Raw genomic sequence first — 50,261 nt, 5'->3', positions numbered from 1 at the left:
AACCACAAGCGTCCCGCTCAAACAGCAGAGTGCTTGCACCCCCGATCGAGCCCTCGCCTGCGGCAAGTACTCTGAATCGCCCCTCCGGGTGCCCACCGCCCCCAAGGGCTCATACCGTGGCTATTCAAGCAATCATGTATTGAGGGTCTGGGTGTGAGATTTGGGATTTGGGATTTGGGATTTGGGATTTCGGATCTCGGATCTTGGGTCTGAGGTTTGGCGTCTGAGGTGAAGGGACTGAGGAGAGAGGTCGGAGGTGAAAGGTCTCAGGTGATAGGTGATAGGTGATGGGTGATAGGTCAGAGGTCAGAGATTCGACGCAGACCAGGAAAGTGCCACACGCCATTCAAGGATGCAGTTTGAACTGTCCAGAAAAAAACGATTGTGAGCCAGTTGAGCCTAGCTTCAGGGTGTCCGGGCGGTTCAGAGGGTTTGCCGCGGTCGGGAGATAGCGTAGGGGTGCAAGCATCCTGCTGTTTGAGCCGGACGTTTGTACTTGGTCCGGGGGACCAAGTACCCGGCGAGTTCAGGATGCGCCCGTAGCTATCTCCTGACAAGGGCACCGGTGCGCAGCACCGGCAAACCCTCAGCCCGGACACCCTGAAGCTAGGCTTAACTGGCGTCTTCAGCAACGATCTCTTCTGACTGTTAAACCTCGCTTTCCAATCAAATGAGATGACGGAGCTCCAAAAAGAAAAAGCCCCAGGCAGAAAGAATCCACCCAGGGCTTTAACCCATCAAGGCCTGATCAAACAAAGATCATGTTCACACCAGGCCCGTATTCAACGCAGCATCAAGCCTCCTGATACAGCTTGCTGCCCTGTTGAACAAACTGCACTGACATTTCCTTCATCCCCTGATCCACAGCGGACTGTTCATCCAGACCATTAGCCTTGGCATAGTCCCGTACATCCTGCGAAATCTTCATGCTGCAGAACTTGGGCCCACACATGGAGCAGAAGTGCGCCACTTTCATGGAGTCTTTAGGCAAAGTCTCGTCGTGGAACTCACGCGCTGTATCCGGGTCCAGACCCAGATTGAACTGATCATCCCAACGGAATTCAAAGCGTGCCTTGGACAAGGCATTGTCCCGGAATGCCGCCGAAGGATGCCCCTTGGCCAAGTCCGCGGCATGTGCTGCGATCTTGTAAGTGATGATGCCGTCCTTCACGTCCTTCTTGTTCGGCAAGCCCAGATGCTCCTTGGGCGTCACATAGCACAGCATCGCCGTACCTTGCCAGGCAATCATCGCCGCACCCAAACCGGAAGTGATGTGATCGTAGCCCGGCGCAATGTCTGTTGCCAAAGGCCCCAAGGTGTAGAAGGGGGCCTCATGACAGTGCTCCAGCTGCAACTGCATGTTCTCTGGAATCAGATGCAAAGGCACATGACCAGGACCTTCAATCATGACTTGAACATCATGCTTCCACGCTACCTGGGTCAACTCGCCCAGGGTACGCAGTTCCGCGAATTGTGCCTGATCATTAGCGTCATAGCCCGAGCCGGGACGCAAGCCATCGCCTAGCGAGAAAGCCACGTCGTACTGCTTCATGATCTCGCAGATGTCCTCGAAATGCTCGTACAGGAAGCTTTCGCGGTGATGCGCCAGACACCACTTTGCCATGATGGAACCACCGCGCGAAACAATGCCTGTCATGCGGCTGGCCGTCATGGGAATAAAGGGCAAACGCACACCGGCATGAATGGTGAAATAGTCCACGCCTTGCTCGGCCTGCTCAATCAAGGTGTCGCGGAAAATATCCCAAGTCAGATCTTCGGCAATGCCGCCGACCTTTTCCAAGGCCTGGTAAATAGGCACCGTACCGACAGGAACCGGCGAGTTGCGAATAATCCATTCGCGCGTCTCATGGATATTCTTGCCCGTGGACAAATCCATGATGGTGTCCGCACCCCAGCGAATCGCCCAGGTCATTTTTTCGACCTCTTCGCCAATGGTGGAGCCCAGGGCGGAGTTACCGATATTGGCGTTGATCTTCACCAGGAAATTGCGGCCAATAATCATGGGCTCGGTTTCCGGGTGGTTGATATTGGCGGGCAAAATGGCTCGGCCACGCGCAATTTCATCACGAACAAACTCGGGGGTGACCGTGGTGGGCAAGCTGGCGCCGAAACCTTGACCAGGGTGTACCTTGGTCAGGCGACGAGCCATCTCTTCGCCTTGCGGACCGCTGGCCCGCAAACTTTCAATGTATTGCTCGCGTCGCAGATTTTCCCGAATCGCCACAAACTCCATTTCGGGAGTGATGATGCCGCGCCGTGCGTAATGCATTTGCGTGACATTGGCTCCTGAAATGCTGCGTCGAGGCTGACGCTTCAACTCGAAGCGTAACGTGTCCAGTTCCGGGTCGGCCTGGCGGGCTTGACCGTACTGGCTGTTGAGTCCTGCCATCAACTCGGTGTCCTTGCGCTCGCTGATCCAGGCTTGGCGTAGCGGTGGCAGGCCTTTGCGAATATCGATCTGCACCGAGGGGTCCGTGTAAGGACCACTGGTGTCATAAACGCTTAAGGGAGGATTCGGCTCGGCGCCGAAGTGGCTGGGCGTATCAGCCAGGGAGATTTCCCGAAAAGGCACACGCAGATCAGGCCGTGAGCCGGTTTGGTAGATTTTTCGGGAGTTGGGTAAGGGCTGGATCGCAGCCGGGTCTACGCTGGCCGCTGTGGCCGTAAAAGAAGGGGTTTTGCTTGTCATTGCAGCTCCAAAGAAATGGTGGAGCCGATATAGGAAGAAGTGCCGTGCAGGCATTGCACCTGTGGCACACGCTCCCAGCATCGGCATTATCCGTACTGGTACGAGGGTTTATCTCAACCCGCCAAATGGCGAGTACCCCTGCGTGCTGACAAGTATAGGTATCTTGGAGCTGCTTGTGGACGTATAAGGCTTATTTTCTTTTCATACCGTTGAGCAGATGACGGATGGTTTGATCCAGGTGGTCACGCTCTTTGGGTGGCAAAGCCACAATCTCGTCCACGGAAAAGCGGTTGAAGGGCCAGGTCACAATCGGTGGGCCTTCGCCGGAGTCTTGCAAGGTGGTGGCATGGGCTGCACTCAGCTCCATATTGCCCAGCCCGTTTTTCAGCCATTGAGCACTGATATTCAGGGCTTTGGCCAGATCCAGTATTTCGCGCGCGTCACGCCGCGTACCACTCTCGTAATTGGAGATGGCGCTTTGACTGAGGTTGCACAGACGAGCCAGCTCGGCTTGAGAAAAGCCGCGTTGCAGGCGGGCGTGGCGGAGGCGATCAGAGAAGTGTTTCACAGTACAGATTGTTCATGGAACGCCCTGCACGATGGTTTTGAGTAAAGATGTCGTATGTGATAAAAATGTCTGGCTTAACCGGCTGAATGAAACGAAGAGAAGCTTAAGATGGGGGCAGCACCAGATTTGTCGGGTTCAAGCCTGTGCTTAAAGCTTGAATGTCAGGGGCGTTTAACAAGGCAGGCGGTATAGGCGGGTAGAACGTACGGTGCCTAGCGTTTTTTCATGCCGTCCAGTAAATGACGCAAAGTGCGATCGAGCAAATCACGTTCGCCATCTGCCAAAGCAACCACTTCATCGACGGAAAACAGACGGAAAGGCCAGGTAACAATGGGAGGACCATCCAGGGGTTCGGACAATGTGTAGCTGTCCTGCGTGAACTCCATCGTGCCGATACCCTTGCGCAACCACAAAGCGCTGACATTCAAGGCTCTGCTCAACTCCAGAATTTCACGTGCATCCCGACGAGTGCCATTTTCATAATTGGAGATGGCGCTCTGGGTCAATCCGCATAGACGTGCCAAATCTGCCTGAGAAAGACCGCGATGTTGACGTGCGTGGCGAAGGCGTTCGGAGAAATGTTTCACACAACAGATTGTTGATGTAAAGCCAAACACGATGGTTTTAATTAAAAATCACAGTCGTGATTTATACTGTCCGGCATAGTCATCAGATGTCATTATAGTTAAGGTATCAACTATGTCGGTTGCAAATGAAATTGCTGGCGGTCCTGTTGTTCTGTACCTGGCCACGGCTATCCCTGATCGAAACTTACTAGAACAACAAATTCAGGCTCTGGCAGAACGTGGTTATCGTCTTATTTTTTGCCCGGATGCGACGGCTTTGCTGCAGTTGGCCCAAACGCGGGGCCGTTACGCCGGTTCGATATGTATTGCCTGGTTGGGCGGGGCCTTGGCGGAAATCTGCTCGGCGGCCGTGCGCTTACGTATGCTGTGTCCGCAAATTGGAATCCTGATGCAGTCCGATGCGACGGACTCGGCCATGCTGCAAGCCTTGCATAGCGGCGGAGATCAGTTTTGCCCCAGGGATGCGTCTTTGGAGTTGCTGGCAGCCAGTTTGCACAGCTTGCAGCGGCGCATGATGCAGATGCCCATCATTCCTGAACCGTCTCAGCCCCAGGAGTGGGTGCTGGATCAGGAGGGCTGGGCCTTGATATCGCCTGTCGGGATCTCGTTTAGCCTGACCAGCACGGAGCGCGCCTTCATCGTCCGATTGCTGCGCGAAGAGGATCGCCGGGCCAGTCATTACGAGTTGATGCGGGCTGTGGCTAGTAAAACGGATGTAATCAGCAATCCGCCCGGTGCTTCGCATATCAACCGCCTGGGCGTTCTGGTCAGCCGTATGAGACGCAAATTCAACCAGGGAGGCACGGTTCTGCCTATCCGCTCGATTCATAACTGGGGCTATATGTTCGCTGCTAATTGCCAGTTGCTGGCCTAGTCAGGATGTCATCAGGGCAGGGCAGTTGAAAAAGGCCCTGTCGGTTATACCGGCAGAGCCTTTGTTCATGCTGTGGGGGGCAGGGCTTAGTAGTAGCGCTGCACCGACAAGTCGTCTGCACGGATGGCAGGCTCCTTGTTGCTGATCAGATCAGCCAGCAATTGTGCACTGCCGGTAGCCAAGGTCCACCCCAGCGTACCGTGGCCGGTGTTCAGGAACAGATTGGAGTAGCGGCTACGCCCCACAATTGGGGTGCTGTCCGGCGTCTTGGGACGCAGGCCGGTCCAGAAATGCAGATCTGCATCGCTTTGATAGCTGCCGGGGAACAGATCATTCAGGACCATCAGCAAGGTCTGTTCACGGCGGGGATTCAGGCGCTTGTTAAAGCCGACGACCTCGGCCATGCCGCCCACGCGAATGCGATTATCAAAGCGGGTCAGGGCGATCTTGTAGCTTTCATCCAGCAACGTGGACTGAGGCGCACGCGAGGCATCCGCAATTGTGGCGGTAATGGAGTAGCCCTTCAACGGGTAGACCGGGATGGCCTGCAGGTCTTTCATCAAACCCGTAGACCAGGAGCCCAAGGCCACCACGTAGGCATCGGCAGTCAACAGGCCATCGGAGCTTTGGACGCCGCTGATCTGCGTGCCGTTGCTGTGAATGCGCTGAATGTTCTGGTTCCAGCGGAATTCCACGCCTTCCTTCTCGGCCAATTCGCTAAGGCGGCGGGTGAACATCTGGCAGTCGCCGGTTTCATCTTCCGGGAAGCGCAGGCCACCGCTTAGTTTGTGCTCTACGTGGCGCAGAGCCGGCTCAATCGTGTGCAATTCGGAGGCGGACAGCAGCTCGTAGGGCACGCCAGCTTCTTTCAGGACCTCGATGTCGGCGGCAATGCCGTCCAGCTGCTTTTGCGTACGGAAAAGCTGCAAGGTGCCTTGGGCACGGTGCTCGAATTGAATGTCGGTCTGGGCGCGCAACTCGGCCATGCAGTGGCGGCTGTATTCAGCCAGACGCACCATGCGTTCTTTATTGATGGCGTAGCGGTCTGCTGTGCAGTTGCGCCACATGGCCAGCAGCCACTTGATTTGTGTCAGCGTGCCATCCGGGCGAATCGTCAGGGCCGGATGCTCGTCGAACATCCACTTGATGGCTTTGCGCGGGATACCCGGCGCAGCCCAAGGGCAGGCATAGCCAAAGGACAACTGACCGGCGTTGGCAAAACTGGTTTCCAGAGCGGGCCCAGCCATGCGGTCGATGACCGTTACGCTGTGTCCTTGGCGGGCAAGATAATAAGCGCTGGTTACGCCTTCTACGCCAGCACCTAGCACGAGGATCTTCATACGGTTCCTTGGGCGCATCGCCCGAAAGGGAAAGTGTTGCAATCAGGCGCGCAAAAACCGCGCGCACTGTCGCAATTCGATACGTTTTATCCGTCTATTTCAACAGGCGGGCAGGGTAGGGGTCAAGGATTAGTCCTGATCCGGTGCACTGCGTGGGAACACCATATTGTTACGGTGTATCAGCTCTGTATCGTGTTCGCTGCCCAGCAATTCATTGATCAGGTGGCTGGGTTGGCCCATGATGCGGCGGGTGTCGTCCGAGGAGTAGTTGATCAGACCACGGGCGTATTCCACGCCGTGCTTGTCCACGCAGGCCACCACGTCGCCACGGTCAAATTCGCCTTCTACATGGGTGACACCGACGGGCAGCAGGCTCTTGTGACCGTCTACCAGCGCACGTACAGCGCCTTCGTCCAGCGATACGCGACCACGCACACGCAACTGGTCGACCAGCCAGCGTTGGCGGGCCGAGCGTACGGGCAGGGTGGCACGCAGCTCGGTGCCGATGCGCTCACCTTGCGCCAGGCGGGACAGGACTTGCTGTTCGCGGCCAGAGGCAATAATGGTGTGGCCACCGCTTTGCGCAGCGCGTTTGGCGGCCAGGATTTTGGTGATCATGCCGCCGGTGCCGATATTGCTGCCCGAGCCGCCTGCCATGGCTTCCAGCGTCGGATCGCCCGCCTGTCCCAGCGAGATGAACTGCGCATCAGGATTGCTGCGCGGGTCGGCACTGTAAAGGCCAGCCTGGTCGGTCAGGATAATCAGGGTTTCGGCTTCGATCAGATTGGTGACCAGTGCGCCCAATGTATCGTTGTCGCCCACGCGGATTTCATCCGTGACCACCGTGTCGTTCTCGTTCACGATGGGGACTACACCCAGGTCCAGCAAGGTGTTGATGGTGCCTCGTGCATTCAGGTAGCGATGGCGGTCGGCCAGATCTTCATGGGTCAGCAGAATCTGAGCGGTGCGCACACCATGGCGGGCAAAAGCCACTTCATAGGCTTGAATCAAGCCCATCTGGCCGACGGCCGCCGCCGCTTGCAACTCATTCATGGCCTTCGGTCGGCGCGGCCAGCCCAGGCGGGCCATGCCTTCGGCAATGGCACCGCTGGAAACCAGCACCAATTGCTTGCCTTGGGCATGCAGTTGAGCAATCTGGGTAGCCCATTGCTCTACGGCATCCAGGTCAATCCCTTTGCCCTCGTTGGTGACCAGGGAGGAACCTACTTTAATAACCAATCGGCGCGATTGCGCAACGGCCGATTCAGAATGAGAAGAGTGCTGCATGACGAGTTCAGAAATCCATCGCTTGGCGTGTAAATAGAGAAAATGCCAGGAGTAGGGCGGTTGGCTTAACCGCGTCTTCCGGGCATTTTGGGGTTCAGTCCTGGAGTCTAGATCCTGGACCTGTGTAGCACGATCAGTCTGGGGCAAACCTCTCGTCGTAAATATGGGTGCCGTCGGCAATATCTTGCTCGATATGCTCTTTGCGGCTTTCTTCATCCAGCCAGGACTGCAGCTGATAGACCAGATCCTGTGTACCGACACCGGTCAGGGCGGAGATACCAAAGACCGGGCCTTCCCAGTTCAGCTCTTTGAGCAGGCGGGCTTTCAGGTCTTCCGGGTCCGAGACCATGTCCAGCTTGTTCAGAACCAGCCAGCGTGGCTTGGCGTACAGCTCTTCGCTGTACAGACGCAGTTCTTCAACAATGGCACGGGCCTCTGCAGCCACTTTGGCTACAACATCCTCGTCCGGGTCCAGGCTGGATACGTCCAGCAAATGCAGCAAGATACGGGTGCGAGTCAGGTGGCGCAGGAACAAGTGTCCCAGGCCGGCACCTTCGGAAGCGCCCTCGATCAGGCCAGGAATATCGGCCACTACAAAGCTGTGGGCTTCGGACGAACGCACCACACCCAGGTTGGGGTGCAAGGTGGTGAAGGGGTAATCCGCAATGCGCGGCTTGGCGTTGGAAATGCGGGTGATCAGCGTGGATTTACCGGCGTTGGGCATACCCAGCAGACCGACATCAGCCAGCACCTTCAGTTCCAGACGCAGCTTGCGATGCTCGCCTTCCTTGCCGTAGGTAAATTGACGCGGGGCACGGTTCACACTGGATTTGAAGTGCAGGTTACCCAAACCACCGGCGCCGCCTTGGGCCAGGGTTATTTTTTCGCCATGACGCTTCATGTCAAACAGCTGCTCGCCGGTTTCTGCGTCAAAAATCATGGTGCCAACGGGCACACGCAGGGTGATGTCCTCGCCACCCGCGCCATATTGGTCGGACCCACGGCCGTTTTCGCCGTTGCGAGCGCGGTGCAGGCGGGCGTAGCGGTAGTCGATCAAGGTGTTGACGTTACGGTCGGCCTCGGCATAAATGCTGCCACCGCGTCCACCGTCGCCGCCATTGGGGCCACCTTTTTCAATAAATTTTTCTCGGCGGAAACTGGCAGCGCCGTTTCCACCTTTGCCTGCGACCACTTCAATGGTCGCTTCGTCTACGAATTTCATGGTGATGAGTGCTGTATAGGTCCAGGGGCCGCAGAACCGTATGGGCTGCTGGTCTGGGAGCAGACCATTTTAAACAAAAACCCCAATTGCTTAGTGTATAGGAGATTGGCTTATCTGCCGGTATGTGCCGTGATAGTGGCCGATTTTTAATCTCTTGCTGTGGCCGTAGGGAGACTGGCTAAGCCGGGTGGGCGGGTTTGGGCGATGGCGGGTTGGCCATGCATAAAAAAAGCCCTGCCTAGGGCGGCAGGGCTTTTTCGCAGCGAGTACGCTTTGATCGGGTGGCTTATTCGCCAGCAACGACCGAAACGGTACGCTTGTTCAGAGCACCAGTGATGGAAAATTTAACTTTGCCATCGACCAGGGAGAACAGGGTGTGGTCTTTGCCAATGCCCACGTTCACGCCGGGGTGAAACTGAGTGCCGCGCTGACGAACAATGATGCCGCCAGCCGAAATTACCTGACCGCCGTAGACTTTAACGCCCAGACGTTTGGCCTGTGAGTCACGGCCGTTCCGCGTAGAGCCGCCGCCTTTCTTCTGTGCCATTTCTTTAGCTCCTAGATGAAGAAAATACCAAATTCGCTTTTAGCAACAACTTAGGCGTTGATCGCTTCGATGCGGATTTCGGTGTAGTTTTGACGATGGCCTTGCGTTTTGCGGTAGTGCTTGCGACGGCGCATTTTGAAAATCTTGATTTTGTCGTGACGGCCTTGCGCAAGAACAGTAGCCTTGACCACAGCGCCAGCAACGAAAGGAGCACCGATTTGCAGTGCTTCACCTTCGCCGACGGACAGAACCTGGTCAAGCGAAATTTCTTGCCCAATGTCTGCCGGTATCTGTTCTATTTTGAGTTTTTGGCCAGCAGTAATGCGATATTGCTTACCGCCGGTTTTTATAACCGCGTACATAGGGAATCCCTTAAAGAGTCAAACAGGCATCGCGTAAAAGGCCAATAACAGCCCGCTGTAATGCCATCTAACATAAAAAAATCTTGACACGCAAAATGCCAAGCAAAAAATAATAGGGCAAAAAGGCTTTGCTGTCAATGGCTTGGGCCTTCTCCTGTCTGTATTTTGCATCCAATCCTTTCGTTTTTCACTGGGTAGGCAGGGGAGGCCCCTTGTCTTGGGGTCGTAAAGGACGTGTGAGGGGACCTGCCTCGTTCAGAACAGGGCATATCGCTAATTTGTTACATTTCTCCTCAATCTGTGGCCTTTGAGTGGCTCGCCTTCCGCTACGGTAGAGCTGTTGCGTTCACAGAAGCGTAAGTCATTTATTTTTCGGACCTACTAAGGGGAAACGTATGAATAAGGACACGATCGAAGGCAAATGGAAACAACTGGCCGGTAAAGCCCGCAGCGTCTGGGGCGAAATTACGGATGATGAGTGGGCCAAGGTGAAAGGGGATGCCACGCAATTGGCCGGTCTGGTGCAAGAGCGCTATGGCCGTACCCGCGAAGAGGCGGAGCGCGAGGTTAAAGACTTCTACGACAAGTACGACCGTTAGCGGGTGGGAACCTTTTTTTGTCTGTAGGTATTTCATGAGCTGTCGTTGAGATGGCCCGTCAGACAAGGTGCTGTCCCTGTACGTACTGATGATGAGGAGAATCGTATGCTTTACTACGCCGTAATCTTTTTTATTGTAGCTATCGTGGCTGCTGTGCTGGGTTTTGGTGGCATTGCCGCTGGTGCTGCTTCGATTGCCAAGATCCTGTTTGTCGTGTTCCTGATTCTGGCGGTGCTCTCGCTGGTCAAGGGCATGGGCAAGAAATAGAACAAGCCCGCCAGCGGCGGGCTTGTCCGTAAGGAAAAACCGTCTCCACCGATTGGGTGGAGGCGGTTTTTTTTATCAGGAGCGGTAGTCCGCGTTGATAGTGACGTACTCGTGCGAGAAATCGCAGGTGTAAACCGTTTCGCTGTGTTGGCCACGGCCCAGAGAAACACGTACCAGAATTTCGGCTTCCTGCATGACGCGCTGGCCATCTTCTTCCTGGTAGTCGGGGTTGCGGCCACCGTCCACGGCCACCAGCACATCGCCTAGCCACAGACGCAATTTGCTCACGTCCAAATCGCTAATGCCTGCGTAGCCAATGGCGCACAGAATACGGCCCAGGTTCGGGTCGGAGGCAAAGAAGGCTGTTTTCACCAGAGGTGAGTGAGCGATGGCGTAAGCCACTTTCAGTGCTTCTTCGCTGGAGCCGGCGTCATCAATCTGAATGGTCATGAACTTGGTAGCGCCTTCGGCGTCACGCACGATTTTCTGGGCCAGTTCGCGCGAGGCGTCGACCAGGGCATCCAGCAAGGTGTTGTAGTTCGGGTCTGCAATCGACTCTACCGTGACACCGCTTTGGCCGGTTGCCATGATGATGAAGGAGTCGTTGGTGGAGGTGTCGCCATCAACCGTAATGCGGTTGAAAGAGCGGTCCGCTGCCAGACGGCACATATCGCGCAGCAGTTCGGGAGCAATACCGGCGTCCGTAGCCAGGTAACCCAGCATGGTGGCCATATTGGGGCGAATCATGCCCGCGCCCTTGCTGATGCCGGTCAGTGTGATGGTTTTACCCGACAACTGGATTTGACGAGACACGATTTTGGGTTGCGTGTCGGTGGTCATGATGCTGTGAGCAGCATTGAACCAGTTGTTGTCGGCCAGATCGTTCACCGCCGCAGGCAGAGCGCCCAGCAGGCGATCCATGGGCAGAGGCTCCAGAATCACGCCGGTGGAAAAGGGCAACACTTGCTGGGGAAGGATGTTCAGCAGGCGCGCGGTTTCCGTGCAGGTTTGCTGTGCTTTTTCCAAACCAGCCTGACCTGTGCCAGCGTTGGCATTGCCGGTGTTGATGACCAGGGCGCGGATGCCATCGTGCGTAGCCAAGTGGGCTTCGCACACTTGTACTGGAGCAGCACGGAAACGGTTGGTGGTGAACACACCGGCCACGCTGGTACCGGGGGCCAATTCAAACACGGTCAGGTCGCGTCGGTTGGCCTTGCGAATACCGGCTTCGGCAATACCGATTTTGACACCGGCAACGGGGTGAATATCAGATTCAGAGGGAATGAACAGATTGACGGCCATGACGCGATCCGAAAAACAATGTTAAAGGCGGCTCAAAGCAGTAATGATACTTGCTTTGAGCCGCCTGAGCATATCTTTGGTCGCGCCGGAGCGCTTAGCTTTCGCGAGCAGCCATGGCCACGTTGTTGCGAGTGATCAGCTTGAGTTCGCCCAGGGCTTCAAACAGGTTGACGCGCGCTTTTTCCGACAGGTTGGCAAACATCTCCTGTAGCCACTGCTCGTGGGAGGCCGCCATTTTCTTGAACTGGCGCTTGCCCTTGGGTGTCAGGCGGATCAGGGAGCTGCGACGGTCGGTGAGCACCTTGATGCGTTCGACCAAACCTTCTTTTTCCAGCTGATCGGTAATGCCCGTGATATTGCCGTTGGTGACCATCAGGTGACGGGACAGCTCGCTCATTTTCATGCCAGCGGGCTGACGCTGCAATTGAGCCATCAGGTCAAAACGGGGCAGTGTGGTCGTGTGCTCGGTACGCAGGCGACTGCGAATTTCGCCTTCAACCAGATTGGTGCAGGCCATCAAGCGCAGCCACAGGCGGGTGTCGAAGTGGTCGTCGCTATGGGCACGGCTTTCCAAGTCGGGAGCGGCATCGGCGACGGCGGAAGCGGGGATATCGTTCATGATCATAGATAGCTTGCCTTAATGGTGCATGTCCAAAATGTTTAGCTTTGAAGGACGCAGACCGCAGCCATGAGCAAGCTGGGTTAGCTTGGTGGGTATCTTAGGGGCTGGTTCGAAGTTTGACATTGCGACAGATCAAAGTAAATTCGTTTTTAAGCTTAAATTAATCAACTTGATAGAAAGCACCGGCAAAGCAGGCAAAGCATTGGGTAAGGAAATGCAAACTCTTGTCTGCTATTTACTTTTAGGGCCACGGCTTTGAATAATCTTCGGACGGCGCTCTAACTTTGATCCGACACGATAAGCTGGCTAAATTCAAGTGATTATTTAGTTGAAGTATAAGGCATTTGCCTCTGTATCGCCTGTTCGCTTAATCACTTTTCTGCTTTTTTTGATACTTTTTTTTGTTTCAAAAATAATGCCTGCCGTAATTTTTCTTAATTGAAAAAAATGCATGCAGAAGATCGATTTATTTCTTATATCCTGAAATTCATTATTGAATTTTGCGTTGCGCGGGCAAGGGCCTCAGAGGAGCCGGGATCAGTCTAGGATACCCCTTGAAACAGCGGAGGATGATGCGCTACTGCGGATAACCCGTAGTCGGGATTGCTGATACTGGAGCGTTTTTTTTGCTAATATCCTTTAGAACTAAACAATATAGACCTTGCCAATTTGGCTGGCGCCTTTGATGGACCAAGGTCTACGCCTGAGTGGGGCGTAATCTACGCAGGAGATAAGGATGGAACGTTCAGCGCACCTTGATACCTTTGCACGCGATAATCTGCCACCCATGGAGTGGTGGCCAGAGATGTTGCTGGAAGGCAATCCGGATGTGGACTATCCCGCTCGTCTCAATTGTGCCGTGGCGCTGTTGGGAGAGCAGGTAGCAGCGGGGCATGGTGATCGCGTGGCTTTGCAGTGGGCACAGGGCGATGAGAATCGCAGCCTGACCTACAAGCAGCTGGACGTGCTGACCAACCGTATTGCTCATGTTCTGGTTGAGGACATGAAGCTGGTGCCCGGCAACCGGGTTTTGCTGCGTGGTCCCAATAACCCCATGATGGCCGCCTGCTGGTTGGCCAGCATCAAGGCCGGTCTGGTCACGGTTCCCACCATGCCTTTGTTGCGGGCGGTGGAACTGAAGACGATTCTGGACAAGGCCGAGATTCATGCTGCCTTGTGTGACGAGCGCCTGCGTGAAGAGCTGGAACACTGCATGGACTCCACGCATGATTCCTACACGCCTGCTCTGAAGCAACTGCTGTGCTTTAACGATGAAAGCGCCAAGGGTCTGGAAGCCTTGTTGGCTGACAAGCCCGAAGAGTTCACCGCTTGCGATACGGCGGCTGACGATGTTTGTCTGATCGCTTTCACCAGCGGCACGACCGGCCAGCCCAAAGGTTGCATGCACTTCCATCGTGATGTGCTGGCAATGTGCGATACCTTCTCGCGTCACGTACTGCGTTTGACCCCGGATGATGTGGTCTGCGGTACGCCTCCTTTGGCCTTTACCTTCGGCCTGGGCGGTCTGCTGTGCTTCCCGCTGCGTGTGGGTGCATCCACTGTCCTGCTGGAGCGTCTGACGCCTTCCGATCTGCTGGGCATGATTGATCGCTTCAAAGTGACCATGAGCTTTACCGCACCCACCTTCTATCGTCAGATGGCTGGTTTGGTGGATCGTTACTCCTTGGCCAGCTTGCGTGCCACCGTGTCGGCAGGCGAAGCCTTGCCAGATGCGACGCGTCAGCTTTGGAAGCAGGCCAGCGGCATCGAGATGACAGATGGCATTGGTGGCACGGAAATGATTCACGTGTACGTGTCCAGCCCACCTGAAAAAGTGCGTGCTGGTGCCATTGGCCAAGTGGTGCCCGGATATGTCGCCACGATTCTGGACGATGATCTGAATCCGGTGCCAGTCGGTACGGTAGGCCGTTTGGCCGTAAAGGGGCCAACAGGCTGCAAGTACCTGAACGACGAGCGTCAGAAGCAGTTTGTTCAGGGCGGTTGGAACTTCCCTGGCGACACCTTCAAGATGGACGAGGACGGCTACCTGTATTACCAGGCTCGTAACGACGACATGATTGTTTCCTCGGGCTACAACATTGCCGGTCCTGAAGTGGAAGGCACCTTGCTCAAGCACGAGGCTGTGGCCGAGTGTGGCGTTGTAGGTGCCGCCGATGAAGAACGGGGCCAGATTGTGCAGGCCTTCATTGTGCTCAAGCCTGGCTTTACCGGAAACGATGAGCTGAAAAAGAAGCTGCAGGATTTTGTGAAAGAGAACGCAGCGCCGTACAAGTATCCACGCGCCATTGAGTTCGTGACTTCCTTGCCTCGTACCGAGACAGGGAAGTTGCAGCGCTTTGTCTTGCGGCAGATGGCGCAAGACTGATTGTTCAGCGTATAAAAAAAAGCGGGCATATAGCCCGCTTTTTTGTGTCTGGTACTTTTAGTTTTTGAAGGTGGCAAAAACTTCGCGTGCCGCTTGCACAGTGGCGTCGGTAATGTCCGGGGTGTGCTGCACCGAAACAAAACCTGCTTCAAAGGCCGAGGGTGCGAAGTACACGCCCTTGTCCAGCATGGCGTGGAAGAACTGCTTGAAGCGCTCGATGTCGCCAGCCGACACTTGGGCCAGGGAGGTGGGCACGGTTTCGCTGAAGTAGATACCGAACAAGCCGCCCTGGTGGTCTGCCGCAAAAGGTACGCCTGCTTCTTTTGCAGCGGCCTTCAAACCCTGGATCAGGTTGGCGGTGTTGGCTGTCAGGGTGTCGTAGAAACCGGGTTGAGCCAGTTTCTTCAAGGTTGCCAGGCCAGCGGCCACAGCAACAGGGTTACCGGACAGGGTGCCTGCCTGGTAAACGCCACCGACGGGAGCGACGCATTGCATGATGTCGCGACGGCCACCGAAAGCACCGACGGGCATGCCGCCGCCAATCACCTTGGCCAGGGTGGTCAGGTCAGGACGAATGCCGGTCAGGCCTTGCACGCCTTGAGGGCCAACACGGAAGCCGGTCATGACTTCGTCAAAAATCAGTACGGCACCGTATTCGGTACACAGTTCGCGCAAGCCTTCCAGGAAGCCGGGGGCTGGGCGCACCAGGTTCATGTTGCCGGCAAAAGGCTCAACGATAATGCAGGCGATTTCGCTGCCTTTCTGTTTGAAAGCATCGCGCACGGCGTCCAGATCGTTGTAGTCCAGCACCAGGGTGTGGCCGACAAATTCGGCTGGCACGCCTGCAGAGGTGGGGTTGCCAAAGGTCAGCAAGCCGGAACCGGCTTTGACCAGCAAACTGTCAGCGTGGCCGTGGTAACAGCCTTCAAACTTGATGATGGTGTTGCGGCCGGTAAAGCCACGGGCCAGACGAATGGCGCTCATGGTGGCTTCGGTGCCGGAGCTGACCAGACGCACTTGCTCGATGGACGGCAGCATTTTGGTCAGAGTTTCAGCCAGCACGACTTCGCCTTCGGTAGGCGCGCCGTAGGACAGGCCGTGTACGGCGGCTTCCTGTACGGCTTTGATAACGTCCGGATCGGAGTGGCCCAGAATGGCCGGTCCCCAGGAACCCACGTAGTCCGTGTATTGCTGGCCGTCTGCATCCCAGATGTAAGGGCCCTGAGCGCGTTCGATAAAGCACGGGGTGCCGCCCACGGAACCGAAGGCACGGACGGGCGAGTTGACGCCGCCGGGGATGACTTTGCAGGCACGTTCAAAAAGTTCGGAGTTACGGGACATGAGGCAAGAATCCAGATGTGAAAAGGTCAAGGCCAGGCAAGGGGTCAGCGCATAAAGCGCGATGAGTCCTGGGCGTGAAAGTAGTCGGTAAAGCGTTGCGCCGTGGCGCGTATATCGCTGGTTTCAAACAGGCTGCTGATAACGGCAACGCTATCGACCCCTGCTTCCAGCAGTTCGGGCATTTTCTCGGGTGTGATGCCGCCAATCGCAACAATGGCAGCACGCCGTCCCTCGTGTTCTTGTTCTTGGCAAAGCAGTCGAGCTTGTCGCAAGGTGTTCAGCTCAGCCGGGGGGGCTTCGGGTTTGACGCTGGAAGGGTACATGGCCCCAAAGGCAATGTAGTCTGCATCGTCTGCCAGGGCCTGGCGAGCCAGATCCAGACTGTTATAGCAGGAGCGTCCCAGCAGGGCTTGCGGCCCCAGTGCCTGACGGGCCTGGGTCAACTCGCCATCGCTTTTACCCAGGTGCGCGCCTTGCACGTCAAACTCTTGCGCCCAGCTCCAGTGATCGTTCACCAATAGCGGCAGATCCAAAGACAGGCACAGCTTGATCAACTCTTTGAGTTGTTGCTGGCGGATTGGTTCCGGGCCGTTCTTGCGACGGAACTGCAAGACCTGCAACCCCCCTTCGTGAGCGGCACGCACGGCGTTCAACAAGCGGGCGGTGTCGTCCCATTCGGGAGTAATGCCGTATAGACCGGCAGGAAAGCGCAGGGTGGTGGCGTCAGTCATTTTGGGGAGCAACAGGGTTGAACAGGCGGTGGCCCATACCGGGCTGGAAGGTGTCACTGGCACGTGCCTGCAGGTGCAACAAGGCTGATTCTACCGCGTTATCCAGCTCGTGGCCTTGAGCCAGAAAGCTCAGGCAGGCGGTAGCCAGCAAACTGTCTATGTCCTGCTGACGCAGGCCGCCATCCAGCGGCATGCTGTAGTCCAGACGACCGTGATGTCCCTGAAAGCGCGTATGCCATTGTCCGGCAGCACCGGGGACGCCGGTGACCAGTACGGCATTGGCTCCGTTATTCAACAAGGTTTCCACGGCATCGGGGGTGTCGCCCAGCAGCTCGTCGGCCTGCCAGCGCTCCAGGCTGGGGTGGTCGATCAATAATAAGGAGCTCAGGGGCAGGAGCAGGCGTAAACTGGCATCAAGAGCATCGTCCGCATCCAGTTCGTCCAGGCCGGTGGGCATGGCGCTCAGGTGCAGGACCAAGGGCAGTTCAGGGTAGTCGGAGCAAAGCTCGGCCACCATGCTGGCGATTTCAGGACTGTAGACAGGACCGCACTTGATGGCCTGAATGTTCATGTCCTCCAGCAAGCAGCGCGCCTGGTCGTCGGCAATGTCCTCTGCCAGGGTCTGAATGTTTTCTTGCTGCGCGCTATCGCGCACCAGCAAGGCGGTGGGCACGCTGACGATATGGCAGCCCAGATGAGCGCCAGTGATGGCATCGGCGGGCAGGTGGGCACCGCCGCTGGGATCATAAGGAGCCAGCACGAGCGCCAGAGCAGGACTTGAATTTTTGATTTCAGCAGCCATCTTGTCTTGGTTACCCATGCAGGGCCGGCAAGGCTCTGGATGTCACGGGTTGAGTAATTTAGTAATATGAACCCCATTTTAATGGATTGCCCCGATTTGCACGCGGATCGGACTATGTTTACAAATACAGTAGGAATACTATGCGTACGTGGATGTGCCTGATTTGCGGCTGGATTTATGATGAAGAAGCAGGTTTGCCTGAGGAAGGCATTGCGCCGGGCACACTCTGGGAAGACGTCCCTCCGAACTGGGTCTGTCCCGAATGCGGCGCTCGTAAGGAAGACTTCGAAATGATCCAAGTGTGATCATCTCAAGTTCCAAGGTGGTTTGTTTTGACGGGAGGTGTGTATGAGTGCCACTAGCCAGTCCCCGCTAATCCAAGAAAGCGCTGATCTAACGCACCACCTGTTACTTGCCATGCCCGGTGTGGTTTCGGGCAGCTTGGCCGACACGGTGATTTATGTCTGTGAACATAATGAGCAAGGTGCCTTGGGCCTTGTTATCAATCGACCAACGGATCTGAGCCTGGTTGAGCTGCTGTCTCGTATCGAGGTGGATGTGGAAAACCGGGCTGATCTGGCCGCGACTTCTGTCTACTTCGGTGGACCGGTGCAAACGGATCGCGGCTTTGTTCTCCATGATTCCGATAAAACCTATACCTCCAGTCTGGGGGTAGGTGATCTGACTCTGACTACTTCGCGGGATGTGCTGCAGGACGTGGCCCAAGGCCAGGGGCCAGTGCATATGCTGGTCACGCTGGGTTATGCCGGTTGGGCTGCGGGCCAGCTGGAAAGCGAGATGGCCGACAATGCCTGGCTGAGCATCAAGGCTACCCATGAAATCCTGTTTTCTACCCCGGTTGGGGAGCGCTATGATCGCGCCCTGGCCTTGCTGGGAATCAGTCCTTTTACCCTGACAGGTGCTGCGGGCCATGCCTGAACACGAAACACCGTCAATGGTCAGCTCGGCGCAAACCTTGCTGGCCTTTGACTATGGCCTGAAAAAAATTGGTGTGGCGCTGGGCAACACCTTGACGCGCCAGGCCCGCCCTTATACGATTTTGCGGCCCGTTACACGGGAACAGCGCTTTGCGGCTATCGAGGCTTTGCTCAAGGAATGGCAGCCCGATCGCGTCGTGGTAGGTTTGCCTTTGACCCTGGATGGTGGCGAGCAGTATGCTTCGCTGCGGTGTCGGCGTTTTGCCAACCAACTGCACGGTCGCTATGGCGTTGCAGTAGACCTGGTCGATGAGCGGGGCTCCAGCATGGAGGCTCAAGAATTGCTGGGCAATAATGACGATGATGATGCCATGGCAGCTTGCGTGATCCTGCAGCGATATCTGGACAGCCTGCCACCGGCCTGAGCTCTCTACAAGGTTGCAGCCTTTTGATTAGTTTATTTCGTTTTAGTTGGCGCGCTGTCGCTCTGATTGTGTGGATCGTGGTCGGCTTGTTAAGCGTCGGTCTGCTTTTTCCGGTATTGCGTCCAGGCGGGCGCCGCGTCATGGTGTTGCGCATGTCGCGCCTCTTGATGCTGATCTGCGGCGTGCGTGTACTGCAGCACGGCCAGGCCGTTCAGGATCGATCCGTGCTCTATGTGTCCAACCATATCTCCTGGTTGGACATTTTTGTACTCAACAGCGTGCGTAGTACCTCTTTCATTGCAAAAAGCGATATTCGCCGTTGGCCAGTGATTGGCTGGCTGGTGGCGGGTGCAGGGACGGTTTTCATTGAGCGCGGACAGCGTCGCGCCATTCAGATTGTCAGCCAGCAAATGGCTGTGTGCTTTGAGCGTGGTGATGCCGTAGGTCTGTTCCCTGAAGGCACCACTTCAACCGGACTGGATGTACAGCCTTTCCACGCCAGTTTGTTTGAGACGGCTATCAGCCTGAATGTGGATATTCAGCCGGTGGCTCTGGTATTTGAGCAGAAAGGTCAGCGCAGTGAGCGCTTTGCCTTTGTGGGCGAGCAGTCTCTGGTTGGCAATATCTGGGTTCTGCTCAGTGCGCGTAATGTCTCTGTGCACTGCCATTTTCTGGACCTGATGCCGGCTCAATCCTGTACGGAGTGGGGACGTTCGCAAACGGCACAAACAGCTCGTGAACAGATCCGTGCGGTCGTGTGCCCCGAGGCCGTCACTGTCGAGGCCTGATGGCTTTAGCCCGGTTTCTTGCTTTCCGGGCAGTGAATCTGAACCAGATGCCGGTCTTGCAGGCGTACAGCACTAAGCTGGCGACCCCAGACGCAGCCGGTATCCAGACTGATCACGGTAGGCGTGTTCAGCAAGCCCAGCGTAGACCAATGTCCAAAAATAATAGGGACCTGGGCACAGGCGCGATTCGGCATTTCATACCACGCTAGCAAGCCGGACTCGGCATCCGGCGCACCCTTGTGCTTGAAGTCCATGCGACCATTCACATCGCACATGCGCATGCGGGTCAAGGTGCTGACAATGGCGCGCAGGCGATCGTAGCCTTGTAGCCCAGCATCCCAGCGATCCGGGTTGTTGCCGAACAACTCAATAATCTTTTCTTGCCAGTCATCCGCACGTAAGAGTGCTTCCAGCTCGTGGGCGTATTCCAGCGTTTGCTCCGGGCTCCAGTCGGGGTGCACTCCGGCATGTACCATCAGATGGCCATGCTCATAATGAGCCAGCGGTTGGTGTCGCAGCCAGTCCAGCAACTCTTGTGCGTCCGGCGCGGCCAGCAGTTCCTGCAAGGTATCCTGTTTGCCGGGCTTGCGCACCCCGGCAGCGACTGCCAGACAGTGAATGTCGTGGTTGCCCAGTACACAGACGGCGCGATCGCCCAGAGAACGAATCAGGCGCAACGCTCCCAGAGAGTCCGGGCCACGGTTGACCAGATCGCCTGCAAACCAGAATTTGGCCTGGCTGTCGGCTGCAACATCAGGATGGCTGAGCAAGCTGTCCAGGGGGTGGCAGCAGCCTTGAATATCACCAATCGCCCAGATGGCGGGGGAAGTAGCTAAGGACATGATTTAGTTGGTTGTGCTGGAGTTGCGACGACGCCGGTTGTGCCGGTTTTCCATCATGATAAGAGCACTCAAGGCCATGGCCATGGCGATCAGGTTCGGAACCAGAGCGGTGACCCACGGCGCCAGATTGCTGAGCATGGCCACGTTCAAGGCCAACTGATTGATCATGAAAAAGCCCACGCCCAGCAAGATACCGGTAAAGACCTTGGTGCCCACACCGCCGTGGCGGGTCTGCATGAAGCCGATAGGCGCAGCAATGGTAATCATGACCAGCAAGGTAAAGGGGTAAGCGACTTTGCGCCACAGGGCCACAACCTGACGTTTGGTCTGCAGCTTGTTCGCGTCCAGGTAGCCGATGTAATCCTTCAGGTCCAGAATGGACATGCGCTCGGGTGTCACGACGCGTGCAATCAGTCGATCCGGCGTTAGCGTGGTGGTCAGCGTCAAGGTGGGACGTTTTTCAATTTTGACCAGCGCTTGATCAGGTGCCTTATCCTGTGACAGAGCCGTGTGGGCCTGCTCATTGACTTGGGTCTCGGTAACGTCCTGCAAGTCCAGCTGGTTCTTGTGGAACTGTCCGCTGGGCGCTTGAGTCATTGCACTCAGGCGCTGCCCATCCGCGAAGTCGAACACGCTGACATCGCTTACTTTGCCATCGCCCTGCAGGTTGGCAATATTGATGATGCGCACCCCGCCACTGTCATTGCTCTCCTTGAACCAGTAGCCACTGTCCAGACGGCCGCCACCGGAACGTCCCAGCAAGGCCATGCCTTGCTCACTGGATTTGATCTCGGCCATGGGGGTGACATACTCGGACAAAACAAAGGCCCCCCCTACCAGGGGCAGGGTAATGGTCCAGAGCATCAGCATCATGTGCAGGCCGCTAACGCCTGACGCACGCAAAATTACCAGCTCATTGCGCTGAGCCAGGCTTGCCAGGGCCAGGGTGGCACCAATCAACAGGCCAATGGGCAGCAGGTCGTACAGACGGGTGGGCAGCTCCAGGGCCTGGATGTAAAACAGATTCATCAGGGTGAACTTGGAACCGACCTTGTCCAGCTCTTCAATCAGGGCGAAAAAGGTGAACAGGCCAAGCAGGGCAATCAGCACCACGGCGCTGGAGCGATAGATTTCGGAAGCGAGATAGCGGCGTGCGGTGCGCATGAAAATAGGGCCCAGGAAAGACGTGGCTAGCTTAACAAAAATGCGGATTGCAGTCAGGGAATAGCGACTTGTCGCATACGTTGACTGATAGTGCGCGTGCGCGATTGCAAATAGGGGCTGTTACGGTTTTTGTCATAGTAGGCCGGGTTGGGCAACATGCCCGCCAGACGGGCGGCCTGCATGGCACTGAGCTTGGCCGCATCAACCTTGAAGTAGTGGCGTGCCGCCGCCTGGGCACCAAAAACGCCTTCTCCCCATTGAGCTACGTTCAGGTACAGCTCCAGGATGCGCTCCTTGCTCATGACGGTTTCAATCATATAGGTCAGAATCAATTCCTGACCTTTGCGCAGATAACTGCGTGATTCCGATAGAAACAGATTCTTGGCCAGTTGCTGGGAAATGGTAGAACCACCACGACGGCGGGTAGAGCCCTTTTCCGACTGGCGGCGGTTGTATTCCCAGGCTTTGCGAATGGCATCCCATTCGACCCCCGAATGGTTCAGGAAGTTCGAATCTTCGGAGGCAATCACTGCGCGTTTCAAATTGGCGCTGATCTTGTCGTACGGCACCCATTGATAGCGCAGTTCGGCATCCGCATTGGCGCTGCGCAACTGGCCCTGCTCGGCCGCCATGAAGGTGGTCATGCGGGGCGGCACCACGCTGTACCAGAGCACCATCAGAAACAGGGCGATCTGATAAAGCAGAACACCAGCGGCCACGGCCAGAACGGCCAGGCCAGCCAGTTTCCAGGGATGGGCCAGAAGGCGACGCACGTCAGATTTGTCCGATGTCCTGGCGCAGCTGGGCCAGTACGGGTTCGACATCGGCCTCTACGCCGTGCCAGATCTGAAAGCTGGCGGCCGCTTGGCCTACCAGCATGCCAAGGCCATCTTTGCTATGTGTGGCACCGGCTTGCTCGGCGGCACGCATGAAGGCAGTGGGTTCGCTGGCATAAAACATATCGTAGGCCAGAGAGTTGCTGCGATAACGGGCATCTGGCAGTTCGGGCAGATTCTGGTTCAGGCTGGCCGAGGTGGCATTGATCACAATGTCCCAGTCGCCACAATGATCGTCCAGACCGCCCGCGCTCAGGCGGCGGGAGGCATCCGGGTCCAGAGCAACGACCTGCTCACGAATGTCGTAGGCTTTGGCGCTGGTGCGGTTGATGATGTGCAGCATTTCGCAACCGGCTTCCAATAAGGGGAACACCACTCCACGCGAGGCACCACCTGCACCGATCAGCAAGATACGCTTGCCTTCCGGGTTGTGGCCGACACGCAGCAGGTCCGAGCACAAGCCCACGCCATCGGTATTGCAGCCATGCAACTGTCCATCTTCCAGCCATAGCGTATTGACGGCTCCGGCCATGCGAGCGCGACGGCTCAAGCGTGGGCCCACCAGATCATAAGCCTGCTCTTTGAAGGGCAAGGTGACATTCAGGCCGCTGCCGTCTCTGAAAAACTCCTCCACGGTGGCGTTAAAGCCATCCAGTGGTGCCAGAATGCGCTCGTAGCTCAGGGCCAGATTGAACTGGCTGGCAAACTGCGTATGGATTTGTGGAGAGCGGCTGTGCTCGATAGGGTGACCAATAACGCCGTAGCGCTTGGCGGGAGTCGTGTCGGGCATGGTTGAGCGATGCTTGTCTTGTTGTGAGGTGTCAGCCCCAAGGCTGAAAGCGCATATTTTACCCTAGGGTCTGCTTTTGCCAGAGCTTGCTGTGGACAATACGATCTTATTGCACATCCGTGCCGTGCATACTGAGCCTGTCATGCGTAAAACTCCAGCTGCGGGTAATGACGAGTACATCCGCGCCAGGAGCCACTTGTTCGGGCAGGGGGGCGAAGGGGGAGGCCAGTTCCACAATGCGGCGGGCCGCCAGATTCAAGGCGGCCTGATCAGAAGGCTCAGTAATCTGGGCACGCAGCAGGCTGCCATCGCGCCGGATATAGACTGTCATTTGCAGCTGACCGTACAGTTGCTCGCCATTTTGCTTCGGATAGTGGCGGGTGCCGGTCTGCTCAATTTTTTGACGCCACTGATCCAGGTACTGGGCTTGTTCGCTGGCTTTGGCGCTGGGGCCTACATAGTGGTAGCGGGGCTGGCGTTGTTGTTCACGAATCTGCTCGCGCAAAATCGCCAGTTGGCTATTTTGCACTTGTGGGTCCAGATCATGGTCGTCCGGGCCGGGCTCAATGGACGCGCCAATATATTCAAAGCTGGGTGTCGACAAAGGTGCCTTGTCCTGACTTTCCAGCTCGCCCAGCAGGCGCTGCTGTTCAGCTTCCAGGCTTTGCTGGCGTGCACGCAAGGCTTCCAGCACTAACTGATTCGGCAGATTGGGATCGGTCAGCGGCAAAGGATTGCTGGCTTGCCCTTGCTGATGCTCTCCGCCGCCATCCAGATTCAACTGCGCCAACAGTTGGGGGCTTAACGGTGCCGAGTCGGTACTGAAATTGACCAGTGCTACATCCAGACTGTTGGCTGGTGTGGGCGAGGGCGCGCGAGCCGGCCAGAAGATCAGCAAAAGATGAATCAGTGCCGAAAGGGCGACCGCCAGCCACAAATAGTCTTTGGGCGCGTGGCGGCGGTCGAGCTTGGTCATGATCGTCAGTCAGCCGTGGCGACCGAGCGCAAACGGGCTTCCACCGTCAAAGCCAGTTCGTCGAAGGACAACAGATCCAGCGTGACTTCCTGACCACGTTCAAGTGCTGGCAGCCCGGGGACATGAAGAACCAGCGGCGCATTGCTCAGGCGCACCAGATCTTCCTTGATGAAGTTGGCCTGGACTTGCTTGATGTCGTTTTGTTGCAGCCAGCGCAGGCACCAGAAGCGCTCCAGAGACGACTGGTAGTCCGACCACTGGGTGTATTGCGATTCAAAGGCGCCAATAATGGCGTACAGATCCGCATCCTTGGGCTGGAAGGGGGCGGCCAGGCGTGCGGAGATGCCGTGCTCGGCCGCCGCCAGAATCTGGCCCTGATTGATCAGGTCCACATAACGGCGCAGAGGCGAGGTCGACCAGATGTATTGCGGCACACCAATGGATTCGTGCGGGCCGGGGGTGGTGGACATACGCGTACGCATGAACTGCTGGGAGCGGTAAATACCGGGCACATTGTGCTCGGCCAGCAAACCGCCCCACAGCTGATTGGCCAGAATCATGTATTCAGCCACCAGCAGGCTTAGCGGCGCATTGCGCACGCGTGGCACCAGACGAATGATGGAGTTTGGATCGTCGTGCGGGCCATCCAGCTCGAAGCTGTATTCCACACGGTTATTGTTTTCCGGTTTGCCACGCACGGCTTCACGCTGGGCTGATAGTTGGCGCGAGAAGTTCCATAGCGGACGCAGCCATTGTGCATAGGGCAGTTCGGCGTTTTCGTCGGCCAGAGCTTCTTCGCTGATGAGCGGGTCCAGCTCGTGTTGGCGCAGGTTGCCCGCCACGGTAATGCGTTCCAGACGAGTCTGATGCGACAGGATTTCACCAGTGCTGATGTCGGCGTCTACATACAGCGACAGGGTAGGACGAGTCTGCCCTTGATCCAGGGAGAAATGCGCGATCAGCTCAGGCGGCAGCATAGGGATCTTGTAGCCCGGTGTGTATACCGTTGCCATGCGATTGCGGGCAATCTGGTCGATCTCGTTGCCACGAGCCAAGGCCAGCGAAGGCACGGCAATGTGAACCCCGATACGCAGGCGGCCCGGTTCCGGATGCTGGACGGACAGGGCGTCGTCAATTTCAATCGTATTGGCGTCGTCCACCGAGTAGGCGGTGACATCGGCCTCGGGCAGGTCCTGCCCCCAATTTTGCAGGGCAATCTCCGGAAAGCCTGTCCCTTTGGGGAAGTGCGCGGCCAAAAAGCGATGTTGATGCAAAGTCAGTGGATTGGACCAGGCACCCAGCGACAGCAGCAGCTTTTCCGTGCTGACACCTAGTTCTTTCTGGGCCTGATCAAACGCTTTCCACTCCAGCGTGTTCTTGTCTGGCTGAGTCAGGAAGGTGCTGGCTTTCTCGGCAACTTCGGGCGGCAGTTCGCCCTTGATCATCTGTTCGGTCCAGGTCTGGATCTGCTCTTGCTGCAGGCGTTTCTTTTCAATGGCGGCCAGAGCGGCTTGCAAAATTTCTGGCGGAGCAGGGCGGTACAGCCCTTTGCCACGACGGTGAAAGTAGGCGGGTGCGCTGTGCAGGGCAAAGATGGTGCCGGTTTTTTCGACAGCGCTGGGCGCGTGACCGAAATAATCCTGTGCCAGCGTGGACGCTTCAAACTCCTCCTGGGGGGCGCATTCCCATAAAAAATTGATATCCAGGGATTCGGCCAGCGCTTGGGCTTTTTCCAGCAGTTCTGCCGGGGCGGGCTGCTCGAAGGTAAATAGAACGCTGTTTTTCTTTATTTTGCTGCGTTTGCCAGACGCGGATTCCACCTGCATGGTGGTATCGCTGTCAGAAAATATTTTTTCTGCTTTGAAATTACCGCTGTCTTCAAAAAGGACGTACATGATTTTCCATCTGGATGGTGCTGGCCATCCGGTAAAGATAGTTAAGGTTGTTGCAGGGCAAAGCGCAAAATTTCGTCGATCCAGGGATCAAAGTCGGTCAGACCGTGATCTCCGCCTTCCAGAATGTGACCTTGGCTGCCTTTGTACCAGTCCGCCATCTCGCGCCAGTTCAGGACTTCATCACCTTTGGCGGCCAGCAGGTAAAAGCGCTGGGGATCGCTGGGGCGTGGTACGTGAATGTCGTTAAGCTCATCCACATAGTCGGGCAGGAAGTGAAACGGGTCGGGCGAGTGATAACAGACATGCTCGCCCACCTGCGTAGCCAGATCGCGCCCTGCGTAGACCACCGGGTTAAGCAGCACGGCGCGGCTGTGATAGTGCTGCGCCAGGTGGCTGGCATAGTAACCGCCCAGCGAGGAGCCGATCACACACAATTGATCGGCGCTCATGCCTGCCTGCATTTCCGTGTCCACAATGCGCTTGCACATGGCAATGGCCTGGGCCGGGCTGGCGGGCAATTGCGGGCAGCGCCACAGGTGCAGCAAGCCCCTGTCCTGCATGGTTTGTTTCAGGCGCTGCGCTTTGTAGGACGAAGGCGAGGAACGAAAGCCGTGTAGATAGAGGATCATGGAGGCACCTGCTATATAGATAAGAGGGTCAGCGTGACAGTTGATCCAGCAGGCGCTGATGAATGCCGCCAAAGCTGCCGTTACTCATCACGACAATGGCATCGCCGGGCTGGCTGGCCTGAACAATGGCCTGAACCATTTTATCCAAATCATTCCACGCTGTGGCGCGATCCCCTAAAGGAGCCAGGACCTTGGCCGCATCCCAACCCAGCGCGTGCTTGCCCTGGGTCTCGCCGTAGCAAAAAACCAGGTCGGCATCTTCCAGCGAACCGGGCAGGCGGGCAGCCATGGCACCCAGCTTCATGGTGTTGGAGCGTGGCTCCAGCACGGCCAGAATTCGGGTGGCTTTACCTGTCTGGCTGCGCAAACCGGCTAGCGTAGTAGCAATGGCGGTAGGGTGATGGGCAAAATCGTCGTAGACGGTAATGTCATTGACCACGCCACGCACTTCCATGCGGCGCTTGATGCCAGCGAATTGGCTCAGTGCCGCGCAAGCCTGTTCAGGTTTGACGCCCACATGGTGGGCAGCGGCGATGGCGGCCAGAGCGTTCAGGCGATTGTGTTCGCCGGTCAGTGTCCATTGGACGATGCCTTGGGACTGGCCTTTGAACATCACGTCGAAAGAGGTGGCGCTGATTGCCTTGCTGTCCCAATCTCCGTCGGGGCCAAACTGTTCAACCGGCGTCCAGCATCCACGGGCCAGGGTTTCGTCCAGGCTGGGGGTGTGGGTGGGACGCAGAATCAGCCCGGTGGAGGGGATGGTACGCACCAGATGGTGAAATTGGGTCTGGATGGCGTGCAGATCAGGGAAGATATCAGCGTGATCGTATTCCAGATTGTTCAGGATGGCCGTGCGGGGGCGGTAGTGAACAAATTTGGAGCGCTTGTCGAAAAAGGCGGTGTCGTATTCGTCGGCCTCGATCACAAACAAGGATTGTTCTGGATTGAAGCGGGCCGACACACCCAGGCCGGGGGCCACGCCACCGATCAGGAAGTTGGGGGACAGCTGGGCCTGTTCCAGGATCCAGCCCAGCATGGAGCTGGTGGAGGTCTTGCCGTGCGTGCCGGCCACGGCCAGAACGTGCTGCTTGTGCAGAATGTTCTCGCCCAGCCATTGCGGGCCGGATGTATAAGGCAGACCCTGATCCAGAATGGCTTCCATCAGAGGATTACCGCGCGTCACCACGTTGCCCACTATATAGAGATCAGGGGACAGCCTGGTTTGCTCTGCGCCAAAGCCTTCAATAAGCTCAATGCCTTGTTCTTCCAGCTGCGTGCTCATGGGCGGGTAGACCCCGGCATCGCAACCGGTAACCGTATGGCCAGCCGAGCGGGCAATCAGGGCCAGACCACCCATGAATGTGCCGCAAATTCCTAGTATATGTATGTGCATGACAATCCTCCGGCCTGTATTCTAGACGACTGTTTGATCTGATGCGTGAGCTTTGGTGAGGGCCGGTGCTATCATCCCCAGATGATATTTTTTCAGGTGTGAGCCGGTATGCGTAGGCGTCTTTTTCTGCAGAAATCGCTAGTGTGTGCAAGTCTTTTGGCCCTGCATCCCGCCCCTTGGGCCAGTTTGCTGCCTTCAGACCCCTTCCTGGCGCAAAGCTTCAAGGATCTTCAGGGCGAAGATCGCGCGCTCTCTACTTATATAGGCAAGCCCCTGGTGGTCAATTTCTGGGCGACCTGGTGTGCACCTTGCGTCAAGGAAATGCCGGACCTGCAGGAACTGCACAAACGCTACCCCGAGGTGAACTTTGTGGGTATCGCAGTGGATTCGCTGGATAACGTGAAAGAGTTTCTGGAACGCGTGCCGGTCAGTTACGACATTTTGCTGGCTGGTTCGGGTGGCTTGAAACAAATGCGCAGCGTGGGCAATAAAAAGGGCGGATTGCCCTTTACTGTCGTGTTTGGCAGCAATGGCCGGGTCAGCGAACGCATTTTGGGCCAGATAGATCCCGAAAAGTTGAACGAAGTTATTAAAGCTCAACGCTAACTGGCCGACTTTTTCGCTTAATTTCGTCAAATTGTCGGTCTGGTCCACCCCTGTTTCAAACGGGATGGGACCAATGCTAACTGTTTGTAAGCCAAGCAGGTTTATGGACAAATGACGTTATTTAGCGTAAAAAGGCGGTCTGTCTTGACGAAAAATCCGCTATGGCGAAACATGTCCTGGTCCTTAACGGGCCCAACCTCAACCTGCTGGGTACCCGAGAACCCGATGTCTACGGACATCAGACTCTCGACGATATCAACAGTGGTTTACAGGTGCTGGCCGACCAGCATGGCGCGCAGTGTCATTTTTTTCAAAGTAATCACGAAGGCGGGCTCGTCGATCGAATTCATCAAGCCCGTACCGAGGGCGTGGATTTCATCCTGATCAATGCTGGGGCCTACACCCATACCAGCGTGGCGATACGGGATGCGCTTGCCGGTGTCGGTATTCCGTTTATTGAAGTTCATCTGTCCAATGTTCACCGTCGTGAGCCGTTCCGTCACCACTCCTATCTCTCTGACATCGCTAGCGGTGTCATTGTTGGTTTGGGGGCCTACGGTTATGAAGCCGCGCTGCGGTTTGCTTTGAATAGTTAGGCGGTTCGTTTCGTTTTTTTGACCAATATTTTTTTAATGCCGTCCTGACCCAGTCAGTGGCTAGTGCGGCGTTGCGGGAAGTACGCATGGATCTTAGAAAACTCAAAACCCTGATCGATCTGGTAGCCGAGTCTGGCATTGCCGAACTGGAAATCACTGAAGGTGATGACAAGGTTCGCATTGTGAAATTTTCGCAAAGCTCGGCAGCTCCCGTGGTCTATGCTCCCGAGGCTCCTGTAGCCCAGGTGGTAGCCCCCGCCGCTGGCGCTCCTGCCGCAGCTCCCGCTGCACCCGCCGTTCCCGAAGGCCACGCCGTCAAGGCTCCTATGGTCGGCACGTTCTACCGTGCTCCTAGCCCAGGCGCTGCTCCTTTTGTGGAAGTGGGCCAGACGGTCAAGGAAGGCGAGCCTTTGTGCATTATCGAAGCCATGAAGCTGCTCAACGAGATCGAAGCCGACAAGTCCGGCGTGATCAAGGAAATTCTGGTTGAAAACGGCGGGCCGGTGGAATACGGTCAGACTCTGTTCGTCATCGGTTGATGATATGTTTGAAAAAATCCTAATCGCCAATCGGGGCGAAATTGCCTTGCGTATCCAGCGCGCTTGCCGCGAGATGGGTATCAAGACAGTCGTCGTTTATTCTGAAGCTGATCGTGGTGCCAAGTACGTGCGTCTGGCCGACGAGGCCGTGTGTATTGGCCCCGCCCAAGCCCGTGACAGCTACCTGAGCATGCCTGCCATTATCTCGGCAGCAGAAGTCACCGATGCGGAAGCCATTCACCCTGGCTATGGCTTTATGGCTGAAAACGCGGACTTCGCTGATCGTGTCGAAAAGAGCGGTTTTGTCTTTATCGGCCCACGTCCCGAGAACATCCGCACGATGGGCGATAAGGTCATGGCCAAAAAAGCCATGATCGAGGCCGGTGTGCCTGTGGTTCCCGGTTCGGATGGCGCCTTGCCCGATGATCCCGCAGAAATCGTGCGCATTGCCCGTGAAGTGGGCTACCCGGTCATCATCAAGGCCTCTGGCGGTGGTGGTGGCCGCGGTATGCGCGTGGTCTACACCGAAGCCGCTTTGCTGACGGCCGTTGCCACGACCAAAACCGAAGCCGCCGCTGCGTTCAATAATCCCGAGGTCTACATGGAAAAGTACCTCGAGAATCCTCGCCATATCGAAATTCAGGTATTGGCTGATGGTGATCGCAATGCAGTCTGGCTGGGTGAGCGCGACTGTTCCATGCAGCGTCGTCACCAGAAAGTGATTGAAGAAGCACCGGCTCCAGGTATTCCACGACGCCTGATCGAACGCATCGGCGAGCGTTGTGCTGATGCCTGCCGTCGCATGCGTTACCGCGGTGCTGGTACGTTTGAATTCCTGTACGAAAACGGCGAGTTCTTCTTTATCGAGATGAACACCCGTATTCAGGTCGAACACACCATCACTGAAATGATCACCGGCATTGATCTGGTCCAGGAGCAGATCAAAGTGGCCGCAGGCGAGAAGTTCGTGCTGCGCCAGCGTGACATCGAGTTTGAAGGTCACTCGATCGAATGCCGTATCAACGCGGAAGATCCATTCAACTTCGTACCAAGCCCGGGCTTGATTACCAAGTGGCACACTCCCGGTGGCCCTGGCGTGCGTATCGACTCGCACGTGTTCACCGGCTACACCGTGCCGCCGTACTACGATTCCATGATTGCCAAGCTGATTACCTACGGTAAGACGCGCGAGCAAGCCATTGCCCGTATGGACATTGCCTTGTCCGAAATGGTGGTGGAAGGGATCAAGACGAACGTGGATCTGCACCGGGAATTGATGCAGGACGCCAGCTTCAAGGCAGGCGGCACCAGCATTCACTACCTGGAACAAAAGCTGGCCCAACGTAGCAAGTAAGGGCAGCAACAGGTCAGGCCACAGGCCTGACCTGACAAGAATGATGACTACGTAAAACAGGGGCGAGCCCCCTGTTTTGCTTTATGGAAACTATGTATGCGTGAACTCTTACTGAGCTGCCAGGAACACGAGGCCGAGCGCTTGTCCGATGCCTTGCTTGAGGCGGGCGCCTTGTCGGTGTCGGTGGAAGATGCCGATGGTGATACCGACCAGGAAAAGCCCCTGTTTGGCGAACCTGGTATCGAACCGGATGTGCTGGCCTGGGACCGAAATCGGGTGGTGGCCTTGCTGCCCGAGGAGCTGGAGCCTGAAGAGTTGTTGCAACCACTTTTTGAAGCCGGTGTGCTGGATCCTGCAAAGGCCCAGTGGAGCGTGCGCGAAGTGCCCGACGAGGATTGGGTTCGTTTGACGCAATCGCAGTTTGGTCCCATCCCGGTGGGCGATCGTATCCTGATCGTGCCCAGCTGGCACAAAGACGATGAGGATCTGCCAGCCGCCCAGGAAGGCGATGACGGCCTGGTGCGCATTGAATTGGACCCCGGCCTGGCCTTTGGTACCGGCAGTCACCCCACGACGCATTTGTGTCTGGATTGGCTGGCCCATCATGTGCAAGCGGGTCAGACCGTGCTGGACTACGGTTGTGGCTCCGGTATTTTGGCGATTGCCGCCCGCAAGCTGGGTGCTGGCCATACGGTTGGTGTGGACATTGACGAGCAGGCCGTGATTGCCACGCGCTACAATGCGCAAGTCAATCAGGTCGAGGTTGAAGGCTTGCTGCCCGATGCCATGCCCGCCGGGCAAACGGATCTGGTTGTCGCCAACATTCTGGCCAATCCCCTGCGTATGCTGGCTCCCATGCTGGCCAACCGTGTCAAACCGGGCGGGCATTTGATCCTGTCCGGTATTTACGATTGGCAGGCCGAGGAAATGATCGAGGTCTATTCCTCCTACTTGCCCATGTCGGTTTGGCAGGAGCGCGATGGCTGGGTGTGTTTGGCTGGTCAACGCCCGTTATAAGACGGCAGAACTTAAGGTGAGTTCATGGAGCTAAAGACTCGCTGCCCCCGTTGCGGGACATCGTTTGCAGCCAGTGTAGAAACGCTGCAACGCCGCCGGGGCTATATACGCTGCATTCAATGTGCGCATATCTTCGATGGCTTTGAAGAAGTCATTGATGAGCAAGCCCCTGAGCCTTCCTATCATTCCCCCGCCACGCCGGTTCAGATCGAGCCGCGCCTGGCGCCCGAGCCACCTGTTTCGCCACGGCAGGAACAGGTGCAGTCGGTGGACCTGCAAGCGCCCATTCCAGGGCCGCGATTTGTGGAGCACTCCCGTCACGCCCCGCCGCGTGATGAAGGCACGGCCCACGAGTCCTTGCAGGTACGCAAATTCCCCGACTCCATCCTGACACAAGCACCTGTCACTCCGGCCGCGCCTGCTGCTGTAGCTACCGAGCCTTTTGTCCGCCCGGCAGAGCCTGCGGTTGAGTCGGTAGAGCCGTCAGTCATTCGCGCCCGCTCCAGACACGAGCCTTTGCCGCAGGATGATCAGGACACCTCGTTTTTCGTATCGACCGGCTCTGTTTCTGAGCCAGATGGGGACCATCATATTGGTCAGGCATCGTGGTCGGCTGCCGAGCCTGAGTTCAGTGTGGGCGACCGTGCCAGTGCCTTGCGCGCCTCTTTCCCCTCGCGTCAGGCTGATGGTACGCATGATCGTGATGGCGAGGATTTTCAGCAGGACTGGGTCATTGACCCCAACCCAGCCTTGCAACGCGAAACACGTTATGAGGGCGAAGCCAGCTTTGGTCAGCGTGTGGGTTCGCTGATCTGGACCAGCTTGTGCGTTCTGGGTGTTGTCCTGTTCGTCGTGCAGCTGATGTACGTGTATCGCGTACAGATTGTCAGCCAGATACCCATGCTGCGTCCCGTGTTCGAGAGCGCGTGTCAGACCTTGTCGTGCAAGGTTCCCTACGAACGTCGTCTGGACCAGATTCGCGTGCAGGCTTCGGCCTTGCATAAAGCGCCGAATCAGCCCGGACAGTCCACCTTGGGCTTTACGCTGCGCAACGAGTTTGAACGGCCCCAGGAGTGGCCTACGCTGGTACTGGATTTGAAAGATTTTTCCGGAGCCTTGATCGCCCGGCGCAATATTACGCCCGATCAGTACCTGGCTTCCGAGCGACGTGAGCCTGCTTTTGCAGCGCGCAGTGAAATCATGGTGCGCCTGCCTTTGAATACCGGGCAGCTCCAAGTTAATGGCTACCAGATTAGCCCTTTTTTTCCTTAAGGTAATTTATGACCGAGCGAGTGCTGGTATGTGGTTCGATCGCGTTTGATACGATCGCGGTTTTCGAGGGGTACTTCAAAGATCACATCTTGCCCGACAGCATCAAAACCCTGAGCGTGTCCTTCTTTGTGCCCAGCTTGCGTAAAGAGTGGGGCGGTTGTGCGGGTAATATCTCCTACACCTTGAACATGCTGGGTGGCCAGCCTGTTCCTGTGGGGGCTGTTGGCAGCGACGGTGTGGATTATGTACAGCGTCTGCAGAACCTGGGTATTGATACCAGTATGGTGAGTGTGATGCCCGAGATGTTCACCCCTCAGTGCTTTATCACCACAGATCTGGCCGCCAGCCAGATCACCTCTTTCCACCCGGGCGCCATGATCAATTCTGCCCAGATCGATTTGTCTGGTCAGGAAGCGGCATGGGGCATTGTGGCTCCGGATTCCAAAGACGGCATGTTTGCTCATGCCCGTCACCTGCATGCGCAGGGTACGCCCTTTATTTTCGACCTGGGTCAGGCCATGCCTTTGTTCGCGGGTGAGGACCTGCTGGAGATGCTGGAACTGTGTCAAGTTCTTACGGCTAACGAATACGAAGCTGAAGTTATCGAGCAGCGCACCTCCAAGAGCATGGCCGAGATTGCCCAGGGCTTGCAAGCCGCTGTCGTGACGCGTGGAGAGCATGGCAGCACGCTTTATCACAATGGTCAGACTTACGAGATTGCCCCTGTGCCCGTGGAAAATGTGGTGGATCCCACCGGCTGTGGCGATGCTCATCGCGCTGGCTTGTTATATGGTCTTACAAAAGGCTGGAGCTGGCAGGAGGCTTGCAGCTTGGGTAACTTGATGGGCAGTATTAAAATTCAGGCGGATGGCCCGCAAAATCATGAATTTAAACGGTCAGATATCTCGGCCATGCTAAAACAGCACTATGGTATTGAGCGCAGTCTGTAAAAGAGCGCTCGATAGTTTTTTATGATTCGGCCAGCTACGTTTTTTGGAGTAAACCGTATGTACGTTTCTTTTTTCGATCGACCCAAAGTGCGTCTGCTGGTAGTGGCGAGTCTGGCAGCCCCCGTGTTTTTGCTGGCAGGTTGTGCCAATAAATCGGCATCCAGCTCGGTGTACAGCTACGGTCAGGCTCAGCGCGAACAGATCGTGCGTTTGGGTACCGTGGTGTCGGTACGCGCCGTCACTATTCAGGAAGACCAGAACTCGGGCGTGGGCACCGTGGGTGGCGCAGCCTTGGGTGGTGTCGCTGCCAGCAGCATTGGTGGTGGCCGCGGTAGCATCCTGGCCAGTATCGGTGGTGCGATTCTGGGCGGTCTGGTTGGTAATGCGGTTGAAAACCGCATGGGCAAGACCCAGGGTCTGGAAATCACGGTTCAACTGGATAATGGCGAAACCCGTGTGGTGGCCCAGGAAGCCGATGTACCTCTGTCCGCTGGTCAGCGTGTACGCATGCTTAGTGGTAATGGCCCAACTCGCGTGGTGCCCTTGTAATCAAAGCCTTAGTGCTTTGTGCATAAAGAACCCGGCCATTGGCCGGGTTTTTTTACGCCTGTCAGCGCTGGGCCTTTTGGGCGCGTTCGCGCTCCAGCAAGGTTTTCTTGCGCTCCAGGCCCCAACGATAGCCCGCCAGATCCCCGCTTTGCCGCACGACCCGATGGCAGGGGATGGCAATGGCCAAGGTGTTGGTGGCGCAGGCTCGTGCCACGGCACGGGCGCCTTTGGGCATGCCCAGACGTTCGGCAATCTCGGTATAGCTCAAGGTCTGGCCTGCTGGGATATGGCGTAGAAACTCCCAGACACGTTGTTGAAAAGGGGTGCCCTGGATGTCCAGGGGTAGATCCAAACCCAGGGTCGGCTTTTCTACCATGGCAACGACCAGGGCCACTCGTTGATTGAATTGCGGATCGGCTTCGATCAGCTCAGCGGCCTTGAATTGCTCTTGCAGCTGTTCCAGTAAGACTTTGGCATCATCGCCCAGGGAAATCGCACAAATCCCGCACTCGCTTTCGGCAACGAGCAATGCACCCAAGCTGCATTGGGCAATCGCAAAATAAAGACGGCTACTTGGAGTTTGTTGGCGAACGGTCTTGTCCTGCGAGCGCGGAGCGCGATGTAGCTCGTTCGAAGAAGGCGCCAATACTGGCGCCTGTTTGGGCATGCGCCACAAGTACCAGGAAGCCACGCTGCGGTAGGGTGCCCAGGCTTGGCCAATTTCACGCAAGACACGGGCTGAGGGAGCTTTGTCCAGCTGCTTCAAATTGCGATAGCCCTCGCGCACCCCAAAGTCGTCCGCAGGCAGAATGTCTTCATGCTCTAGCGTGTACATCATCATCATTTCCACCGTCCAGCGACCTATGCCGCGCAGCGTGGTCAACTGCTTGATCAGCTCTTCATCCGGCATTTGCAAAGCGGTGGCCTGGTCGGGAATGATGCCATCCAGGCGCGCCTGGGCCAGGCCCAGAATGCTATTGGCTTTGGCACCGGACAAGCCACAAGCGCGCAGGGTGTCATACGGAGTCGCCAGCACTTCCTCGGGCGTTGGGCAATGGCCGTGCGGATAGATATCAATCAGGCGTTGCAGGATGCGCTCAGCCGCACGGGTATGCAACTGCTGATACACAACAGAGCGGATCAGGGCTTCGTAAGGGTCGCGCTCGGGGCGTGGCTGATGGATGCAAGGGCCCACGTGGGCGACCAGCGCTTGCCAGTCGGGGTCCAGTGCGGCCAGGAATTGTTCGGCCTCGCGGTAGCGGCTGGATGTGTCTGGTTTTGATGGAAGGCGAGTCATGGAAGTGGCCTGCTGATTGGTGGTGAGGCCAGTATAAGGTCCACTTTCGCACAAGACACCCTGATTCTTGCTCTTGAATTCAGCATAAAAAAAACCTGGGCATAGCCCAGGTTTTCCATGTGTACAGTCCGCTGTGCTTAGATTGGTACCAGACTGAAAGCGGTGCGCGTGATGACCATATTGAGCACTTGAGTCAGCAGCAGGACGACCAGCGGCGACAAATCCAGACCACCCAGGTCAGGCAAGACGCGACGGATCGGGTCCAGCAAGGGGGCTGTAATGGAACGCAGCAAGGGCATGCTGGGCGATTGTGGCTGAATCCAGGATAGCAGCGCTTGCAGCAGGACCACCCAGAAGATCAGGCTCAAGGTCCAGCGCAGAACGGTGAAGACGGCTGCCAGCAAGAACATGGGGAAGTTCGAGAGCATGGACACCGATCCGGTCAGTACCATGGCGCTCAAAACCAGGTATACCAGGGCGCTAAGCCAGGCGGCGAACAAAGAGGTCCAGTCCCAATGGTTGCCGCTTTTAATGACACGGCGCAAAGGCATGACCAGCCAGTCCGTGACCTTGAACATAGCTTGCGAATAAGGGTTGAAGGGATGGATTCTGAGCGCATACACCCAGGCACGCAGTAGCAAAATCGTGCCCAGCAGCGACAGAACAATATGGATTAGGAAGAGGGCGACTTCACTGAACATAGTTGCTTGGTATGAATTGATGGGAGAGGGAATTGTCGCATGCAAGTGCTACAAACCAAAGAGCCACCCTGATCAGGGTGGCTCTTTGGGGAGAAACATAAAAGTAGCGTGTGCTTAAGGACGCTTGCCTGTCGGGAAGGGCCAGGAGCCAGCAGGATTGACATCTTCGCGGCGAGGTTCGGCAGGCGCTGCTGCTGTTTTGGTCGCTTTGCGAGCCGCTGTTTTATTGCCTGCTTTAGCGGTGGCGTTAGTCGTTGTGCTGGTCTTTGGGGTCTTGGTTTCTGCGGTCACGGATTTAACTTCTTTCTTCTTTGGAGCTACGGGTTTCTTGGCACTGGTAGCAGGACTGGCTTTTTTAGCCGCGGTCTTTACAACTGCTTTGGTGCCGGTTTTGGTGGCAGGTTTCGCTGCCGCTTTGCTGGGGGTGGCTTTTTTGGCCACGGGTTTGCTTGCCTTGGTGCTGGCCGGTTTTTTTGCGGCAGCGGTGGCAGCAGGTTTGGTGGTAGCGGGTTTGGCACTGGCCGTTTTGGGCGTAGCTGCTTTTTTAGCTACCGTTTTTTTGGCAACCACTTTCTTTGCCACCGTCTTCTTGGCTACCGCTTTTTTAGCGACGGCCTTTTTGGCAACGGCTTTCTTGGCTACCGCCTTTTTAGCGACTGTCTTTTTAACAGCTGCTTTTTTGGCTACGGTTTTAGCGGTGCTTGTCTTGGTCGCAGCGGCTTTAACAGCCGTGGTTTTTGCTGGAGTGGCTTTCTTTACCGCTGTTTTTTTCGCAGCCGTTTTCTTGGCAGATGCGCTGCTTGCAGACTTGGCAGGGGCTTTTACAGCAGCCTTGCTGGTCTTGGTAGCGGTGGTTTTAGCGGGGGACTTGGGGGCAGCGGTTTTGCTGCTGGGACTGGTCTTGGTAGCAGTAGCTTTTACGGGTGCTGCGGCTGCTTTTGCTGGCGTTGCTTTTTTGGGGCTAACGGCTTTTGTGCTTGCTGCTTTTGCTGCGCCTTTCTTGGCTGTTGCCATGATCATGCTCCTTGAGAACAAGTCTTTAGTTTGTCCACACCCATTTGACCTGGCCTGGAAAACTGCAATGGCCTTTTTCAAATGACGCAGGCGTTTAAGGTCGATACCTTATACGCTTAGAAGTCTAACGCAAGCCCCTACACAGTCAAGCATTAATCATGGCTTGGGGCTTATGGAATTAGGAATCGGTGTCTGCTGTCTCAAATAAGTTGCGTTCTGGACACGTGCAATCGGCCCATAGTCGCATCCAAGTCTCTGATTTTTGACGCATTGCTGGATCGATTGCATGGCCTTTTCATGCTTTGAAAGACCTGTGTTAAGCATGGAAAAGCGGTTTGAAAACGGACTTCAATTCACGACTGAGCTGCGGTTTTCAATGTCTGTTCAAACCAAAAAAAAGCCCTGCATAAGCAGGGCTGAAAGGGCAGGTTAATCGTTTCAAAAGTCGCAGCGGGCAAGGCTCAGGCGGGAACTGCCTGAATTTCCGGGCCAGTGTTTTTCAACTGCTGCGACAACTCGGCAAAGCGGGCTTCATACTTCTTGGCCGATTCAATTTTCACGGGACCGAAGCCGCGCAATTGTTGGGGCAGCTCGGCCAGTTCCAACGCTGTGGCGTAGTTGGCTTGATTCAGGTTCTTGCTCAAGCTGTTGAGCAGGCTCTGATATTCGCGCCAGAAGCGACGTTCCATACGACGCTCATGGGTGTAGCCAAATGGATCCAGCACCGTGTTGCGCAGACCTTTGCCTTTAGCCATCCAACGCAGCAAGGTGGCGGTGCGTGGGCCCAATGTGATCTTGCGCGGGCGACCGGTAGATGGATCACGGCGTGCCAGCAAAGGAGGTGCGAAGTGGAAGCGCAAGGAGAAGTCACCTTCAAATTGCTGTTCCAGATCCTGGCGGAAAGCGGGCGAGCTGAACAGGCGGGCCACTTCGTACTCATCCTTGTAGGCCATCAGCTTGTACAAGCTGCGTGCGGCTTTTTCAGTCAAGGCAGGACGCTGACCCGGACGCAGTTTCTGCTCGGCTTCGCGCAGCGCAGTGATGGTGCTGGTGAAGCGCTGGGCATAAGCGGCGTTCTGGTATTGCTCCAGGCTGCTGGTGCAGCGCTGCATGATTTGTTCCAGTGTTTCGCGGCGCTGCAAGGTTACGACCTGAGCGGCTGGAGCCAGGAGGCTGGCCAGTGCTTTTTCATCGTGAGCCAGAACGCGACCCAAATGGAAGGCATCCAGGTTGGCTTGAATCGCCACACCGTTCAGACGGATGGCCTGTTCAACCGCTGCGCTGCTCACTGGCATGGAACCTTGCTGCCAAGCCATGCCCATCAAGAGCATATTGGACAACAGGCTATCGCCGAACAGCAGCGTGGCAGCCTGGTGAGCATTGAAAGAGCGCACCTGGTTTTCGCCAGCGGTGGTCTTCAGTTGGCTCAGCAAGTGCTGGGCATCCAAAGGGGCATCCGGGTTGCGGGTGAACTCGGCCGTGGGGGCCAGGTATTCGTTGATGATGGCGTGGGTATGACCAGGACGCAGGCAGGAAAGGGCATTGGGGTGAGCGGCGGCCACCACGTCGCACAAGATCGCCAGGTCGGCTTGACCGGGATCGACACGCACCGCACCCGTGTTCTCTTTATTGGCAGATAGACGGATGTGGCTGATGACGGTGCCGCCTTTTTGTGCCAGGCCCGTCATGTCCAGCACGGAGCTGGAGCGGCCTTCCAGGTGTACCGCCATGGAGAGCACCGCACCAATAGTGATCACGCCGGTACCACCTACACCGGCCACAATCACATTGCAGTCCTTGGCTTGAATATTGGGTTGCGGCAGCGTGTCCAACTTGGCCAGCAACTGGGCCTTCATATCGGCCTGACCGTTTTGATCGCCACGGCGCAGTGCACCGCCCATCACCGACACAAAGCTGGGGCAGAAACCATCCACGCAGGAGTAATCCTTATTACAGCTGGACTGGTCGATCTGGCGCTTGCGGCCTTCGGGAGTTTCAGCAGGCACCAAAGACAAGCAGTTCGATTGCACGCCGCAATCCCCACAGCCTTCGCAGACTGCCTTATTAATAAAGAGGCGACGAGCAGGATCGGGGTACTCGTTCTTTTTACGACGTCGGCGCTTTTCAGCCGCACAGGTCTGATCGTGAATCAGAATAGTGACGCCGGGGATCTCGCGCAGTTCACGCTGCAAACGATCCAGCTCGCGACGGTGATGAACGTCCACACCGGCAGGCAGGCTGACACCGCGATAGCGCTCTGGCTCATCGGTGGTGATGACCACACGACGCGCACCTTCACCAATGGTCTGCTGACAAATGCGAGGCACAGATATCGGGCCGTCAACCGGCTGACCGCCTGTCATGGCAACCGCATCGTTGAACAGAATTTTGTAGGTAATGTTGGCACCCGCGGCAATGGCCTGACGAATTGCCAGATAGCCGGAGTGGAAATACGTGCCTTCACCCATGTTCTGGAACATGTGGCCGGTCTGGATGAAGGGCGACAGGCCCACCCAGTCCGTGCCTTCGCCACCCATTTGAGTCAGGCCACGGGTTTTGCGGTCCATCCAGGTAGCCATGTAGTGGCAACCCACACCCGCCATAGCCTGGCTGCCTTCGGGTACTTTGGTGGAAGTATTGTGCGGACAGCCCGAACAGAAGTAGGGGCGACGTGTCAGACCATTGGTATCAATCGGTGCCAGGTTTTGCACCGTACAGGCAGGCAACTGCACATTGGCATGATGGCCCAGCCAGCGACGCAGACCCACGGCCACACGGGCAGGGCTGAGCTGGCCATCGGCAGGGATCAGCACTTCATTTTCGATATCGCGCTTGCCCGACACAGTAGGGCGCTGGGCACGGTTAAAGAGCAGATTCTTTAACTGGTCTTCAATGATCGGGCCTTTTTCTTCAATGACCAGAACGTGGTCCAGGCCTTCAATAAAATCGTTCAGTGATTGCGGGTTAACAGGCCAGCTCAAACCAATTTTCAGATGGCGAATGGCGGGCAGATTATCCAGACCGCTGAGCTGTTGCAGCGCGTCCAGCGTATCCAGTGTGGCTTTGCCGGTGGACACAATACCGATACGCGCATCAGGTGCCGCTTCCAGCACGCGGTCCAGGCTGTACTTGTGCGCAAATTCACGCACGCTATCCAGGCGGGCGTCCAGCGTACCTTCCATGGAAGGGGTCAGGAATTTGCTCGGGTCGTAAGGGTGTTTGCCGCCTTGCTTGTCGGCCAAGGCCGGGGCCAGATCATCCAGAGGGGCAATCTCGAAAGAGCGGCCGCTTTCCACGGTTTCGGTAATGGCTTTGAAGGCCACCCAGGAGCCGGAGTAACGCGACAAGGCCCAGGCCCAGATACCAAAGCGTTCGTATTCTTCAACCGAGCTGGGGTTGACCACCGGGATGCCCCAGGCGATCAGGGATTGTTCGCTGGCGTGGGGAATGGACGAGGACGAGGCCACGTGATCATCACCCACAATCATCAGGACGCCACCGTGTTGGGAGGCACCGGCAGCATGGCCGTGGTGCAAGGCATCGCCCGCGCGGTCTACACCGGGGCCCTTGCCATACCACATGGAGAACACGCCATCGACGGTACGGTCGGCACGCTCGCCAGCTTGCTGGGTGCCCATAATCATGGAGGCGGCCAGGTCTTCGTTAATAGCGGGTTGGAAACGGACCTTGGCCTGGTCCAGATACTTCTGGGCCTTCCACATGATCATGTCCACGCCACCCAGCGGCGAACCACGGTAGCCGGAGACAAAACCGGCGGTGTTCAAACCGTGTTCTTTATCCAGGCGAGCCTGGGTCAGCAACATGCGCACCAGGGCCTGTGTGCCAGTTAAAAAGATGCGTCCTGATTGTGCGGTCAGGTTGTCGCTTAGCTTGTATTGAGTGTCGACGGACTGCGTCATGATGAAACCTCCAGATAGAGATCATGATAGAGAGTCTGCCCTCGCTTTTTTTTGCGTTATAGTTGCGTGTATTCCCTATTCTTTGAAATGTTCATTTCGTAAATATTCAAATATGGATAAAACTGACTTAAAAATATTGGATGCCTTGCAACTGGATGGCCGAGCCTCGGCTCAGCAGGTCTCCGAGCAGGTGGGTTTGTCCACTGCGCCCGTGTGGCGGCGCATCAAAAATCTGGAAAAAAACAAGGTTATCCAAGGCTATTATGCGCGCGTGGATCGCCGTCAGGTGGGACTGCAAAGTTGCATGTTTACCCAGATCAGTCTGGACCGTCACTCGGGTGAAATAGTCGATAACTTCATTCGTGCCGTGCGCGATGCGCCCGAGATTCTGGAATGCCACGCCGTGACTGGCGATGCGGATTTTCTGCTCAAGATCATGGTGCCCAGCGCGGAGTCCTACGACGATTTCCTGCATCGCTTTCTGTTCAATATGCCGGGCGTGCGTCAAACCCGTACGATTGTGGCCATGCGTGAAATCAAAAACGTGACCCGACTGCCTTTGCCACTTTGAAGCATCTTGTTATGGGGTAATACAAGCGCCTTCGGGTAGAATAATCAGGATTCGCCGGCCTGTGGTGGGTCGGTATGTACGCATGAAGGACGGGGTTTTATGACGAAGGCGAATATCTTGCGACGCACTTCCTGGGTTGCTGTGCTGGCTACTGTGTTTTTAAGCGCCTGCGCGGTCAAAGCGCCGGCTCCCGAGCCTGCTGCACAAGCGGCTGCCAAGCCTGTCCATCCTGCATGTCAGCCTGCTGCGGCGGGGGACCAACTGGCTGGTAACTGGCTAAGCAAGCACCGCCAGAAAGGCGTGGTTGGCGAGCTGCGTACCTTGTTCACCTTGCAAACTGACGGCTCCATGGCGTACACCGAACAGGTCAAGCGCCCCAACAAGCCTTCGCAAGGCTTGAACGAAAGCGGTTGCTGGGTGCGCAAGGGCAACGACTTGCAAATCAGCACGCAAGAATCCAATGGGGTCACAACCGAACCGGGCGACCCGATTTATGAAAACCACTACAACATCGTCAGCCTGACAGCCCGCAATCTGGTGCTGCGTGACCAAAGTGGTACCACCTATCGCTTGACCAGAATGTCGCCTGGCTACCGCCTGCCATTCTGATCTCTGCTTGCTTGAATGATTCCTGGCCGTCCTGGGGGCGGCCAGTTTTTTGTCTGTTTCTTTTGCTGGACGCTCCATGGCTCTGCGCGCGACGATTTATAAAGCTGAACTTAATGTGGCCGATAACGACCGGGCCTACTACGGCAGTCATACCCTGACGCTGGCCCGTCACCCCTCCGAGACCGAAGAGCGTCTGATGGTGCGTTTGTTGGCTTACGGTTTGTATGCGCAAGCGGACGAAGCCTTGAGCTTTTCGCGCGGGCTAAGCGACTCGGACGAGCCCGCCTTGTGGGAACATGATCTGGGCGGCAATTTGCTGCATTGGCTGGAAGTGGGCCTGCCGGACGATAGACGTCTGATCAAAGCCAGCGGCCGTGCTGACAAGGTGACGGTGCTGGCCTATGGCCGCAATGTTTCCGTCTGGTGGAGTGGCATCAAGGACAAGATCAGCCGCGCCCGCAATATACAGGTCTATGCGCTGGATACCGCCGGGACTGACGCCTTAGCCGCCCTGGCCGAGCGTGGCATGACCATCAATCTGAATGTTCAGGACGGCACGGTCTGGGCCAGTAGCGACAAAGGCGAAGCCACTATCGAAGTCAGCCACCTGAATGCTGCCGCTTGATATGAGCCAGCAGCTCACTACGAAATAAGGTAGCTGCTGGGGCTAAAGAGCGCTGCCGCAGTTGCAACAGGCTTACCTGCCGGGGTAGCACCGGGGCCTTCAAGGGGCGAAATATAATTTGCGCAGCTTCGGGCAGGCTTTGCGTGTTCGCCGGCAGGATCGCCAGCCCCAAACCATGCCTGACCATGCTGAGCACTGTGGTGTGCAAAGACACTTCATGCACCTGCGCAAAGCGTATGTCCAAAGCCGTCAATTGCCTTTGTATGGCCTGGCCTAAAGGGCTGTGCGAGGATAAGGCAATAAACGGATGGGCGGCCAGATCATGCCAGCGTATTTGCGCCTTGGCCGTTAGCGGATGATGGTGGGGCAGCAGGGCCTGATACTGGTCCTGCATCACCGGATGCGCCTCAATTGTGTCGGGCCGATTCCAGTCTGTACCCAAACCAAAATCAATCGGCTCCTGCTCCAGACGGCGGCTGATGTCCTGCTCTGCCATATCCAGCAACTCCACCCGAATGCCGGGGTAGCGCTGCTGAAACAGGGCAATAAATGGAATCAGCAAGCTGGAGGACAAGACCGTACCGCTGGCAATGGACACGCGGCCCCGTTGGTGACTGGTCAACTCCCTGGAATGGCGCACGGCTTCTTCCACCTCGGCCAATACACGCCGCGCCGTCCCCAACAACTCCTGACCCGGTTCGCTGAGCACCACTTTGCGGGTGTGCCGATCAAACAGCCGTAGCCCGGTCTGGGACTCCAGCTCCCGAATCAACATGCTTAATGCCGATTGAGTGACGTGCAGATTGCGCGCTGCCTGAGTGAACTGGCCCGCTTCCGCCACAGCGACAAAAGCACGAAGTTGTCTAAGCGTTATATTCATCAGATTATCTTACTAATAAATCAAATAAATTCAATTGTTTTATCAAATTGCGGGTGCTTAAATGTTTTCCATAGACCGCAGCGGGGGCTGCAAAGGTCAGATAAGAAAAGGAGGCATGAGCATCATGAAATCCTGGATACGCAGCATACGCATCGAGGCCGAGGGCATCCGTTCACTGGAGCTCTGTCCACAGGAAGGCCGCTTCCCAGCTGTGGAGGCGGGGGCCCATATCGATGTGCATTTGCCAGGGGGCCTGGTTCGGCAGTATTCGCTGCTGGCGGGAAGCCACGAAGGGCAGTACCGGATTGGCGTCAGTCTGGACCCGGCCAGCCGGGGCGGCTCACGTGCGGTTCATCAAGTCTTGAATGTGGGCGATGCACTGGAAATTTCCGAGCCTCGCAATCTGTTCAAGCTGGATGAAAGCCAGGCGGCAACCAGTGTCTTGCTGGCAGGTGGCATAGGCATCACGCCTATTCACGCCATGGCACAACGTCTGCAAGCCTTGGGCCAGCCCTGGCATCTTTTCTATTGTGTGCGCAGTCGCAATCGCACCGCCTTTCTGGACGAACTTCATCAATTAGAAGCGAACAGCCAAGGTCTGGGGCGGCTGGATGTCCTGATCGAAGACGAAATGAATGGTGCGCGCATGGATATGGACGCCGCACTGGCTCCCTATAAAAACCAGGGCAGCCATTTCTATTGCTGTGGCCCGGCGGGCATGTTGCAAGCCTACAAGCAGGCCTGTGCCGATCTACCTGAGCAACAGGTGCATTTCGAATACTTCGCGGCGGCGCCTGTTAGGGCTGCCGATCAGGGCGAGGACAGCGCATTCACCGTTCATCTGGCCCGTACTGGCGGCTCCATTGAAGTCCCGGCAGGCCGCAGCATCCTGGAATGTCTGCTGGACCAGGGCATACGGGTGTATTGCTCGTGCCGCGAGGGGATTTGCGGGTCCTGTGAGACCAAAGTCCTGTCGGGCACACCCGAGCACCGCGACCACGTCCTGAGCGAACAAGAACGGGCCGCATCTGAAAGCATGATGATTTGTGTTTCCCGCAGTCGCGGCGAGGCACTGACGTTGGATTTATAAGAGCAGGGCGCAAACGCCCATACACGGAGGAGAGAGGAAAATGAATGCTTCATTGAAAGGCAGGACGGTTATCGTCACCGGCGCCGGGGGGCAGATTGGTTTGGCGTATTGCGATGCCTTGGTCGAGCAGGGAGCCAATCTGGTCATGGCCGATCTAGGCGATTTAAGCGACAAGGCCCGACAATACTGTGATCAGGGCGGCCAAGCCATCGCCGTTCAGGTGGACGTCTCCAATAACGACCAGACCCAGGCCATGGCCAAAGCGGCTCTGGATGCCTTCGGTTCCATCGACGGCATTATCAATAACGCCGGGTTTTTCCGCGGCTGTACCTTTGGCTCCCTGATGGATATTCCTGCCGAGGAATGGGACCGCTGCTATGCCATCAATGTGCGCGGCCTGTGGCAGTGCTGTAAAGCCGTAATCCCGGCCATGAAGCAGCAAGGCGGCGGCAAGATCATCAATGTGTCTTCCAACACTCCCTACAAAGGCGTGCCCAATTTTCTGCACTACGTCTCGTCTAAAGCGGCAGTTGTGGGCTTAAGCCGTGCCATGGCGCGCGAAGTGGGGGTATTCAACATTCAGGTCAACACCTTGTGCCCGGACTTGATTCCCGACGCGGGCATTACCGCCACCCAGGGCGATGAGGCCGACCGCCGCACCGTGGCGGGACGCTGTCTGCAACGCACTCAAAAACCCGAAGACATGGTGGGAGCAGCCCTGTTCCTGTTGGGCAGCGGTTCGGACTTTGTGACGGGGCAGAGCCTGCTGGTGAACGGCGGCGCGCATTTTCTGTAAACAGAATCAGCTGGAATTTTCAGGAGTAGACCATGACAGTCATGAATGAGGTGCCGATGATCCAGGCCCGTCATCCACAGGAGCAGAGCAATCCCCTGTATCGCGCACTGGCGCATTTCTGGCACCCCGTGGCCTATAGCAGCCAGGTTCTGGACAAGCCGTTTGGCGCGCGCTTGCTGGGTCAGGATCTGGTGCTGGCACGCTTGAATGGCGAGCTGGTTGCCATGGATAGCCGTTGCCCGCATAAAGGGACCAATCTGGCTTTGGGCGAAATTGTCGATGCTACGATCGAGTGCCCCTATCATGGCTGGCGCTTTGATGCCCAAGGTGAGTGTGTGCGCATTCCGGCCCGTGAAGAGCTGACCTGTGCCATGCGTGTAAATGTGAAACGCTTTAACGTTACCGAGTCGGGCGGCATCGTCTGGGTGGCGTTGGAAACACCGCAAATGCCTGTGCCGGTCTTTCCTGAAATGAACGATCCCAGCTATCGGGTGCTGCAAGGCAAGACGTACGACTGGCGCACCAGTTCGCCGCGCCGTCTGGAAAACTTTGTGGACTTCAGTCACTTTGCCTACGTGCACGACGGCACCATTGGCAGCCGGGACAACCCACGGGTGGAGGCTGTAAAAGTATGGCGCGAAGAGCATGTCCTGCGCTTTGATCGCAGTGGCGTGAAAGAGCCCGGCGTAGGCTTGAAGAAAAAACTGCTGGGTATTGAAGAAGAGCTGATCGAGCCGGTGAATGAATACCACGTCACCATGCCGCATACCGTGCATCTGAAGCGCACTTTTCCCAACGGCAAGCGTTATGTGCTGCTGATGGCCGCCTGTCCGGTGGACGAATTTACCACCCGCAGTTTCTGGTGGCAGGCACGCGATTTCGGGACCGAGCCTATGTACGATGATTTCTTCATGGACTTTGAGGACGAGGTGCTGGGTCAGGATAAGCCCATTATCGAATCGCAGCGGCCCTTGTGGATCAATCTGCAAGGCGATCAGCCCCAGGAACGTGAGACACCTGTGCGGGGTGCGGATATTGTCACGGTGGAATACCGTCGCTGGCTTAATGACCTGGTCGCGCAGGTCGAGAGCTTGCGATGAGCCAATCCATCTATGTACAGGGTGGCGCAGGTTTGCTGCACGCCCGTCAGTACGGCACTATCCGTACCGCACAGGTGCCCCTGGTCGTGATGCATGGCGTAACCGGCCATGCGGGGCTTTGGCATCACGTGGCCACCGCCTTGTCGCAGAACCGGGCAGTGATCGCCCTGGACCTGCGCGGCCATGGTTTAAGTGACTGGTGTGCGCAGCAGGACTATGCCACACCGGCTCATGTGCAGGATCTGGCATGCCTGCTGGAGGCATTGGGTCAGTCCCAATATGATCTGGCCGGTTTGTCATGGGGGGGCTTGGTCAGCCTGCAGTACGCGGCCCGTTATCCGGAACGGGTCCGCCGATTGGCAGTGCTGGATGTCGAGCCCAGTTTTACCCAAAGCGAGCACGAAGTGATGGCGCGGCCGGCGAATTTTCCCAGTCGTGCTGCGGTTATGGAGTACGAGCGCAAAGCCAACCCGCAAGCACCGCAGCCCTTGCTGCAGTTGTTTGCCTACGAGTCCGTCAATCAGGTGGACCTGGGCTTATGGCAGCGGCGGCATGACCCGTACTTTCTGAGGCGTTGGCCATTTCGTAATGACGATGTCTGGGCGCAGCTGGAGGAGCTGCGCTGCCCGACCTTGTTATTGCATGGCGAACGCAGCTTTGTGCGCCTGGTCATCATGCAGGAAATGCACGATCGCTTGCGGCATCCGGCGGGTCTGTACGAGTTGCCGGATACAGGCCATTTATTGCCTCTGGAGGCACCTGAGCCTGTAGCCGCCTATTTGGAGGAATTTCTGACAGCCAATTAACGATGGATGCCCCTGGGTCCTGCACCGGCAGGGGCATTTTTATAGAGCGGCCCGGACAGGCAACAAGGGGGACGGTGCCGCTATTCGATGTATTGAGTAAAAAAATAACGGGAAAAAGATGAGGAGACAAACCTATGAACACCCGTCAAATTCAGGACAGTATTGACGAGCGGCTGCCTGTTGGACGCTCTTTCTTGTTTGGTTTGCAGCATGTGTTGGTCATGTATGCGGGAGCGGTGACCGTACCCTTGATTCTGGGCAGTGCTCTGGGTCTAAGCCAGGAAGACATTGCCATTTTGATCAATGCAGATCTTTTGTGCTGTGGGATCATTTCCATCATGCAATCCATGGGGGTAGGGCGCTGGGTAGGAATACGCTTGCCCGTCATGATGGGAATTTCCTTTGCGGGGATTGCCCCCATGATCGCCATCGGGCTGACACCCGGTATGGGCTTGCCTGCCTTGTATGGAGCCATTATTGCGGCCGGTTTCATTGCTGTGCTGATGGTGCCTTTGATTATTCGTCTGCTGTGGCTTTTCCCGCCCTTGGTAACGGGAACGACACTGGTGTCGCTAGGCGTGGGTCTGTTTGGTGTAGCGATTACCTGGGCGGGGGGCGGACATGGTGCCAAAGACTTCGGTAGTCTGGTGTACCTGGGCATTGCCGGGACCGTGCTGCTGGTGACCTTGCTGGTCGCCCGATTTGGTCGTGGTTTCTTGAGCAGCATCGCCGTGCTGGTGGGCTTGGCTGCTGGCATGATACTGGCGATCCTGATGGGACGCGTCACCGTAGAAGGGCTAGACCAACTTCCCTGGATTGAGCTGGTTACGCCTTTTCACTTTGGCATGCCCACCTTTTCCTTTAGTGCCACCTTCACCATGTTGCTGGTCGTGATTGTGACCATGGTAGAAGCCATCGGCCTGTTCTATGCCCTGGCTGTGATATTGAACCGTCCATTGAGCCACGAGGATTTTGCCCGTGGTCTGCGCGCCGATGCCTTGGGTGCGGTGATCGGTGGCGTATTCAATACCTTCCCGTATTCCTCGTATGCCCAAAATATCGGCTTGATTGGAGTGACGGGGGTACGTAGCCGTTACGTCTGTCTGGCCGCGGGCCTGATCCTGATTATCTTGGGGCTGGTGCCGCGTATTGCCCATGTTGTGGCTCTGGTTCCACAGTATGTGCTGGGAGGCGCAGCCATTGTGATGTTTGGCATGGTGGCCGCCTCTGGTGTACGTGTCTTGCAGACCGTAGACTTCAAGAACAACAAACACAACACCTTCATCTTTGCGATCAGCCTGGGCGTGGGCTTGATTCCCGCTATCGCGCCCACCTTCTTTGACCAGTTCCCGCAGTACCTGATCCCTCTATTGCATAGCGGGGTACTGCTGACCGTAATCTCATCGGTGGTGCTGAATCTGTTTTTCAATGGAACCAGCGGCCGGCAACACACAGAAGAGCTGGTGATGGAAACACAGGAAGAAACGCCTCTGAGCGTCGTGCGGGTGACACCGCAAGGATAAGAAACAGGAGACAGACAATGACAAGTCAAATATGCGATATCGTGATTCACGCAGGCAAAGTGGTCACCATGAACGACCAGAACGAGGTCCTGGAAAACGGCGTCGTGGCCATCAGCGGCAATCGAATCTGTGCCGTGGGTCAGGCTCAGGACATGCAGCATTGGCAGGGAAAGAAAACCATCCATGCCCCCATGCAGGCCCTGATCCCTGGCTTGATCGATAC

The 50,261-nt window shown here is 56.6% G+C and carries 51 protein-coding genes (1 of these 51 only partly in view); 25 read left to right on the top strand and 26 right to left on the bottom strand.

From position 1 onward, the window contains the following. Positions 1-793: 793 nt before the first annotated feature. The 3 genes from thiC to OSH04_RS15550 form a co-directional block, all read right to left on the bottom strand. Entirely contained in the window at positions 794-2,710 is a 1,917-nt protein-coding gene (thiC, locus tag OSH04_RS15560) for a phosphomethylpyrimidine synthase ThiC (RefSeq protein ID WP_009460552.1), read from the bottom strand. A 190-nt stretch (positions 2,711-2,900) separates the two neighbouring features. Next, positions 2,901-3,278, bottom strand: coding sequence for a helix-turn-helix domain-containing protein (locus OSH04_RS15555; protein ID WP_022983604.1), 378 nt, complete (start codon positions 3,276-3,278; stop codon positions 2,901-2,903). Between the two features lie 212 nt (positions 3,279-3,490). Continuing rightward, the gene (locus tag OSH04_RS15550; RefSeq protein WP_022983603.1) at positions 3,491-3,865 is read right to left on the bottom strand and encodes a helix-turn-helix domain-containing protein; all 375 of its coding nucleotides are present in this window, start codon (positions 3,863-3,865) and stop codon (positions 3,491-3,493) included. Between the two features lie 112 nt (positions 3,866-3,977). Between OSH04_RS15550 and OSH04_RS15545 the strand changes: the two genes are divergently transcribed. Continuing rightward, positions 3,978-4,739 (top strand): helix-turn-helix domain-containing protein, encoded by a 762-nt coding sequence (locus tag OSH04_RS15545; protein ID WP_035270428.1) that lies wholly within the window; start codon positions 3,978-3,980, stop codon positions 4,737-4,739. An 86-nt stretch (positions 4,740-4,825) separates the two neighbouring features. Here OSH04_RS15545 and OSH04_RS15540 read toward each other — a convergent pair whose 3' ends face one another. The 5 genes from OSH04_RS15540 to rplU all read right to left on the bottom strand — a co-directional run bounded on the left by OSH04_RS15540 (position 4,826) and on the right by rplU (position 9,497). Beyond that, positions 4,826-6,079: a D-amino acid dehydrogenase gene (locus tag OSH04_RS15540; RefSeq protein WP_009460560.1), complete on the bottom strand. Its 1,254-nt coding sequence runs from the start codon at positions 6,077-6,079 to the stop codon at positions 4,826-4,828. Between the two features lie 129 nt (positions 6,080-6,208). Next, positions 6,209-7,366 (bottom strand): glutamate 5-kinase, encoded by a 1,158-nt coding sequence (gene proB, locus OSH04_RS15535; RefSeq protein ID WP_026484420.1) that lies wholly within the window; start codon positions 7,364-7,366, stop codon positions 6,209-6,211. A gap of 133 nt (positions 7,367-7,499) precedes the next feature. Then, a complete protein-coding gene (obgE, locus tag OSH04_RS15530; protein WP_009460564.1) occupies positions 7,500-8,588 on the bottom strand; it encodes a GTPase ObgE in 1,089 nt (362 codons plus the stop codon). A gap of 286 nt (positions 8,589-8,874) precedes the next feature. Next, a complete protein-coding gene (gene rpmA, locus OSH04_RS15525) occupies positions 8,875-9,135 on the bottom strand; it encodes a 50S ribosomal protein L27 (RefSeq protein ID WP_009460566.1) in 261 nt (86 codons plus the stop codon). A 50-nt stretch (positions 9,136-9,185) separates the two neighbouring features. Next, complete coding sequence (rplU, locus tag OSH04_RS15520; protein WP_003801901.1) at positions 9,186-9,497, bottom strand: 50S ribosomal protein L21; 312 nt, start codon at positions 9,495-9,497, stop codon at positions 9,186-9,188. Between the two features lie 395 nt (positions 9,498-9,892). Between rplU and OSH04_RS15515 the strand changes: the two genes are divergently transcribed. Next, entirely contained in the window at positions 9,893-10,096 is a 204-nt protein-coding gene (locus OSH04_RS15515; RefSeq protein ID WP_009460568.1) for a CsbD family protein, read from the top strand. Between the two features lie 105 nt (positions 10,097-10,201). Next, positions 10,202-10,363 carry a DUF1328 domain-containing protein gene (locus tag OSH04_RS15510; protein ID WP_009460570.1) on the top strand — a complete coding sequence of 54 codons (162 nt, stop codon included), beginning with the start codon at positions 10,202-10,204 and terminating at the stop codon, positions 10,361-10,363. A 75-nt stretch (positions 10,364-10,438) separates the two neighbouring features. On the opposite strand, the gene argJ is transcribed toward OSH04_RS15510, so the two are convergent. Further along, on the bottom strand, positions 10,439-11,665 hold the full coding sequence (gene argJ / locus OSH04_RS15505; RefSeq protein WP_266108804.1) for a bifunctional glutamate N-acetyltransferase/amino-acid acetyltransferase ArgJ: 1,227 nt from the start codon (positions 11,663-11,665) through the stop codon (positions 10,439-10,441). Between the two features lie 94 nt (positions 11,666-11,759). Continuing rightward, complete coding sequence (locus tag OSH04_RS15500; RefSeq protein ID WP_009460574.1) at positions 11,760-12,290, bottom strand: MarR family winged helix-turn-helix transcriptional regulator; 531 nt, start codon at positions 12,288-12,290, stop codon at positions 11,760-11,762. A gap of 733 nt (positions 12,291-13,023) precedes the next feature. On the opposite strand from OSH04_RS15500, the gene OSH04_RS15495 reads away from it, so the two are divergent. Further along, positions 13,024-14,673 carry an AMP-binding protein gene (locus tag OSH04_RS15495; protein ID WP_009460576.1) on the top strand — a complete coding sequence of 550 codons (1,650 nt, stop codon included), beginning with the start codon at positions 13,024-13,026 and terminating at the stop codon, positions 14,671-14,673. A 57-nt stretch (positions 14,674-14,730) separates the two neighbouring features. Here the strand turns inward: OSH04_RS15495 and hemL are convergent, their stop codons facing one another. The 3 genes from hemL to OSH04_RS15480 are packed head-to-tail and all read right to left on the bottom strand — an operon-like array spanning position 14,731 to position 17,565. Then, positions 14,731-16,014, bottom strand: a complete 1,284-nt coding sequence (hemL, locus tag OSH04_RS15490) for a glutamate-1-semialdehyde 2,1-aminomutase (protein ID WP_266108803.1) — start codon at positions 16,012-16,014, stop codon at positions 14,731-14,733. A 44-nt stretch (positions 16,015-16,058) separates the two neighbouring features. After that, on the bottom strand, positions 16,059-16,745 hold the full coding sequence (gene thiE, locus OSH04_RS15485; protein WP_022983601.1) for a thiamine phosphate synthase: 687 nt from the start codon (positions 16,743-16,745) through the stop codon (positions 16,059-16,061). Then, on the bottom strand, positions 16,738-17,565 hold the full coding sequence (locus tag OSH04_RS15480) for a bifunctional hydroxymethylpyrimidine kinase/phosphomethylpyrimidine kinase (protein ID WP_009460580.1): 828 nt from the start codon (positions 17,563-17,565) through the stop codon (positions 16,738-16,740). Before OSH04_RS15480 ends, thiE begins: the two co-directional genes overlap by 8 nt. Positions 17,566-17,687: 122 nt before the next feature. On the opposite strand from OSH04_RS15480, the gene OSH04_RS15475 reads away from it, so the two are divergent. The 4 genes from OSH04_RS15475 (at position 17,688) to OSH04_RS15460 (ending at position 19,698) form a co-directional block, all read left to right on the top strand. Next, on the top strand, positions 17,688-17,852 hold the full coding sequence (locus tag OSH04_RS15475; protein WP_009460582.1) for a rubredoxin: 165 nt from the start codon (positions 17,688-17,690) through the stop codon (positions 17,850-17,852). Between the two features lie 112 nt (positions 17,853-17,964). After that, positions 17,965-18,486, top strand: coding sequence for a YqgE/AlgH family protein (locus OSH04_RS15470; protein ID WP_009460584.1), 522 nt, complete (start codon positions 17,965-17,967; stop codon positions 18,484-18,486). Positions 18,487-18,502: 16 nt separating this feature from the next. Continuing rightward, positions 18,503-18,910, top strand: a complete 408-nt coding sequence (gene ruvX, locus OSH04_RS15465; protein WP_009460586.1) for a Holliday junction resolvase RuvX — start codon at positions 18,503-18,505, stop codon at positions 18,908-18,910. A 23-nt stretch (positions 18,911-18,933) separates the two neighbouring features. Then, positions 18,934-19,698: a lysophospholipid acyltransferase family protein gene (locus tag OSH04_RS15460; RefSeq protein WP_009460588.1), complete on the top strand. Its 765-nt coding sequence runs from the start codon at positions 18,934-18,936 to the stop codon at positions 19,696-19,698. Between the two features lie 5 nt (positions 19,699-19,703). On the opposite strand, the gene OSH04_RS15455 is transcribed toward OSH04_RS15460, so the two are convergent. The 8 genes from OSH04_RS15455 to mpl form a co-directional block, all read right to left on the bottom strand. Next, positions 19,704-20,540 carry a symmetrical bis(5'-nucleosyl)-tetraphosphatase gene (locus OSH04_RS15455; protein ID WP_266108801.1) on the bottom strand — a complete coding sequence of 279 codons (837 nt, stop codon included), beginning with the start codon at positions 20,538-20,540 and terminating at the stop codon, positions 19,704-19,706. A gap of 3 nt (positions 20,541-20,543) precedes the next feature. Beyond that, positions 20,544-21,704 (bottom strand): LPS export ABC transporter permease LptG, encoded by a 1,161-nt coding sequence (gene lptG, locus OSH04_RS15450; protein WP_022983599.1) that lies wholly within the window; start codon positions 21,702-21,704, stop codon positions 20,544-20,546. 53 nt (positions 21,705-21,757) lie between these two features. Further along, positions 21,758-22,477, bottom strand: coding sequence for a monofunctional biosynthetic peptidoglycan transglycosylase (gene mtgA / locus OSH04_RS15445; RefSeq protein WP_035275164.1), 720 nt, complete (start codon positions 22,475-22,477; stop codon positions 21,758-21,760). Between the two features lies 1 nt (position 22,478). Next, positions 22,479-23,330 carry a shikimate dehydrogenase gene (aroE, locus tag OSH04_RS15440; protein ID WP_009460598.1) on the bottom strand — a complete coding sequence of 284 codons (852 nt, stop codon included), beginning with the start codon at positions 23,328-23,330 and terminating at the stop codon, positions 22,479-22,481. 106 nt (positions 23,331-23,436) lie between these two features. Next, a complete protein-coding gene (locus OSH04_RS15435) occupies positions 23,437-24,306 on the bottom strand; it encodes an energy transducer TonB (RefSeq protein ID WP_266108800.1) in 870 nt (289 codons plus the stop codon). A 5-nt stretch (positions 24,307-24,311) separates the two neighbouring features. Then, the gene (locus OSH04_RS15430) at positions 24,312-26,201 is read right to left on the bottom strand and encodes a ribonuclease catalytic domain-containing protein (protein ID WP_266108799.1); all 1,890 of its coding nucleotides are present in this window, start codon (positions 26,199-26,201) and stop codon (positions 24,312-24,314) included. Positions 26,202-26,242: 41 nt separating this feature from the next. Then, the gene (locus tag OSH04_RS15425) at positions 26,243-26,830 is read right to left on the bottom strand and encodes a YqiA/YcfP family alpha/beta fold hydrolase (RefSeq protein ID WP_026484405.1); all 588 of its coding nucleotides are present in this window, start codon (positions 26,828-26,830) and stop codon (positions 26,243-26,245) included. 28 nt (positions 26,831-26,858) lie between these two features. Beyond that, positions 26,859-28,223 (bottom strand): UDP-N-acetylmuramate:L-alanyl-gamma-D-glutamyl-meso-diaminopimelate ligase, encoded by a 1,365-nt coding sequence (mpl, locus tag OSH04_RS15420; RefSeq protein ID WP_060186662.1) that lies wholly within the window; start codon positions 28,221-28,223, stop codon positions 26,859-26,861. A gap of 108 nt (positions 28,224-28,331) precedes the next feature. Here mpl and OSH04_RS15415 point away from each other — a divergent pair, with 108 nt between their 5' ends. The 8 genes from OSH04_RS15415 (at position 28,332) to OSH04_RS15380 (ending at position 35,106) form a co-directional block, all read left to right on the top strand. After that, entirely contained in the window at positions 28,332-28,829 is a 498-nt protein-coding gene (locus OSH04_RS15415; protein ID WP_266108798.1) for a TlpA family protein disulfide reductase, read from the top strand. 161 nt (positions 28,830-28,990) lie between these two features. Next, entirely contained in the window at positions 28,991-29,425 is a 435-nt protein-coding gene (aroQ, locus tag OSH04_RS15410) for a type II 3-dehydroquinate dehydratase (RefSeq protein ID WP_009460608.1), read from the top strand. Between the two features lie 86 nt (positions 29,426-29,511). Further along, positions 29,512-29,964, top strand: a complete 453-nt coding sequence (gene accB, locus OSH04_RS15405) for an acetyl-CoA carboxylase biotin carboxyl carrier protein (RefSeq protein ID WP_009460610.1) — start codon at positions 29,512-29,514, stop codon at positions 29,962-29,964. A gap of 4 nt (positions 29,965-29,968) precedes the next feature. Continuing rightward, a complete protein-coding gene (gene accC, locus OSH04_RS15400; protein WP_009460612.1) occupies positions 29,969-31,318 on the top strand; it encodes an acetyl-CoA carboxylase biotin carboxylase subunit in 1,350 nt (449 codons plus the stop codon). A 96-nt stretch (positions 31,319-31,414) separates the two neighbouring features. Continuing rightward, the gene (gene prmA, locus OSH04_RS15395) at positions 31,415-32,335 is read left to right on the top strand and encodes a 50S ribosomal protein L11 methyltransferase (RefSeq protein ID WP_083054656.1); all 921 of its coding nucleotides are present in this window, start codon (positions 31,415-31,417) and stop codon (positions 32,333-32,335) included. A 24-nt stretch (positions 32,336-32,359) separates the two neighbouring features. Continuing rightward, on the top strand, positions 32,360-33,607 hold the full coding sequence (locus OSH04_RS15390; protein WP_115634417.1) for a zinc-ribbon and DUF3426 domain-containing protein: 1,248 nt from the start codon (positions 32,360-32,362) through the stop codon (positions 33,605-33,607). 8 nt (positions 33,608-33,615) lie between these two features. Beyond that, entirely contained in the window at positions 33,616-34,557 is a 942-nt protein-coding gene (locus OSH04_RS15385) for a carbohydrate kinase family protein (protein WP_060186665.1), read from the top strand. 57 nt (positions 34,558-34,614) lie between these two features. After that, entirely contained in the window at positions 34,615-35,106 is a 492-nt protein-coding gene (locus OSH04_RS15380) for an outer membrane lipoprotein (RefSeq protein ID WP_026484397.1), read from the top strand. A 61-nt stretch (positions 35,107-35,167) separates the two neighbouring features. Here OSH04_RS15380 and OSH04_RS15375 read toward each other — a convergent pair whose 3' ends face one another. The 4 genes from OSH04_RS15375 to OSH04_RS15360 form a co-directional block, all read right to left on the bottom strand. Further along, a complete protein-coding gene (locus OSH04_RS15375; RefSeq protein WP_115634416.1) occupies positions 35,168-36,403 on the bottom strand; it encodes a methylated-DNA--[protein]-cysteine S-methyltransferase in 1,236 nt (411 codons plus the stop codon). Between the two features lie 137 nt (positions 36,404-36,540). Further along, entirely contained in the window at positions 36,541-37,104 is a 564-nt protein-coding gene (locus tag OSH04_RS15370; RefSeq protein WP_009460629.1) for a YggT family protein, read from the bottom strand. 114 nt (positions 37,105-37,218) lie between these two features. Continuing rightward, on the bottom strand, positions 37,219-38,118 hold the full coding sequence (locus OSH04_RS15365) for a histone H1-like repetitive region-containing protein (protein WP_266108807.1): 900 nt from the start codon (positions 38,116-38,118) through the stop codon (positions 37,219-37,221). Between the two features lie 461 nt (positions 38,119-38,579). Beyond that, positions 38,580-42,038, bottom strand: a complete 3,459-nt coding sequence (locus OSH04_RS15360) for an indolepyruvate ferredoxin oxidoreductase family protein (RefSeq protein ID WP_266108797.1) — start codon at positions 42,036-42,038, stop codon at positions 38,580-38,582. Between the two features lie 112 nt (positions 42,039-42,150). Between OSH04_RS15360 and OSH04_RS15355 the strand changes: the two genes are divergently transcribed. The 3 genes from OSH04_RS15355 (at position 42,151) to OSH04_RS15345 (ending at position 43,843) form a co-directional block, all read left to right on the top strand. Then, the gene (locus tag OSH04_RS15355) at positions 42,151-42,609 is read left to right on the top strand and encodes an Lrp/AsnC family transcriptional regulator (RefSeq protein ID WP_009460635.1); all 459 of its coding nucleotides are present in this window, start codon (positions 42,151-42,153) and stop codon (positions 42,607-42,609) included. 99 nt (positions 42,610-42,708) lie between these two features. Beyond that, the gene (locus tag OSH04_RS15350) at positions 42,709-43,218 is read left to right on the top strand and encodes a hypothetical protein (protein WP_026484394.1); all 510 of its coding nucleotides are present in this window, start codon (positions 42,709-42,711) and stop codon (positions 43,216-43,218) included. A 76-nt stretch (positions 43,219-43,294) separates the two neighbouring features. Then, positions 43,295-43,843: a YaeQ family protein gene (locus tag OSH04_RS15345; RefSeq protein WP_035270464.1), complete on the top strand. Its 549-nt coding sequence runs from the start codon at positions 43,295-43,297 to the stop codon at positions 43,841-43,843. Here OSH04_RS15345 and OSH04_RS15340 read toward each other — a convergent pair. Continuing rightward, positions 43,818-44,723, bottom strand: a complete 906-nt coding sequence (locus tag OSH04_RS15340; protein WP_052159307.1) for a LysR family transcriptional regulator — start codon at positions 44,721-44,723, stop codon at positions 43,818-43,820. The genes OSH04_RS15345 and OSH04_RS15340 overlap by 26 nt on opposite strands. A 115-nt stretch (positions 44,724-44,838) precedes the next feature. Between OSH04_RS15340 and OSH04_RS15335 the strand changes: the two genes are divergently transcribed. The 6 genes from OSH04_RS15335 to OSH04_RS15310 form a co-directional block, all read left to right on the top strand. Then, on the top strand, positions 44,839-45,813 hold the full coding sequence (locus OSH04_RS15335) for a PDR/VanB family oxidoreductase (protein ID WP_266108796.1): 975 nt from the start codon (positions 44,839-44,841) through the stop codon (positions 45,811-45,813). 40 nt (positions 45,814-45,853) lie between these two features. Continuing rightward, positions 45,854-46,609, top strand: coding sequence for an SDR family NAD(P)-dependent oxidoreductase (locus OSH04_RS15330; protein ID WP_266108795.1), 756 nt, complete (start codon positions 45,854-45,856; stop codon positions 46,607-46,609). Between the two features lie 32 nt (positions 46,610-46,641). Further along, positions 46,642-47,709, top strand: coding sequence for an aromatic ring-hydroxylating oxygenase subunit alpha (locus OSH04_RS15325; RefSeq protein ID WP_045929663.1), 1,068 nt, complete (start codon positions 46,642-46,644; stop codon positions 47,707-47,709). Beyond that, positions 47,706-48,515: an alpha/beta fold hydrolase gene (locus OSH04_RS15320; RefSeq protein WP_266108794.1), complete on the top strand. Its 810-nt coding sequence runs from the start codon at positions 47,706-47,708 to the stop codon at positions 48,513-48,515. The genes OSH04_RS15325 and OSH04_RS15320 overlap by 4 nt, the downstream gene beginning before the upstream one ends. 134 nt (positions 48,516-48,649) lie before the next feature. Beyond that, a complete protein-coding gene (locus OSH04_RS15315; RefSeq protein ID WP_052159309.1) occupies positions 48,650-50,038 on the top strand; it encodes a nucleobase:cation symporter-2 family protein in 1,389 nt (462 codons plus the stop codon). A gap of 17 nt (positions 50,039-50,055) precedes the next feature. Continuing rightward, positions 50,056-50,261, top strand: the 5' portion of a protein-coding gene (locus OSH04_RS15310; RefSeq protein WP_266108793.1) for an amidohydrolase family protein. It continues 1,186 nt past the right edge of the window; only the first 206 of its 1,392 coding nucleotides appear in the window; it begins with the start codon at positions 50,056-50,058; the stop codon falls past the right edge of the window.

It is taken from the genome of Alcaligenes nematophilus (assembly GCF_026344155.1).
Lineage (GTDB): Bacteria > Pseudomonadota > Gammaproteobacteria > Burkholderiales > Burkholderiaceae_B > Alcaligenes > Alcaligenes phenolicus.
This window is presented reverse-complemented; position numbering and strand designations above follow the sequence as displayed.

Excerpts from the sequence above, each read along its gene's own strand:
- thiC (WP_009460552.1), bottom strand. The coding sequence starts at position 2,710 with ATGACAAGCAAAACCCCTTCTTTTACGGCCACAGCGGCCAGCGTAGAC.
- OSH04_RS15545 (WP_035270428.1), top strand. The coding sequence starts at position 3,978 with ATGTCGGTTGCAAATGAAATTGCTGGCGGTCCTGTTGTTCTGTACCTG.
- OSH04_RS15540 (WP_009460560.1), bottom strand. The coding sequence starts at position 6,079 with ATGAAGATCCTCGTGCTAGGTGCTGGCGTAGAAGGCGTAACCAGCGCT.
- proB (WP_026484420.1), bottom strand. The coding sequence starts at position 7,366 with ATGCAGCACTCTTCTCATTCTGAATCGGCCGTTGCGCAATCGCGCCGA.
- obgE (WP_009460564.1), bottom strand. The coding sequence starts at position 8,588 with ATGAAATTCGTAGACGAAGCGACCATTGAAGTGGTCGCAGGCAAAGGT.
- rpmA (WP_009460566.1), bottom strand. The coding sequence starts at position 9,135 with ATGGCACAGAAGAAAGGCGGCGGCTCTACGCGGAACGGCCGTGACTCA.
- rplU (WP_003801901.1), bottom strand. The coding sequence starts at position 9,497 with ATGTACGCGGTTATAAAAACCGGCGGTAAGCAATATCGCATTACTGCT.
- OSH04_RS15515 (WP_009460568.1), top strand. The coding sequence starts at position 9,893 with ATGAATAAGGACACGATCGAAGGCAAATGGAAACAACTGGCCGGTAAA.
- OSH04_RS15510 (WP_009460570.1), top strand. The coding sequence starts at position 10,202 with ATGCTTTACTACGCCGTAATCTTTTTTATTGTAGCTATCGTGGCTGCT.
- argJ (WP_266108804.1), bottom strand. The coding sequence starts at position 11,665 with ATGGCCGTCAATCTGTTCATTCCCTCTGAATCTGATATTCACCCCGTT.
- OSH04_RS15500 (WP_009460574.1), bottom strand. The coding sequence starts at position 12,290 with ATGATCATGAACGATATCCCCGCTTCCGCCGTCGCCGATGCCGCTCCC.
- OSH04_RS15495 (WP_009460576.1), top strand. The coding sequence starts at position 13,024 with ATGGAACGTTCAGCGCACCTTGATACCTTTGCACGCGATAATCTGCCA.
- hemL (WP_266108803.1), bottom strand. The coding sequence starts at position 16,014 with ATGTCCCGTAACTCCGAACTTTTTGAACGTGCCTGCAAAGTCATCCCC.
- thiE (WP_022983601.1), bottom strand. The coding sequence starts at position 16,745 with ATGACTGACGCCACCACCCTGCGCTTTCCTGCCGGTCTATACGGCATT.
- OSH04_RS15480 (WP_009460580.1), bottom strand. The coding sequence starts at position 17,565 with ATGGGTAACCAAGACAAGATGGCTGCTGAAATCAAAAATTCAAGTCCT.
- OSH04_RS15475 (WP_009460582.1), top strand. The coding sequence starts at position 17,688 with ATGCGTACGTGGATGTGCCTGATTTGCGGCTGGATTTATGATGAAGAA.
- OSH04_RS15470 (WP_009460584.1), top strand. The coding sequence starts at position 17,965 with ATGCCCGGTGTGGTTTCGGGCAGCTTGGCCGACACGGTGATTTATGTC.
- ruvX (WP_009460586.1), top strand. The coding sequence starts at position 18,503 with ATGGTCAGCTCGGCGCAAACCTTGCTGGCCTTTGACTATGGCCTGAAA.
- OSH04_RS15455 (WP_266108801.1), bottom strand. The coding sequence starts at position 20,540 with ATGTCCTTAGCTACTTCCCCCGCCATCTGGGCGATTGGTGATATTCAA.
- lptG (WP_022983599.1), bottom strand. The coding sequence starts at position 21,704 with ATGCGCACCGCACGCCGCTATCTCGCTTCCGAAATCTATCGCTCCAGC.
- aroE (WP_009460598.1), bottom strand. The coding sequence starts at position 23,330 with ATGCCCGACACGACTCCCGCCAAGCGCTACGGCGTTATTGGTCACCCT.
- OSH04_RS15435 (WP_266108800.1), bottom strand. The coding sequence starts at position 24,306 with ATGACCAAGCTCGACCGCCGCCACGCGCCCAAAGACTATTTGTGGCTG.
- OSH04_RS15430 (WP_266108799.1), bottom strand. The coding sequence starts at position 26,201 with ATGTACGTCCTTTTTGAAGACAGCGGTAATTTCAAAGCAGAAAAAATA.
- OSH04_RS15425 (WP_026484405.1), bottom strand. The coding sequence starts at position 26,830 with ATGATCCTCTATCTACACGGCTTTCGTTCCTCGCCTTCGTCCTACAAA.
- mpl (WP_060186662.1), bottom strand. The coding sequence starts at position 28,223 with ATGCACATACATATACTAGGAATTTGCGGCACATTCATGGGTGGTCTG.
- OSH04_RS15415 (WP_266108798.1), top strand. The coding sequence starts at position 28,332 with ATGCGTAGGCGTCTTTTTCTGCAGAAATCGCTAGTGTGTGCAAGTCTT.
- aroQ (WP_009460608.1), top strand. The coding sequence starts at position 28,991 with ATGGCGAAACATGTCCTGGTCCTTAACGGGCCCAACCTCAACCTGCTG.
- accB (WP_009460610.1), top strand. The coding sequence starts at position 29,512 with ATGGATCTTAGAAAACTCAAAACCCTGATCGATCTGGTAGCCGAGTCT.
- accC (WP_009460612.1), top strand. The coding sequence starts at position 29,969 with ATGTTTGAAAAAATCCTAATCGCCAATCGGGGCGAAATTGCCTTGCGT.
- prmA (WP_083054656.1), top strand. The coding sequence starts at position 31,415 with ATGCGTGAACTCTTACTGAGCTGCCAGGAACACGAGGCCGAGCGCTTG.
- OSH04_RS15390 (WP_115634417.1), top strand. The coding sequence starts at position 32,360 with ATGGAGCTAAAGACTCGCTGCCCCCGTTGCGGGACATCGTTTGCAGCC.
- OSH04_RS15385 (WP_060186665.1), top strand. The coding sequence starts at position 33,616 with ATGACCGAGCGAGTGCTGGTATGTGGTTCGATCGCGTTTGATACGATC.
- OSH04_RS15380 (WP_026484397.1), top strand. The coding sequence starts at position 34,615 with ATGTACGTTTCTTTTTTCGATCGACCCAAAGTGCGTCTGCTGGTAGTG.
- OSH04_RS15375 (WP_115634416.1), bottom strand. The coding sequence starts at position 36,403 with ATGACTCGCCTTCCATCAAAACCAGACACATCCAGCCGCTACCGCGAG.
- OSH04_RS15370 (WP_009460629.1), bottom strand. The coding sequence starts at position 37,104 with ATGTTCAGTGAAGTCGCCCTCTTCCTAATCCATATTGTTCTGTCGCTG.
- OSH04_RS15365 (WP_266108807.1), bottom strand. The coding sequence starts at position 38,118 with ATGGCAACAGCCAAGAAAGGCGCAGCAAAAGCAGCAAGCACAAAAGCC.
- OSH04_RS15360 (WP_266108797.1), bottom strand. The coding sequence starts at position 42,038 with ATGACGCAGTCCGTCGACACTCAATACAAGCTAAGCGACAACCTGACC.
- OSH04_RS15355 (WP_009460635.1), top strand. The coding sequence starts at position 42,151 with ATGGATAAAACTGACTTAAAAATATTGGATGCCTTGCAACTGGATGGC.
- OSH04_RS15350 (WP_026484394.1), top strand. The coding sequence starts at position 42,709 with ATGACGAAGGCGAATATCTTGCGACGCACTTCCTGGGTTGCTGTGCTG.
- OSH04_RS15345 (WP_035270464.1), top strand. The coding sequence starts at position 43,295 with ATGGCTCTGCGCGCGACGATTTATAAAGCTGAACTTAATGTGGCCGAT.
- OSH04_RS15340 (WP_052159307.1), bottom strand. The coding sequence starts at position 44,723 with ATGAATATAACGCTTAGACAACTTCGTGCTTTTGTCGCTGTGGCGGAA.
- OSH04_RS15335 (WP_266108796.1), top strand. The coding sequence starts at position 44,839 with ATGAGCATCATGAAATCCTGGATACGCAGCATACGCATCGAGGCCGAG.
- OSH04_RS15330 (WP_266108795.1), top strand. The coding sequence starts at position 45,854 with ATGAATGCTTCATTGAAAGGCAGGACGGTTATCGTCACCGGCGCCGGG.
- OSH04_RS15325 (WP_045929663.1), top strand. The coding sequence starts at position 46,642 with ATGACAGTCATGAATGAGGTGCCGATGATCCAGGCCCGTCATCCACAG.
- OSH04_RS15320 (WP_266108794.1), top strand. The coding sequence starts at position 47,706 with ATGAGCCAATCCATCTATGTACAGGGTGGCGCAGGTTTGCTGCACGCC.
- OSH04_RS15315 (WP_052159309.1), top strand. The coding sequence starts at position 48,650 with ATGAACACCCGTCAAATTCAGGACAGTATTGACGAGCGGCTGCCTGTT.